At 67.3% G+C, this 54889-nt stretch carries 53 protein-coding genes and 3 tRNA genes (2 of these 56 cut by a window edge); 21 read left to right on the forward strand and 35 right to left on the reverse strand.

Annotation, left to right across the window (positions count from 1 at the left end):
• The 14 genes from fepB to BMZ69_RS32370 all read left to right on the forward strand — a co-directional run.
• Positions 1–282, forward strand: the 3' end of a protein-coding gene (fepB, locus tag BMZ69_RS12780; protein WP_092157017.1) for a Fe2+-enterobactin ABC transporter substrate-binding protein. 684 nt of this gene lie to the left of the window's left edge; the window shows 282 of its 966 coding nt (coding positions 685–966); the start codon falls outside the window, past its left edge; the stop codon is at positions 280–282.
• The gene (locus BMZ69_RS12785) at positions 279–1283 is read left to right on the forward strand and encodes a FecCD family ABC transporter permease (protein WP_092157018.1); all 1005 of its coding nucleotides are present in this window, start codon (positions 279–281) and stop codon (positions 1281–1283) included. The genes fepB and BMZ69_RS12785 overlap by 4 nt, the downstream gene beginning before the upstream one ends.
• Positions 1280–2311 carry a FecCD family ABC transporter permease gene (locus tag BMZ69_RS12790; RefSeq protein WP_092157019.1) on the forward strand — a complete coding sequence of 344 codons (1032 nt, stop codon included), beginning with the start codon at positions 1280–1282 and terminating at the stop codon, positions 2309–2311. The genes BMZ69_RS12785 and BMZ69_RS12790 overlap by 4 nt, the downstream gene beginning before the upstream one ends.
• A 156-nt stretch (positions 2312–2467) precedes the next feature.
• Positions 2468–3052, forward strand: coding sequence for an ANTAR domain-containing response regulator (locus tag BMZ69_RS12795; RefSeq protein WP_092157020.1), 585 nt, complete (start codon positions 2468–2470; stop codon positions 3050–3052).
• On the forward strand, positions 3049–4098 hold the full coding sequence (locus BMZ69_RS12800; RefSeq protein ID WP_092157021.1) for a CmpA/NrtA family ABC transporter substrate-binding protein: 1050 nt from the start codon (positions 3049–3051) through the stop codon (positions 4096–4098). Before BMZ69_RS12795 ends, BMZ69_RS12800 begins: the two co-directional genes overlap by 4 nt.
• A gap of 304 nt (positions 4099–4402) precedes the next feature.
• Positions 4403–5722 (forward strand): CmpA/NrtA family ABC transporter substrate-binding protein, encoded by a 1320-nt coding sequence (locus BMZ69_RS12805; RefSeq protein WP_092157022.1) that lies wholly within the window; start codon positions 4403–4405, stop codon positions 5720–5722.
• A gap of 4 nt (positions 5723–5726) precedes the next feature.
• The gene (locus BMZ69_RS12810; RefSeq protein ID WP_092157023.1) at positions 5727–6941 is read left to right on the forward strand and encodes an NAD(P)/FAD-dependent oxidoreductase; all 1215 of its coding nucleotides are present in this window, start codon (positions 5727–5729) and stop codon (positions 6939–6941) included.
• Between the two features lie 2 nt (positions 6942–6943).
• Positions 6944–9640: a nitrate reductase gene (locus BMZ69_RS12815; RefSeq protein ID WP_092157024.1), complete on the forward strand. Its 2697-nt coding sequence runs from the start codon at positions 6944–6946 to the stop codon at positions 9638–9640.
• 29 nt (positions 9641–9669) lie between these two features.
• On the forward strand, positions 9670–10575 hold the full coding sequence (ntrB, locus tag BMZ69_RS12820) for a nitrate ABC transporter permease (protein WP_092157025.1): 906 nt from the start codon (positions 9670–9672) through the stop codon (positions 10573–10575).
• 11 nt (positions 10576–10586) lie between these two features.
• Positions 10587–11384: an ABC transporter ATP-binding protein gene (locus tag BMZ69_RS12825; RefSeq protein ID WP_092157026.1), complete on the forward strand. Its 798-nt coding sequence runs from the start codon at positions 10587–10589 to the stop codon at positions 11382–11384.
• A gap of 190 nt (positions 11385–11574) precedes the next feature.
• Complete coding sequence (locus BMZ69_RS12830; protein ID WP_092157027.1) at positions 11575–13374, forward strand: NirA family protein; 1800 nt, start codon at positions 11575–11577, stop codon at positions 13372–13374.
• Entirely contained in the window at positions 13371–14954 is a 1584-nt protein-coding gene (locus BMZ69_RS12835; protein WP_092157028.1) for a sulfite reductase subunit alpha, read from the forward strand. The genes BMZ69_RS12830 and BMZ69_RS12835 overlap by 4 nt, the downstream gene beginning before the upstream one ends.
• A 274-nt stretch (positions 14955–15228) precedes the next feature.
• Positions 15229–19224 carry a Pls/PosA family non-ribosomal peptide synthetase gene (locus tag BMZ69_RS12840; RefSeq protein WP_092157029.1) on the forward strand — a complete coding sequence of 1332 codons (3996 nt, stop codon included), beginning with the start codon at positions 15229–15231 and terminating at the stop codon, positions 19222–19224.
• Between the two features lie 29 nt (positions 19225–19253).
• Positions 19254–19376, forward strand: coding sequence for a hypothetical protein (locus BMZ69_RS32370; RefSeq protein WP_280142090.1), 123 nt, complete (start codon positions 19254–19256; stop codon positions 19374–19376).
• Here BMZ69_RS32370 and BMZ69_RS12845 read toward each other — a convergent pair.
• Positions 19362–19435, reverse strand: a tRNA-Gln gene (locus tag BMZ69_RS12845). The genes BMZ69_RS32370 and BMZ69_RS12845 overlap by 15 nt on opposite strands.
• A gap of 264 nt (positions 19436–19699) precedes the next feature.
• Positions 19700–21202 carry a glycerol kinase GlpK gene (gene glpK, locus BMZ69_RS12850; protein WP_092157030.1) on the reverse strand — a complete coding sequence of 501 codons (1503 nt, stop codon included), beginning with the start codon at positions 21200–21202 and terminating at the stop codon, positions 19700–19702.
• 234 nt (positions 21203–21436) lie between these two features.
• Between glpK and BMZ69_RS12855 the strand changes: the two genes are divergently transcribed.
• Together BMZ69_RS12855 and BMZ69_RS12860 are read left to right on the forward strand one after the other, a co-directional pair.
• Entirely contained in the window at positions 21437–22537 is a 1101-nt protein-coding gene (locus BMZ69_RS12855; protein ID WP_244543347.1) for a Ppx/GppA phosphatase family protein, read from the forward strand.
• A complete protein-coding gene (locus BMZ69_RS12860) occupies positions 22534–23250 on the forward strand; it encodes an RlmE family RNA methyltransferase (RefSeq protein ID WP_092157031.1) in 717 nt (238 codons plus the stop codon). The genes BMZ69_RS12855 and BMZ69_RS12860 overlap by 4 nt, the downstream gene beginning before the upstream one ends.
• A 5-nt stretch (positions 23251–23255) precedes the next feature.
• Here the strand turns inward: BMZ69_RS12860 and BMZ69_RS12865 are convergent, their stop codons facing one another.
• The 3 genes from BMZ69_RS12865 to BMZ69_RS12875 are packed head-to-tail and all read right to left on the reverse strand — an operon-like array spanning position 23256 to position 26180.
• Positions 23256–23933 carry an ABC transporter ATP-binding protein gene (locus BMZ69_RS12865; protein WP_092157032.1) on the reverse strand — a complete coding sequence of 226 codons (678 nt, stop codon included), beginning with the start codon at positions 23931–23933 and terminating at the stop codon, positions 23256–23258.
• Positions 23930–25177, reverse strand: coding sequence for an ABC transporter permease (locus BMZ69_RS12870; RefSeq protein WP_092157033.1), 1248 nt, complete (start codon positions 25175–25177; stop codon positions 23930–23932). The genes BMZ69_RS12865 and BMZ69_RS12870 overlap by 4 nt, the downstream gene beginning before the upstream one ends.
• Positions 25178–25181: 4 nt before the next feature.
• The gene (locus BMZ69_RS12875) at positions 25182–26180 is read right to left on the reverse strand and encodes an efflux RND transporter periplasmic adaptor subunit (protein ID WP_244543348.1); all 999 of its coding nucleotides are present in this window, start codon (positions 26178–26180) and stop codon (positions 25182–25184) included.
• Positions 26181–26338: 158 nt separating this feature from the next.
• Here BMZ69_RS12875 and BMZ69_RS12880 point away from each other — a divergent pair, with 158 nt between their 5' ends.
• Positions 26339–27028: a TetR/AcrR family transcriptional regulator gene (locus tag BMZ69_RS12880; RefSeq protein WP_092157035.1), complete on the forward strand. Its 690-nt coding sequence runs from the start codon at positions 26339–26341 to the stop codon at positions 27026–27028.
• 6 nt (positions 27029–27034) lie between these two features.
• Here BMZ69_RS12880 and BMZ69_RS12885 read toward each other — a convergent pair whose 3' ends face one another.
• The 4 genes from BMZ69_RS12885 to dctP all read right to left on the reverse strand — a co-directional run bounded on the left by BMZ69_RS12885 (position 27035) and on the right by dctP (position 30390).
• Positions 27035–27475: a type II 3-dehydroquinate dehydratase gene (locus BMZ69_RS12885; protein WP_175506785.1), complete on the reverse strand. Its 441-nt coding sequence runs from the start codon at positions 27473–27475 to the stop codon at positions 27035–27037.
• 17 nt (positions 27476–27492) lie between these two features.
• A complete protein-coding gene (locus BMZ69_RS12890) occupies positions 27493–28788 on the reverse strand; it encodes a TRAP transporter large permease (RefSeq protein WP_092157037.1) in 1296 nt (431 codons plus the stop codon).
• Positions 28785–29303, reverse strand: a complete 519-nt coding sequence (locus BMZ69_RS12895) for a TRAP transporter small permease (protein WP_092157038.1) — start codon at positions 29301–29303, stop codon at positions 28785–28787. Before BMZ69_RS12895 ends, BMZ69_RS12890 begins: the two co-directional genes overlap by 4 nt.
• A 103-nt stretch (positions 29304–29406) precedes the next feature.
• Positions 29407–30390 (reverse strand): TRAP transporter substrate-binding protein DctP, encoded by a 984-nt coding sequence (gene dctP / locus BMZ69_RS12900; RefSeq protein WP_092157039.1) that lies wholly within the window; start codon positions 30388–30390, stop codon positions 29407–29409.
• Positions 30391–30567: 177 nt separating this feature from the next.
• Here dctP and BMZ69_RS12905 point away from each other — a divergent pair, with 177 nt between their 5' ends.
• Positions 30568–31242 (forward strand): GntR family transcriptional regulator, encoded by a 675-nt coding sequence (locus BMZ69_RS12905; protein ID WP_092157040.1) that lies wholly within the window; start codon positions 30568–30570, stop codon positions 31240–31242.
• 71 nt (positions 31243–31313) lie between these two features.
• On the opposite strand, the gene glpX is transcribed toward BMZ69_RS12905, so the two are convergent.
• From glpX to BMZ69_RS12935, 6 genes are all read right to left on the reverse strand, one after another.
• Entirely contained in the window at positions 31314–32312 is a 999-nt protein-coding gene (gene glpX / locus BMZ69_RS12910; protein ID WP_092157041.1) for a class II fructose-bisphosphatase, read from the reverse strand.
• A gap of 95 nt (positions 32313–32407) precedes the next feature.
• A complete protein-coding gene (locus tag BMZ69_RS12915; RefSeq protein WP_092157147.1) occupies positions 32408–33748 on the reverse strand; it encodes a homoserine dehydrogenase in 1341 nt (446 codons plus the stop codon).
• An 82-nt stretch (positions 33749–33830) separates the two neighbouring features.
• The gene (locus BMZ69_RS12920; protein ID WP_092157042.1) at positions 33831–34262 is read right to left on the reverse strand and encodes a hypothetical protein; all 432 of its coding nucleotides are present in this window, start codon (positions 34260–34262) and stop codon (positions 33831–33833) included.
• A 262-nt stretch (positions 34263–34524) separates the two neighbouring features.
• Positions 34525–35745 (reverse strand): LL-diaminopimelate aminotransferase, encoded by a 1221-nt coding sequence (locus BMZ69_RS12925; RefSeq protein ID WP_092157043.1) that lies wholly within the window; start codon positions 35743–35745, stop codon positions 34525–34527.
• Positions 35746–35895: 150 nt separating this feature from the next.
• Positions 35896–36522 carry a glutathione S-transferase family protein gene (locus BMZ69_RS12930; RefSeq protein WP_092157044.1) on the reverse strand — a complete coding sequence of 209 codons (627 nt, stop codon included), beginning with the start codon at positions 36520–36522 and terminating at the stop codon, positions 35896–35898.
• 77 nt (positions 36523–36599) lie between these two features.
• Positions 36600–36965: a hypothetical protein gene (locus BMZ69_RS12935; RefSeq protein WP_092157045.1), complete on the reverse strand. Its 366-nt coding sequence runs from the start codon at positions 36963–36965 to the stop codon at positions 36600–36602.
• A gap of 200 nt (positions 36966–37165) precedes the next feature.
• On the opposite strand from BMZ69_RS12935, the gene phaC reads away from it, so the two are divergent.
• Positions 37166–38914 (forward strand): PHA/PHB synthase family protein, encoded by a 1749-nt coding sequence (phaC, locus tag BMZ69_RS12940; protein WP_244543353.1) that lies wholly within the window; start codon positions 37166–37168, stop codon positions 38912–38914.
• A gap of 326 nt (positions 38915–39240) precedes the next feature.
• Here the strand turns inward: phaC and BMZ69_RS12945 are convergent, their stop codons facing one another.
• Positions 39241–40620 (reverse strand): OmpP1/FadL family transporter, encoded by a 1380-nt coding sequence (locus BMZ69_RS12945; protein WP_092157047.1) that lies wholly within the window; start codon positions 40618–40620, stop codon positions 39241–39243.
• 466 nt (positions 40621–41086) lie between these two features.
• Between BMZ69_RS12945 and BMZ69_RS12950 the strand changes: the two genes are divergently transcribed.
• Positions 41087–41935: a fumarylacetoacetate hydrolase family protein gene (locus tag BMZ69_RS12950; RefSeq protein WP_092157048.1), complete on the forward strand. Its 849-nt coding sequence runs from the start codon at positions 41087–41089 to the stop codon at positions 41933–41935.
• Positions 41936–42011: 76 nt separating this feature from the next.
• Here the strand turns inward: BMZ69_RS12950 and BMZ69_RS12955 are convergent, their stop codons facing one another.
• From BMZ69_RS12955 to BMZ69_RS31585, 16 genes are all read right to left on the reverse strand, one after another.
• Entirely contained in the window at positions 42012–42782 is a 771-nt protein-coding gene (locus BMZ69_RS12955; protein WP_092157049.1) for an alpha/beta fold hydrolase, read from the reverse strand.
• Positions 42783–42929: 147 nt separating this feature from the next.
• Entirely contained in the window at positions 42930–43148 is a 219-nt protein-coding gene (locus BMZ69_RS12960) for a hypothetical protein (RefSeq protein WP_092157050.1), read from the reverse strand.
• Between the two features lie 138 nt (positions 43149–43286).
• On the reverse strand, positions 43287–44219 hold the full coding sequence (gene argC, locus BMZ69_RS12965; RefSeq protein WP_092157051.1) for an N-acetyl-gamma-glutamyl-phosphate reductase: 933 nt from the start codon (positions 44217–44219) through the stop codon (positions 43287–43289).
• A gap of 434 nt (positions 44220–44653) precedes the next feature.
• Entirely contained in the window at positions 44654–45610 is a 957-nt protein-coding gene (gene speB, locus BMZ69_RS12970) for an agmatinase (protein ID WP_092157052.1), read from the reverse strand.
• A gap of 19 nt (positions 45611–45629) precedes the next feature.
• On the reverse strand, positions 45630–45908 hold the full coding sequence (locus BMZ69_RS12975) for a hypothetical protein (RefSeq protein ID WP_057192330.1): 279 nt from the start codon (positions 45906–45908) through the stop codon (positions 45630–45632).
• Positions 45909–46012: 104 nt separating this feature from the next.
• Positions 46013–46768 (reverse strand): SDR family oxidoreductase, encoded by a 756-nt coding sequence (locus BMZ69_RS12980; RefSeq protein ID WP_092157053.1) that lies wholly within the window; start codon positions 46766–46768, stop codon positions 46013–46015.
• Positions 46769–46819: 51 nt separating this feature from the next.
• Entirely contained in the window at positions 46820–47803 is a 984-nt protein-coding gene (locus BMZ69_RS12985) for a TRAP transporter substrate-binding protein (RefSeq protein WP_092157054.1), read from the reverse strand.
• The gene (locus tag BMZ69_RS12990) at positions 47794–49656 is read right to left on the reverse strand and encodes a TRAP transporter large permease (protein WP_092157055.1); all 1863 of its coding nucleotides are present in this window, start codon (positions 49654–49656) and stop codon (positions 47794–47796) included. The genes BMZ69_RS12985 and BMZ69_RS12990 overlap by 10 nt, the downstream gene beginning before the upstream one ends.
• A gap of 19 nt (positions 49657–49675) precedes the next feature.
• A complete protein-coding gene (locus BMZ69_RS12995) occupies positions 49676–49990 on the reverse strand; it encodes an NIPSNAP family protein (protein ID WP_092157056.1) in 315 nt (104 codons plus the stop codon).
• Between the two features lie 243 nt (positions 49991–50233).
• A complete protein-coding gene (locus BMZ69_RS13000) occupies positions 50234–50737 on the reverse strand; it encodes a GNAT family N-acetyltransferase (RefSeq protein ID WP_092157057.1) in 504 nt (167 codons plus the stop codon).
• 45 nt (positions 50738–50782) lie between these two features.
• A complete protein-coding gene (locus BMZ69_RS13005) occupies positions 50783–51016 on the reverse strand; it encodes a hypothetical protein (protein WP_092157058.1) in 234 nt (77 codons plus the stop codon).
• A gap of 83 nt (positions 51017–51099) precedes the next feature.
• Positions 51100–51306 carry a hypothetical protein gene (locus BMZ69_RS13010; protein ID WP_092157059.1) on the reverse strand — a complete coding sequence of 69 codons (207 nt, stop codon included), beginning with the start codon at positions 51304–51306 and terminating at the stop codon, positions 51100–51102.
• Between the two features lie 106 nt (positions 51307–51412).
• On the reverse strand, positions 51413–51637 hold the full coding sequence (locus BMZ69_RS13015; RefSeq protein WP_092157060.1) for a hypothetical protein: 225 nt from the start codon (positions 51635–51637) through the stop codon (positions 51413–51415).
• A gap of 11 nt (positions 51638–51648) precedes the next feature.
• Positions 51649–51897, reverse strand: a complete 249-nt coding sequence (locus BMZ69_RS13020) for a hypothetical protein (RefSeq protein WP_092157061.1) — start codon at positions 51895–51897, stop codon at positions 51649–51651.
• Between the two features lie 428 nt (positions 51898–52325).
• Positions 52326–52399, reverse strand: a tRNA-Gly gene (locus tag BMZ69_RS13025).
• Positions 52400–52493: 94 nt separating this feature from the next.
• Positions 52494–52631: a hypothetical protein gene (locus BMZ69_RS31585; RefSeq protein WP_175506786.1), complete on the reverse strand. Its 138-nt coding sequence runs from the start codon at positions 52629–52631 to the stop codon at positions 52494–52496.
• 155 nt (positions 52632–52786) lie between these two features.
• On the opposite strand from BMZ69_RS31585, the gene BMZ69_RS32375 reads away from it, so the two are divergent.
• Entirely contained in the window at positions 52787–52909 is a 123-nt protein-coding gene (locus tag BMZ69_RS32375; RefSeq protein WP_280142091.1) for a hypothetical protein, read from the forward strand.
• An 89-nt stretch (positions 52910–52998) separates the two neighbouring features.
• Here the strand turns inward: BMZ69_RS32375 and BMZ69_RS13030 are convergent, their stop codons facing one another.
• From BMZ69_RS13030 to BMZ69_RS13040, 3 genes are all read right to left on the reverse strand, one after another.
• A complete protein-coding gene (locus BMZ69_RS13030) occupies positions 52999–54237 on the reverse strand; it encodes an MFS transporter (protein WP_175506787.1) in 1239 nt (412 codons plus the stop codon).
• A gap of 161 nt (positions 54238–54398) precedes the next feature.
• Positions 54399–54483, reverse strand: a tRNA-Tyr gene (locus BMZ69_RS13035).
• A gap of 150 nt (positions 54484–54633) precedes the next feature.
• Positions 54634–54889, reverse strand: partial view of a hypothetical protein gene (locus tag BMZ69_RS13040; protein WP_092157063.1) — the 3' portion only. The gene runs 323 nt beyond the window's last position; the window shows 256 of its 579 coding nt (coding positions 324–579); the start codon falls outside the window, past its right edge; it ends in the stop codon at positions 54634–54636.

Raw genomic sequence — 54889 nt, forward strand, 5'->3', positions numbered from 1 at the left:
GTCGGTCTGCCGCCGGAGCTGAAGCCCAATTCGGCGCGCCCCTCCGATTTCGAGTTCTTCTCGCGCGAGAACCTTTCGGCCGCGATCGCAGCCGACATCGTCTTCCTCCTGCGCGCCACACAGAAGGACGTCGAGGCGTTGCTGGCCGAGCCGGTTCTCGCCAATCATCCGGCCGTCGCCGGCAAGCGGGTCTATCCGCTTGGGCTGACCTCCTTCCGCATCGATCCCTATTCCGGGCGCCAGATCCTCGAACAGGTGCGCGCGAGCTTCGCCAAGCCATGAGGCGGCAGCGGCGCCGATGGTGGCTCGCCATCGGTATCCTGGCGCTGGCGCTGCTGGCGCTCGTCAGCCTGGCGGTCGGTTCCCGATCGATCCCTGCAGGGACCGTCGTCGCGGCATTGCAGAGCCATGATCCCGGCAACGATCTCCATCTGATCGTCTGGGAGCTGCGGGTCCCGCGTTTGATCACCGCGGTCTTGGCCGGTGTGGCGCTCGGCCTCGCCGGCGCGATCATGCAGGCGGTCACGCGCAATCCCCTGGCCGAGCCCGGCCTGCTCGGCATCAATGCCGGCGCGGCGGTCGCCGTGGTACTCGCCGTCACGCTACTCGGGCTGACGCGGCCCGCTCACTATGTCTGGTTCGCCAGCCTCGGCTCCGGGCTCGCCGGCGCCGCCGTCTTCCTGCTCGGACGGGCGCATGAGACCGGCACCAATCCCGTCCGTCTCGTGCTCGCCGGCGCTGGGCTTTCGATCGTGCTGATCGCGATCACCGGCATCGTCATCCTCAACGCGCCGCCGACCGCCTTCGACGATTTTCGCCACTGGGCCGCCGGCTCCGTCGAGGGAGCGAGCATCGAGGCCGTCGCGGTGCTGGCGAGCTGCACCATCGCGGGCTTTGCCATCGCCCTCTCGATCGTCGGCGGCCTCAACGCCCTGGTGCTGGGCCAAGAGCTCGGCCAGGCGCTCGGCGCCGCCCCGCGCACGATCTGGCTCCTCGCCTGCCTGGCAGTGATGCTTCTGGCCGGAGCCGCCACCGCCGCCGCCGGGCCGATCGGCTTCGTCGGCCTGATGGCGCCGCATCTGGCGCGTGCCGTCGTCGGGCCGGACCATCGCTGGATCCTGCCTTCCTCGGCGCTCTTCGCCGCGCTTCTCCTGCTCGGCGCCGACGTTCTCGGGCGCGTGGTCGCAGCCCCCTCCGAGATCGCCGCGGGTATCGTCGTCGCCCTGCTGGGGGGTCCATTCTTCATTGTCGCCGTACGCCGTTTCCGGGTGAGCCGGGCATGAGGGCTCACGCGACCATCAGGCTCGGCAAGCTCTCGCTGCGCTGGCGGCCGCGCACGGCGATCACCTGCGCGGGGCTCATCGCAATCGGCTTTGCGCTCGCCATCGTCCTTTTGGGCACGGGCACGCTCGCCTTCAGTTCGGCCGAGGTCGTCGCCGCCTTGCTCGGCCGCTCCGAGAACCCGATGGCAGAACGCGTCGTCTGGGGCTTGCGGCTGCCACGGGTTGTCACCGCCGCCTGCGTAGGCGCGGCGCTCGGCATGGCCGGCGCGATCTTCCAGTCGATCTCGCGCAATGCGCTCGGCTCGCCCGACATGATCGGCTTCACGACCGGTGCCGCGACCGGCGCGATCGTGCAGATCATCCTGTTCGGCGCCGAACCGCTCGCGGTCTCGCTGGCCGCGGCGCTGTCCTGCATGGCGACGGCGGCGCTCGTCTTCCTGCTGGCCCTGAAAGGGCGGGTCATTGGCGGCTATCGGCTGGTGCTGATGGGCATCGGCGTCGGCGCGACGCTGACGGGCGTCAACACGATGCTGCTGGTGGCGAGCGATCTCGACCGGTCGATCTCCGCCCAGATCTGGCTTGCGGGCTCACTGACGGCACGCAGCTGGTCGCATGCCGTGCCGGCGGCGCTGGGCCTTGCGCTGATCATTCCGGTCGCGCTGCTCTACGCTCGCCGTCTTGCCCTTCTCGAAATGGGCGACGACGCCGCCAGCCAACTCGGGATTCCCGTCGAGCGCACGCGGCTCGCCATGGTGATGACCGCCGTCGGGCTGACCGCGCTGGCCACCGCCGCGACAGGCCCGATCGCCTTCATCGCCCTCGCCGGTCCGCAACTGGCGCGGCGCCTCTGCCGCTCGCCCGACGTGCCGCTGTTGTCCGGTGCTGCGATGGGCGCCGTGCTGCTGCTGGCGGCCGATCTGGTCAGCCAGCGCTTTCCGTCGGGGCTCAACCTGCCGATCGGATTGACGACCGGCCTGCTGGGCGGAGCCTATCTGCTCTGGCGGCTGGCCCGCGACGCAAAGGTCTGAAGGGCGGCGAAGGACGCAAGCACGTTCCAATCGTCAGGGCCTGTGCCGCCGGCTCTCTGTGTGATCGCTCGCCGAAGCCCCCGGAAACGACCAAGCCGCAATGGCACGATTCCTGATTGGCCGGTTCCTGGGCTTCCACGGGAACGACTGAAAGGCATGATGCCAAATCTGCGGATCCTGATCGTCGACGCGAACCAGGTTCGGGCCGCGATCATCGAGGAAGGCCTGCGCGAAGCGGGCTATGACCAGCTCATCCGCCTCTCCGCCACCACCGGCCTGGTCGCCGCCATCGAAGCCCATGATCCCGATGTCGTGGTCATCGATCTCGAGGACCCGAGCCGCGACGCGCTCGCCGACATGTTCCTCGTCAGCCGGCATGTCCGCCGGCCGATCACGATGTTCGTCGACCAGTCGGACTCCGCCTCGATCGAGGCGGCGGTCGAGGCCGGCGTCTCCGCCTATATCGTCGACGGGCTGAAGAAGGAGCGGATGCGGCCGATCCTGCAGACCTGCATCAGCCGCTTCAATGCCTTCCGCAAGCTGCGCGAAGAGCTCGACGAAGCCCGTTCCCAACTCGAGGACCGCAAGACGATCGACCGCGCCAAGGCCATCGTCATGCGCTTGAAGGGCCTCTCGGAAGAGGACGCCTACGCGCTGATGCGCCGCACCGCGATGAACGAGAAGCGCAAGCTCGTCGACATCGCCCGCTCCCTCATCACCGCCGCGGAGATGCTCAAATGACCACGCTGCACCTTCGGGTCGGCTTCATGCCCCTGGTCGATGCGGCATTGCTGGTCGCTGCCGCCGATAGCGGCATCGCGCAGGCGCACGGGCTTTCGCTGGAACTCGTGCGCGAGGTGTCGTGGTCGAATCTGCGCGACCGCCTGCACGTCCGGCTCCTCGACGCAGCGCATATGCTGGCGCCCGCGGCGGTCGCCTCGACGCTGGGGATCGGCGGTGTGACCGCGCCGATGGCGGCACCGCTGATGCTGAACCTGAACGGCAATGCGCTGACCCTGTCGCTGCGGCGCTTCGAGGAATTGGCACGCCTCGCACGAGGTGATCTGGCCGACCCGTCGGTGTCAGCGCAGGCGCTCGCAGCACTCGTCGCCACCCGCAAGGCTTCCGGCCTGCCGCCGCTCGCCTTCGCCGCGGTCTTCGGCTTTTCCTGCCACACCTATCTGCTGAACGACTGGATGGCGCGCGCCGGCATCCGCCTCGGCGACGATATCCGGCTCGCGATCGTGCCGCCGGTCCGCACGGTCGAGGCGCTGGCCAGCGGTGAGATCGACGGTTTCTGCGCCGGCGCGCCCTGGAACACCCTGGCGGTCGAGGCCGGGATCGGCGCGATCCTGCATTGCGGCGTCGATCTCATGCCAAATTGCCCGGAGAAGGTACTGGCCTGGCGTGCCGACGATATCGGGCGTCGCGGCGAGGCGGTTACGCGCCTGAACGCCGCCCTCATCGACGCGAGCCATTGGGCTTCGGATGAACGCAATTGGCCAGCCTTGGCCCGGTTGCTCGCGGCGCCCGATCGCCTGGCCGCTCCCTCTGCCCTGATCGAGGCGATCCTGCGCGGCGAGATCATCCAGGGCGGCGGCCGCCCCCCCCGGCAGGTGCGGTCCTATATCCGCTTCGACCCCGCCGCGATCCGCCCCGATCCGGCTCATGCCGATGCCCTGCTCGCGGCGATGTCCCGGGCCGGGCAGGTGGTGATCACGCCGGAACTGAGCGAGCGGGCGCGAGCGGTTTTCAGGCCGGTCGCTGCAGACGTCGAGCAAAGGTGAAATTCTAGGCGAGCCTAAAAATTATGCAGATGCGGCTGAATTGTGCGACGCACAAAAGCTTTACTCGGATGCAAGCCGCTCCGGGCCATCATTGAAAATTGAGACAATTCAAAAACTTGCTTCCCGCCAGCGAGTTGGCACGGTCTTTGTAAAGATCATCTCGACCGCGGCCAACGCTGCCCGCGAGCAAGTTCGAAATCGGAACGCACAGCAACGCCGCTGTCGAAGGAGCCCGGCAGGGCACTTTCGCGCGGCGTTTTCGTTTTCGCGGACACCCCAACTTCGCCGCTTACGAGAGGGATCGATGACGAAGACCGTTCAGAGCAGGGCCCTGGTCCTTCCGGTTAAGCCGAGCCGCCGCGATTTCCTGAATCTGACTGGCGCGGCGGCGGTGGCCGCCGCAGCCAAGCTCGCGCTCCCGAACGGAGCCTTCGCGCAGGGCACCGGTCCCGAGATCAAGGGCACTCGGCTCGGCTACATCGCCCTGACCGATGCGGCACCGCTGATCATCGCCAAGGAGAAGGGCCTCTACGCCAAATACGGCCTGCCCGACATGGACATCGCCAAGCAGGCCTCCTGGGGCGCGACGCGCGACAACATGGCGCTCGGGTTCAAGAACAACGGCATCGACGGCGGCCACATTCTTTCGCCGAAGCCGTATCTCTATGGCACCGGCAAGGTGATGCAGAACAGCCAGCCGCTGCCGATGTACACGCTGCTGCGGCTCAACGAGGACTGTCAGGGCCTCTCCGTCTCCAATGAATACAAGGACCTGCCGGTCGGCACCGATTCCTCCGCGCTGAAGGATGCCTTCGCCAGGAAGAAGGCGGCCGGCAAGGAGGTGAAGGCGGCGATGACCTTCCCCGGCGGCACGCATGACCTCTGGATCCGCTACTGGCTCGCCGCCGGCGGCATCGATCCCGACAGCGACCTTGCGACCATCGTCGTGCCACCGGCCCAGATGGTGGCGAACATGAAGGTCGGCACGATGGACTGCTTCTGCGTCGGCGAGCCGTGGAACGAGCAGCTCGTCAACCAGAACATCGGCTTCACCGCCGCCACCACCGGCGAAATCTGGTTCAGGCATCCCGAGAAGGTGCTCGGCATGCGCGCCGATGTCGTCGACCAGAACCCCAAGGCCGCCATGGCGATCATGATGGCGACCATGGAGGCGCAGATCTGGTGCGAGAAGATGGAGAACAAGCAGGAGATGGCCGAAATCATCGGCCGCCGGCAATGGTTCAACGTCCCGGTTCCCGACATCATCGGCCGCATCAAGGGCGACATCAATTACGGGCGCGGCAAGATCGCCAAGAACACCAACCTGCTGATGAAGTTCTGGGGTGAGAACGGCTCGACCTCCTATCCGTGGAAGAGCCTTGATGCCTGGTTCGTCACCGAGAACATCCGCTGGGGCAAGTTCGAGACGAACACCGACATCAAGGCGCTTGTCGACAAGACCAACCGCTCCGACCTCTGGCTCGAGGCAGCCAAGGCGCTCGGCGTCACCGACACCCCCAAGGGCGACTCGCGCGGCGTCGAGACCTTCTTCGACGGCGTGACATTCGATCCGGCGGCGCCGCTCGACTATCTCAAGAGCCTCAAGATCAAGCGGGTCGCCTGACGTCATGGCCGAGCCGCTGGTCATCGTCGGCAAGGGCATGGCGGCGACCAGGCTGGTCGACGAGCTCAGCCAGCGCGCGCTCGGCCGCTATGCCATCGCGGTGATCGGGGCCGAGCCCAGGCTCGCCTATAACCGCGTGCTGCTCTCGCCCTTGCTTGCCGGCGAGATCGGCGAGCCGGAGATCGAGCTCAAGCCCGCCGCCTGGTGGCAGGCGCGCGGCGTCTCGATGCTCTACGGCAGACCGGTCACCGGCATCGACCGGGCTGCGAAGAGCGTGACGCTGGCCGATGGCCTCACCCTGCCCTACGGCAAGCTCGTGCTCGCCACCGGGTCGAAGCCGCTGATGCCGCCGGTGCCGGGCTTCGACTTGCCGGGCGTCGCCACCTTCCGCGATGTCGCCGATGTCGCGCTGTTCCGCACGATCGCGGTAACCGGCGCGCGCGTCGTGGTGATCGGCGGCGGCCTGCTCGGATTGGAAGCGGCCTACGGACTGGCGAGGATCGGCGCCAGGGTCACCGTTCTGCATCTGGCCGACCGGTTGATGGAGCGCCAGCTCGATCGCGAGGGCGCCGGCCTGCTCGCCGCCGAGATCACAGCCCGCGGCATCGACATCCGCCTGAACTGCACGGCCGCGCGCTTCGTCGGCACGGAGCGGGTCGAGACTGTAGAGCTGACCGACGGCAGCGCGATCCCAGCCGATCTCGTCGTCGTCGCCATCGGCGTGCGCCCGCGCGTCGATCTCGCCGTCGCGGCAGGGCTCGACGTCAATCGCGGCGTCGACGTCGATGACGGCCTCGCCAGCAGCGACCCTTCGATCTTCGCCATCGGCGAATGCGCCGAGCATCGCGGCCTGGTCTATGGCCTGGTCGAGCCGGCCTATGAGCAGGCCCGCGTGCTGGCAACGCGCCTTGCCGGCGGGACGGCGCGCTATACCGGCTCGCTGCTGGCGACCAATCTCAAGGTCAGCGGCGTCAGCGTCTTCTCGGCCGGCTCGGTCGAGCCGAGCGAGGGTGACGAGGTCCTGCTGCTGCGCGACCTGGCCATGGGGATCTATCGCAAATTCGTGCTGCGCGACGGCCAGCTCGCCGGCTGCGTCCTCGTCGGCGACACCACCGGCGCGCTGTTCTACCTCGGCCTGATCCGCTCGCAGCAGGAGATCTCGCCGATCCGCGCCGACCTGCCTTTCGGCGAAGCCTATTGCGTCAGGAAGGCAGCCTGACCATGCGCCACGACGCCCCGCTTGCCGGCCCGGTTCCGACACGCACGACCTGCCCCTATTGCGGGGTCGGCTGCGGCGTGCTGGCGACGCCGGACGGCAAGGGCGGCGCGGCGATCGCCGGTGATCCCGATCACCCGGCCAATCGCGGCCGGCTCTGCTCCAAGGGCTCGGCACTCGGCGAGACGCTCGGCCTGCGCACCCGTGTGCTGCATCCGCTGAAGCGCAATGCGCGCGGCGCCTATGACCGCGTATCGTGGGACGAGGCGCTGGACGGGGTCGCCGCCGGGCTGAAGGCGATCATCGAACGCGATGGTCCCGAGGCAGTCGCCTTCTACCTCTCCGGCCAGCTCCTGACCGAGGATTATTACGTCGCCAACAAGCTGATGAAGGGCTTCATCGGCTCGCCGCATGTCGACACCAATTCGCGGCTCTGCATGGCCTCGACCGTCGCTGGCCAGCGCCGCGTCCTTGGCTCGGATACCGTGCCCGGCTGCTATGAGGACCTCGACAGCGCCGACCTGATCGTGCTGGTCGGCTCCAACACCGCCTGGTGCCACCCGATCCTGTTCCGCCGCATCCAGCAGAACCGGGCCGGGCGCGGCGCAAAGGTCGTCGTGATCGATCCGCGCGTCACCGCGACTGCCGAGGATGCCGACCTCGTCCTGCCGCTGAAGCCGGGCTCAGACAGCGCGCTCTTCGCCGGCCTGCTCGTCCATCTCGCCGATACTGGTTTGCTCGACCTTGGCTATATCGAGCGTCATGTCACCGGTTTCGATGCCGCGCTCGCCAATGTCCGCGAGATCGCGCCGGACCTCGCCGCCGTCGCAAGCCTGACCGGCCTGTCCGAGACCGACATCGCCAGCTTCTACGCACTCTGGGCTGGGACGCCTGCCGTCGTCACCGCCTGGAGTCAGGGCGTCAACCAGTCGGCGCAGGGCACCGACAAGGTCGCGGCGATCCTGCATTGCCATCTCGCTACTGGCCGGATCGGGCGGCCCGGCTGCGGCCCCTTCTCGCTGACCGGCCAGCCCAACGCCATGGGAGGGCGCGAGGTCGGCGGACTCGCCAACATGCTCGCCGCCCATATGGGGTATTCGTCCGCCGAGATCGACCGGGTCCGCCGCTTCTGGCGCGCGCCGCGCATGGCTCAGGCCGAAGGCCTCAAGGCCGTCGCCATGATGGACGCAGTCGCGGACGGCCGCATTAAGGCGATGTGGGTGATGGCGACTAACCCGGCCGTCTCGCTGCCGCGTGCCGATGCGGTCCAGGCGTCGCTGCGCGGGCTCGATCTCTTCATCGTTTCCGAGAACGTGATCTCCAACGACACGCTCGCCGCCGGCCCGCATTACATCCTGCCGGCCGCCGCCTGGGGCGAGAAGGACGGCACCGTCACCAATTCCGAGCGCCGCATCTCGCGCCAGCGCGGCTTCCTGGCCCTGCCGGGCGAGGTGAAGCCGGATTGGTGGATCATCTGCGAGGTTGCCGAACGCCTCGGCTTCGAAGAGGCGTTCGACTATGCCGGCCCGCATGAGATCTATGCCGAGCACGCGGCACTCTCGGCCCTCGAGAACGAAGGCAGCCGCGATTTCGACATCGGCGCCCATGCCGAGCTGACGCGCTGGGCGTATGACGAGCTCGCGCCGGTGCAATGGCCGGTCCCGGTCGGCAAGCCAGAGGGAACCGCGCGGCTTTTCGCCGAAGGCGGCTTCTTCGCCGCCGACAGCAAGGCGAAGCTGCAGCCGCTCGCTGTGCCGGCGCTCGCAGCCGCGACCAGCGAAGCCTTCCCGCTGCTGCTCAATACCGGCCGGGTCCGCGATCACTGGCACACGCTGACCCGCACCGGCCTCAGCGCCCGGCTCTCCGGCCATATCGCCGAGCCGACCGTGCTGGTGCATCCGGACGATGCGGCGCGCTTCGGCCTTGCCGAGAAGGGCTTCGCCCGGATCGCCACAACCCATGGCGCTGTCATCCTGAAGGTCGCACTCGATCCGGGTGCGCAGCCGGGCTCCCTCTTTGCTCCGATCCACTGGTCAGCGGAGAACGCCTCCGGCGCCCGTGTCGGGGCCGCTGTCCAGCCTCTTGTCGATCCATTCTCCGGCCAGCCCGAACTAAAGGCGACCCCGGCCGCCATCGCACCGGTCTTCTTCCGCTCGCGCGGCTTCCTCCTCGGCGCCGAAGACTTGGTGCTGCCCAAGGGGAGCTGGTGGACGCAGGTCGCGGTCGAGGGCGGGCGGGGCCGGCTCTTCGCGACGCAGGCCGATGCTACCGAGATCATGCAGCTCGCCCGCGCGGCCTTCGGCATCGAGGGGCTGCTCGAAATGGTCGATGCCGACAACGGGCTCTATCGCTGCGCCCTGATCCGCGACGGCCGGCTCGCCGCCGCCCTCTTCCTCGGGCCGGATCATGACGCGCCAGTCTGGGATGCGGTCAAGCTCGCCTTCGCCAGCAGTGAGGTCGATCCACACCAGCGTCTCGCGCTCCTGTCCGGCCGCAGCCTCGACGGCGCCGCCGACCGGGGCCCGACCGTCTGCGCCTGCTTCGGCGTTGGGCTGAATGCGATCAGAGCCGCCTTTGCCGAGGGCGCGAGCGTCACGGTCGAGGAGATCGGCCGCAAGCTGAAAGCCGGCACGAATTGCGGTTCGTGCCTCCCCGAAATTCGCCGCATCGGCGCGCAAGCCCGCGTCGAGGTGCCGGCATGAACGCACCGATCGATCATGGGAGAGACGGAATGGGTCAGCCTGCCTTGAAGGACGCCGGCGCCGGCGCAAAGGTCGTCGCCTTGCCGGCCGCCGCCGCGGTGGTGGCGTTGCCTCGGGCGACGGGAAAGCCGCTGAGCGAGACGCTCGCGCCGCTGGCGAAGTCGGTGCTGGTCACAGTGCTGCCGCCGCTCGTCACGATCGCCCTCATCCTGCTGTTCTGGCAGATCGCCGCCTCCGGCCCGCAATCCTCGCTGCCGCCGCCGAGCAAAATCTGGGAAGAAGCGAGGGACCTGATCACCGAGCCGTTCTACTGGGCCGGCTCGCAGGATATCGGCCTCGGCTGGCGCATCCTGGTCTCGCTCCAGCGCGTCGCCATCGGCTTCAGCCTCGCCGCCATCGTCGGTGTCCTGCTGGGGGCGCTCGTCGGCCAGTCGGTCTGGGCGATGCGGGGCCTCGACCCGGTCTTCCAGGTGCTGCGCACGGTGCCGCCGCTCGCCTGGCTGCCGCTCTCGCTGGCGGCGTTCCGCGACAGCCAGCCCTCGGCGATCTTCGTGATCTTCATCACCGCGATCTGGCCGGTGATCATCAACACCGCCGTCGGCATCCGCAATATCCCGCAGGACTATCGCAATGTCGCGCAGGTGCTGCGGCTGAACCAGGTCGAGTTCTTCTTCAAGATCATGGTGCCTTCGGCGGCGCCCTACATCTTCACCGGCCTTCGGATCGGTGTCGGCCTGTCCTGGCTCGCCATCGTCGCGGCGGAGATGCTGACCGGCGGCGTCGGCATCGGCTTCTTCATCTGGGATGCGTGGAACTCCTCGCGCCTGTCCGACATCATCGTGGCGCTCGTCTATATCGGCGTGGTCGGCTTCGTGCTCGACCGCCTCGTCGCCTTCATCGGCGCGATCGTCACCCGCGGCACCGCGGCGCAGTGAGGAGCGCGACCATGACAAGCGCCTATCTCAAGATCGACCATGTCGAGAAGACTTTCCAGCGCGGCTCAGCGACGACCAATGTGCTGAAGGATGTCAGCCTCGTCATCGACAAGGGCGAATACGTCTCGATCATCGGCCATTCCGGCTGCGGCAAGTCGACCTTGCTCAACATCGTCGCCGGTCTGACGCCGGTGACGGAGGGCGCCGTGCTGCTTGAGGGCAAGGAGGTCAATGCGCCCGGTCCCGAGCGCGCCGTGGTCTTCCAGAACCATTCGCTGCTGCCCTGGCTCTCGGTCTACGACAATGTCGCGCTTGCGGTGAACAAGGTCTTCGGCCGTACCAAAAGCAAGACCGAGCGGCATGACTGGATCATGCACAATCTCGACCTCGTCCAGATGGGCCACGCCAAGGACAAGCGCCCGAGCGAGATCTCCGGCGGCATGAAGCAGCGCGTCGGCATCGCCCGCGGCCTCGCCATGGAGCCGAAGATCCTGCTGCTCGACGAGCCCTTCGGCGCGCTCGACGCGCTGACCCGCGCCCATCTGCAGGATTCGATCATGCAGATCCACGCCACGCTCGGGAACACGATGATCATGATCACCCATGACGTCGACGAGGCCGTGCTGCTCTCGGACCGGATCGTGATGATGACCAACGGCCCGTCCGCCCGCATCGGCGAGGTGCTCGACGTCCGGCTCGAGCGCCCGCGCAAGCGGCTCGAGCTGGTCTCGGACCGCACCTACATCGCCGCGCGCGAAGCGGTGCTGAAATTCCTCTACGAGCGGCACAGATTCGTGGAGGCCGCGTGATGGCGCTCCCTTTGGAGGGCGCAGCGCCAGACGAACCCTTCTCCCCTCGGGGGAGAAGGTGGCGCGTAGCGCCGGATGAGGGCAGCGCCGCGGCTTCTTCGGTTCAGGTTTCACAGGCGGCCCGGCCCTCATCCGTCAGCGCTTCGCGCTGCCACCTTCTCCCCCGAGGGGAGAAGGAAGAGGTTCGCCCATGAGCAACGATTTCTCCCCCGAGCAGAAGCGCTATCTCGAAGGCTTCATGAGCGGCCTGCAATCGGCTCGCGCTGCGCGTGGCCTCGGCCCGCTCGGCGGAGCCGACGGCGGCTCCGGCAATGCGGCACCGTCCGGGCCTGACAGGGAGCATGTGCAGGCGCAAGCGAAGACCGTCGCCAGGGGGGCCAAGCTGGTCGATCAGGAGAAGTGGAAGGCGGCCGAGCATCCCTTCGACGCCTATGCCCGCTTCAAGTCACAGGCGTCGTCGGGGACTTATCCGAAGCCGGAGGATAATTTCCGGTGGCGCTATCACGGCCTGTTCTATGTCGCCCCGGCGCAGGACAGCTATATGTGCCGCCTGCGCATCCCGAACGGCATCCTCAAGGCCTGGCAATTCGCGGGAGTAGCCGACATCGCCGAGCGCCTCGGCGGCGGCTACAGCCACGTCACCACCCGCGCCAATCTCCAGGTCCGCGAGATCAAGGCCGAAAACGCACCGCTGCTGCTCGAAGGCCTCGCCGATCTCGGCCTTACCGCCAAGGGCTCGGGCGCCGACAACATCCGCAACGTCACGGGCTCGGCGACGGCCGGCATCGACCCGCTCGAACTTTTGGACACGCGTCCGCACGCCCGTGCTTGGCATCACCACATCCTCAACGATCGCTCGCTCTACGGGCTGCCGCGCAAGTTCAACGTCGCCTTCGACGGCGCCGGCTCCGTAGCGACGCTGGAGGACACCAACGATATCGGCTTTCAGGCGATCGAGATCGGCGAAGGAGCGTCATTTGAAGCGCAGCCGGTCGAGCCGGGCATCTGGTACCGGCTCGCGCTCGGCGGCATCACCGGCCATCACGACCTTGCCCGTGACACCGGCGTCATCGTCGCGCCGTCCGATACGGTTGCGGTCGCCGATGCGATCGTGCGTGTTTTTATCGCCAATGGCGACCGCACCAACCGCAACAAGGCGCGCCTGAAATACGTGCTCGACGCCTGGGGCTTCGACAAGTTCCTCGCCGCCGTCGAGGAGACGCTCGGCCGTCGGCTGGTCCGGGTCGACGCCGCCTTCGTCAAGCCGCGGCCAGTCTATGACCGCCTCGCCCATATCGGCGTGCACCCACAGCTTCAGCCGGGCCTCAACTGGATCGGCGTCGCGCTGCCGGTCGGCAAGCTCACAGTCGCGCAGATGCGGACCATCGCGGCGATCGCGCAGCAATGCGGCGACGGCGATATCCGCCTCACCGTCTGGCAGAACCTGCTGATCTCCGGCGTGCCGAACGCCAGGGTCGACGACGTCATCGCCAACCTGAAGGCGACCGGCCTCTCGGCCGAGACCTCGCTGCTCCGCGCCGGCCTGATTGCCTGCACCGGCGCGACCGGCTGCAAGTTTGCTGCCGCCCACACCAAGGAGGATGCGCTCGCCATCGCCGCCCATTGCGAGCCGCGGATCACGCTGGAGCAGCCGGTGAACATCCACCTGACCGGCTGCCATCATTCCTGCGCCCAGCATTATATCGGCGATCTCGGCCTGATCGGCGCCAAGGTGTCGGTGAACGAGGAGGGCGATACCGTGCCGGGCTACGACCTCCTGGTCGGCGGCGGCTATGGCGTCGATGGCGGCATGGCCCGGCCCTTCCGCGAAAAGGTCAAGGCAGAGGACGCGCCGGCTCTGGTCGAGGCGATCCTGCGGACCTGGCAGACCCATCGCGCTGCGCCCGATGAAAGCTTCGTCGCCTTCGCCCGCCGCCACGAGATCGCGGCGCTGCAGGCGCTGGTCGCTGAGACGGGAGAAGCGGCATGACCGTGCAGACGCCGAACCCGATCGTTCAGGTCCTGCCGGAGACCGCGCCCTTCAGCGAGGAGCAGCGCTCCTGGCTCAACGGCTTCTTCGCCGGTCTGCTCTCGCTCGACAATGCCGGCGTCACCGCTTTGTCGCCGGCGGAGAATGCAGCGGTTATGGGCGATGCGGATGACGGCGCGCCCTGGCACGATCCGGCCATGGCGATCGCCGACCGCATGCAGCTCGCTGAAGGCAGGCCGCTGCCGCGCAGGCTCTTTGCCGCCATGGCCCAGCAGGATTGCGGCCAGTGCGGCTATGTCTGCGAGACCTATTCGGCCGCGATCGCCGAGGGCAAGGAAGGCCGGCTCAATCTCTGCGCCCCCGGCGGCAAGGAGACGCTGCGCCAGCTCAAGGCGCTCATGGATGAAGGAGGCGCTGCCCCTGCGACTGCGCCAGTCGAGGCCACGCCCGCCGCTCCCGCCGGCCCGCTCGGCCGCTGCCGCGAGAACCCGGCGCTTGCCACCTTCCTGTCGCGCCGCAAGCTCAATGGCGAGGGCTCGGAGAAGGAGACCTGGCATGTCGAGTTCGACCTGAGCGAAAGCGGGCTCGACTACATCGTCGGCGACGCCTTCGGCATCGTCGCGCAGAACGATCCGCGCCTCGTCGATGCGGTGATCGCCCTGCTCGGCGCGCGGCCCGACGCCGATCTCGGCGGCAAGGCCTTGCGCGAAAAACTGCTGGCCGATTGCGCGCTCGGGCCCGCTCCGGATGCGCTGTTCCAGCTGATCTCCTATGTCACCGGCGGCGAGACCCGCCAGAAGGCCAAGCGCCTCGCGGCAGGCGAGGACCCGGATGGCGATCTCGACCGGCTCGACGTGCTCGGCACGCTGCACAAGTTTTCCGGTGCACGGCTCTCGCCCGAGGCCTTCGTCGAGGCGCTCGACCCGCTGCAGCCGCGGCTCTACTCGATCTCGTCCTCGTTCAACGCCACGCCCGGCCGCATCTCGCTGACCGTCGATACGGTCCGCTACAAGATCGGCAGCCGTCCGCGCTGGGGCGTCGCATCCACCTTCCTCGGCGAGCGTGTCCAGCCCGGCGACAAGGTACCGGTCTATGTTCAGCGCGCCCATGGCTTCGGCTTGCCGGCGAACCCGGAGACGCCGGTGATCATGTGCGGCCCCGGTACCGGCATCGCGCCCTTCCGCGCCTTCCTGCACGACCGCAAGGCGACTGGTGCCAAGGGGAAGAACTGGCTCTTCTTCGGCCATCAGCGCCGCGCCTCGGACTTCTTCTACGAGGACGAACTCAATGCGATGAAGCAGGAGGGTGTGCTCACTGGCCTCACCCTCGCCTGGTCGCGCGACGGCAAGGACAAGATCTACGTCCAGGATCGCATGCGCGAGCGCGGCGCCGAGCTCTTCGCCTGGCTGGAACAGGGCGCGCACTTCTATGTCTGCGGCGATGCCAAACGCATGGCCAAGGATGTCGAACGAGCCATGGTCGACGTCGTCGCCGAGCACGGCATGCTCTCGGCCGACGAGGCTGTCGCCTATGTCGCGGCGCTGAAGAAGGCAGGGCGCTACCAGGCCGACGTCTACTAAAGCATTTTTGAGCGAAGTGGACACCGGTTCGCGTAAAGAAAATGCGATAAAACAAGGGCCTAGAGCGATTTCGCGATGCGAAGAATTGCGGAAATGTTCTAGAGATTTGGTTTCCCACGCGCTCTACGCCTGAGTGTACTCGGCGCCTGCTCGGCTTTCGCGCGGGAACAACCCGTCGCAACGTCCTAACGCAATCTACATCTCTCGCCGCTTAAAGATCCGGGTCTCGCTCGGGCGGTTCAGCCTTGCGGTGTCTGGTTGGGGGAAGCGGATCATGCACGCCATCGTCGGGCGCGGTGCCGGAAAGCTCGCGGGTGCCGTGGAGCCGTCGCTCCTGCGCGACGAACTGCTCGGCGAGATCTTCGAGGCTTCGGCCAGGCGGACTCCCGACCACATTGCCATCATCTTCGGCGCCGAGCGTATCAGCTATGCCGAGCTCGACGCCCGCGCCGACAAGGTGTCGCGCGCGTTGCGGGCGCGCGGCGTCGCGGCCGGCGTCTTCGTCGGCCTGTGGATGTCCCGCTCGCTCGACCTGCATGTCGCGCTGCTCGGCATCCTCAAGGCCGGCGCGGCCTATATCCCCTTCGATGCCGACGCTCCGCCTGAGCGCATCGGCGAATGCCTCGCCGATTGCGCGGCGCAGGTCATCGTCATCGACGACGCCACCCGCGCCAGGCTCGACCGGGACTTGCCGGCCGAGGCCGTGAGCTGCCGCGAGCTGATCGCTGCCGGCGCCGATGCTCCACCGGTCGACCCGCGCGCCGATGGCGTGACGCCGGCGAGCCCGGCCTATGCGATCTACACCTCGGGTTCGACCGGCAAGCCCAAGGGCATCGTCATCGCCCACAGCAACATCTGCCACTATCTGCGCTCGTCTAACCTCGTCTATGGCATGGCGGCGGACGACGTTTCCTTCCAGGGCGCCTCGGTCGCCTTCGATCTCTCGCTGGAGGAGATTTTCGTCCCCTATCTCGTCGGCGCGACGCTCTGGGTCGCCTCGGCGCAGGTGCTGGGCGAAGTCGAGCGGCTGCCTTCCTTGATGGCCGAGGCCGGCATCACCGTGCTCGACACCGTGCCGACGCTGCTCGCGATGATGCCGCAGGACATTCCGAGCCTGCGCATCATCATCCTCGGCGGCGAGGCCTGCCCGCCCGCCGTCCGCCAGCGCTGGTGCCGGCCGGGCCGCAAGGTCTTCAACTCCTACGGGCCGACCGAGGCCACCGTCGTCGCCACCGTCGACGAGGTCACGCCGGACGAGGCGGTGACCATCGGCGTGCCGATCCCGAACTACACCTGCTATGTCGTCGACGAGGAGATGCGAATCGTCGGCCCCGGCACCGAGGGCGAATTGCTGATCGGCGGCCCCGGCGTCGCCGCCGGCTATCTCGGCCGCCCCGAGCTCACCGCCGAGAAATTCATCGCCAACCCCTTCGGCGGCGACGGCAGCGACCCGGTGCTCTATCGCTCGGGCGATGCCGTCAGCGTCTCCGAGAAGGGCAAGATCCTCTTCCACGGCCGCATCGACGATCAGGTCAAGCTGCGCGGCTTCCGGCTCGAGCTCGGCGAGATCGAGGCGAGGCTCTGCGACCTGCCCGGCATCTCGCAGGCGACCGTGGTGCTGCGCCGCGACGACGGCATCGACCGGCTCGTCGCCTTCGTGGTGCCGGAGGCCGGGAGCGCCTTCGACCGTGCCGCCGTGCGCGCCGCGCTGAAGGAGACCCTGCCGCCCTATATGGTGCCCTCGCATTTCGAGGAGATGGCGAGCCTGCCGCGCCTGACCTCGGGCAAGGCCGACCGCAAGGCGCTGAAGGCGGCGCCGCTGACGCTGGCGGCCTCGACCGAGGAGCAGGAGGAGCCGCAGAGCGCGACCGAAGCGGCTTTGCTCGACGCCGCCAAGCCGCTCTTCCCGGGCCAAACGATCGGGTTCGAGGCCGATTTCTTCGCCGATCTCGGCGGCCATTCGCTGCTGGCCGCCACGTTCCTCGCCGGCGTGCGCGCCAATCCCGCCTTGCCGAGCGTCACGCTGGAGGACGTCTACAGCCTGCGCACCCTGCGCGCGATCGCCGCCCGGCTCGACGAGCGCGAGCAGGCCAATGCAGGCAGGCCGGCGCGCGATCTGTCCTTCGAGCCGCCGCCGCTGCGCCGTCGCCTGCTCTGCGGGCTCGCGCAGCTCGCCTGCATGCCGATGCTGCTGCTGGCGCTGACCGGGCCCTGGCTCACGATCTACGTGATCTATGAGCTGATCACCTCGGACGGGCGCATCGAGCTGCGCGAAATCCTGATGATGATGGGCATCTATGCGCTCGTCACGCTGTCGGTCATGCTCGCCGGCATCGTCGGCAAGCGGCTGGTGCTCTGGCGCACGCAGCCGGGCCGCTATCCGCTCTGGGGCGTCTATTTCTTCCGCTGGTGGCTTGCCCGCCAGTTCACCTCGATGATCCATCTCGGGCTGATGCAGGGCACGCCGCTGGCGAGCCTCGCCATGCGCCTGCTCGGCGCCAAAGTCGGCAAGGGCGTCTTCGTCAGCGGCTTCGAGGCCGGCGCGATCGACCTTCTGGAGATCGGCGACGATGTCACGCTCGGCGGCAAGCTCAGCCTCGCCAATGCCGAGGTGATCGGCAACGAGCTGGTGATCGGCACGATCACGATCGGCAAGGACGCCTATATCGGCACGTCCTGCGCCATCGGCCACGACACGGTGATCGGCGAAGGCGCCGAGCTCGCCGACCTGACCGCGCTCGCCGCCGGCAGCCGCGTCGGCGCCTTCAAGCATTGGGACGGCTCGCCCGGCCGCCATATCGGCACGGTCGATCCTGCCGCCTGGCCGCAGCCGGCACCGAAACCCTCGCTGCCGGTCCGGGCGCTGCAGGGCGTCTTTTTTGCCGCCATGCTGGTGCTGATGCCGGCGCTGGCGCTGCTGCCGATCTTCCCGGCCTTCGTCATCCTCGACCGGTTCGACGGGCCGCTGCAGGAGCTGGTCGGCATCGATTACCGCTGGGTCCTGCCGGTCATCGCCTGGCCGACTGCGATGGTGCTGATGCTCGGCACCGTCCTGTTCGTCACCGCGATCCGCTGGCTGGTGCAGCCGCGCTCGATCGAGGGCACGCATGCCATCGCCTCCGGCTACGGCCTGCGCAAATGGACCGTGGGCCTCGCCTCGGAAGTGATGCTCCAGAGCCTGTCCTCGTTGTTCTCGACCATCTATATGCGGCTCTGGTACCGGATGATGGGCGCGAAGATCGGCAAGGACACCGAGATCGCCACCAATTTCGCCGGTCGCTACGACATGATCGAGATCGGCGATCGCTGCTTCGTCGCCGACGAGGTCGTGCTCGGCGACGAAGACGTCCGCCGCGGCTGGATGACGGCCAAGCCGGTGCGCACGGGCGACCAGGTCTTCATCGGCAATGATGCGGTGGTGCCGCCCGGCGCCTTCCTGCCATCAGGCTCGCTGCTCGGCATCAAGTCGAAGCCGCCGGCCGATGTCGCGATGCAGCCCGGCGAGACCCGTTTCGGCAGCCCGCCGATCCTCTTGCCCTCGCGCCAGCGCTTCGACGATGCCGACATCGCAAAAACCTTCCGGCCGCCGCTCTGGCGCCGCATCCTGCGTGCCGTCTTCGAACTGTTCAGCGCCTCGATGCCGACGATGATGTTCATCACCATCGGCACCATCACCGCCGAGCTCTTCCTCTTCCCCGCCCTTGAAAGCGCCCGAGGCTGGGGCGAGTTCGCCCCGGTCTTCATCGCCTGCGCGGTCGGCACCTCGATCGCCCTGGCGAGCGCCGTGCTGCTGGTGAAATGGCTGCTGATGGGCGTCTACCGGCCCGGAAATCGCGGCCTCTGGTCGTGGTGGGCGCTGCGCACCGAGGCGATGACGACGCTCTATTGGGGCACTGCCGGCGCGATCCTGCTCAATGCGCTGCGCGGCACGCCGATGTTGCCCTGGGTGATGCGCCTGTTCGGCGTGAAGATCGGCCAGGGCGTCTATCTCGACTCGACCGACATCACCGAGTTCGACTGCGTCAGCATCGGCGACCATGCCGCGATCAACGCCACCGCCAATCTCCAGACCCATCTCTTCGAGGACCGGGTGATGAAGGTCGGCCACATCGAGATCGGCCGCGGCTGCGTCCTCGGCGCGCTGACCACGGTGCTCTACGACACCCGCGTCGGCGACCACGCCCGGCTCGGCCTGCTCACCATCGTCATGAAGGGCGAGGCGATTCCGGCAGGGACCGAATGGGCCGGCGCGCCCGCAGCGCCGGCGTGAGGGGATAGCGTTCAGCGGAAGCACCTGGCATGGCCAGCCTTGTCGGGCAGGCCTCGCTCGGCTTCGTGATTGCGTTGATCAACGCAGGTTTGGACAGCGCTGCCAAACGGCGCCTCAAAATCAACCACTTCAGGAAGTGGCTGGGGGACTAGGATTCGAACCTAGACAACCAGAGTCAGAGTCTGGGGTCCTACCGTTAGACGATCCCCCAACGGGCGCGTTGTCTGCGACGCGTCGGATGGCGGCGATCTAAACAACCTCGCGCCCGGTTGCAAGCCTTCTGTGACGATTTCGACATGCAAGGCGTTCACGGCGCCTTGCATGACGCCTCGGGAGCGTCGCCAACGCCGTGCCCCACGGTGTCTGCACCGCGGAAACATCTCAGTGTCCGTTTGAAACTCAGCCCTCATCCTGAGGAGCGATCTTAGGATCGCGTTTCGAAGGATGAGGGCTCAAGGAGGTTCCGAACAAACTTTCAGCCCACAGTGAGCGTCCGCCTGACCGCGTCGCGCCAGCCGGCGACGTGGTTGCGGCGGGTCTCCTCGGCGAGGCTAGGGGAGAATCGCCGCTCCAGCCGCCAGCGATCGGCGAACTGCGTCGGCTCCGGCAGCAGGCCGGCGTCGAGGCCGGCGAGATAGGCGGCGCCCAGCGCGGTGGTCTCCAGTACCTGCGGCCGGTCGACCGGGGCGGCGAGGATGTCGGCGAGGCGCTGCATCGTCCAGTCGGAGGCGACCATGCCGCCATCGACGCGCAGCACCGTCTCGGCGCCATCCGCCTCCGGCCAGTCGGAGCGCATCGCCTCGAGCAAATCGAGCGTCTGGAAGCAGACCGAATCGAGCGCAGCGCGGGCGAATTCGCGCGGGCCGGTGTTGCGGGTCAGGCCGAACATGGCGCCGCGGGCATTGGCGTCCCAATGCGGCGCGCCGAGGCCGGTGAAGGCCGGGACCAGATAGACCTGCTGGCCAGGATCGGCATTGGCCGCGAGCGGGCCGCTGTCGGAGGCCTTCTCGATGATGCCGAGCCCGTCACGCAGCCATTGCACGGCGGCGCCGGCGATGAAGATCGAGCCTTCGAGCGCGTAGTGGCGCACGCCCTTGAGCTGGTAGGCGATGGTCGAGAGCAGGCGATTCTGCGAGGTGACGGCCCTGGTGCCGGTGTTGAGCAGCGCGAAGCAGCCGGTGCCATAGGTCGATTTCAGCATGCCGGGCTCGAAGCAGGCCTGGCCGACGGTCGCCGCCTGCTGGTCGCCGGCGATGCCACGAATCGCGATCGCGCCGCCGAGCAGTCCGGGCTCGCTGTCGCCGAAATGGGCGGCGCAGTCGCGGACGTCAGGCAGCATCGCGGCGGGAATGTCGAGCAGCGCCAGCAGTTCCTCGTCCCAACGCCCCTTATGGATATCGAACAGCATGGTGCGCGAGGCGTTGGTCGCGTCTGTGGCATGGACGCGCCCGCCGGTCAGGCGCCAGAGCAGGAAGCTGTCGACCGTGCCGAAGGCGAGCTCGCCGCGGCGTGCTCGTTCACGGGCGCCGGGGACGTGGTCGAGGATCCAGGCGATCTTGGTGCCGGAGAAATAGGGATCGATGCGCAGCCCGGTGCGCTCGGTGACGAGCCTACCGTGTCCCTCCGCCTCCAGCGCTGCGCAGCGCTCGGCGGTGCGCCTGTCCTGCCAGACGATGGCGCGGTGGATCGCCTGACCGGTCTTGCGATCCCAGACCAGAGTCGTCTCGCGCTGGTTGGTGATGCCGATCGCCGCGACCTCCCCTGCCCGCGCCTCGGCGCGCGCCAACGCCTGCCGGCAGACCGAGAGCGTGCTCTCCCAGAGATCCTCGGCCTCGTGCTCGACCCAGCCCGAAGCGGGATAATGCTGCGGGAATTCCTGCTGGGCGCTGGCGACCGGCTGCAGGTTCTCGTCGAACAGGATGGCGCGGGAAGACGTCGTGCCCTGGTCGATCGCCAGAATCATGCGCCGCGCCGCCATGCCGTTTCTCCCGATTGGTCGCCGCCGGTTTCAAAAGGCCGGCCGGAACCGAGCTTTGCAGTGAAGATTGGGCTCACGCAAGCACAGCGGAGGCCCGCCGCAGTTTCGCCACAGGTTCTGCTTGGCAGGGGCCGCGTGCTGTTGTTACGCTGCCCTTCGAATGGAAACGTTCCAGTGTCGTGCTGGACTGTCGGCAGGCCACGATGACGGCCCTGACCGGCGAAGGGTTAGCAAGTGACGGTCGAAGACCGCCAGGACTCCGACCGCCCCCTCGTGGCGGCGGTCCCACTACCGGGCGAGCGGCCCGCGCCGCCGGACGCGGCTCGGTTTGCTCCGGCCCCGTTCCAGCGCCCTCCCCCGACGACTTATGCCGCGCTCGATCTCGGCACCAATAACTGCCGCCTGTTGATCGCGCGGCCGGCGCAGCATGGCTTTCGTGTCGTCGACGCCTTCTCGCGGATCGTGCGGCTCGGCGAGGGCCTCGGTGCCAGCGGCCGGCTCTGCGACGACGCGATGGACCGCGCCGTCGAGGCGCTCAAGGTCTGCAAGAGCAAGATGGACCATCGCGGCGTCACCCGCGCCCGCCTGATCACCACCGAGGCCTGCCGGGCGGCGACCAATGGCGTCGAGTTCGTCCGCCGCGTCGGCGAGGAAGCGCGATTGAACCTCGAGATCGTCGACCAGCGCACGGAAGCCTCGCTCGCCGTCACCGGCTGTGCCGCGCTGGCGGCGCCCGAGGCCGGCGCGGTGATCGTCTTCGACATCGGCGGCGGCTCGACCGAGATCGTCTGGCTCGGCGGGCGCGAGGCCGGGCGCGACCCGGCCCAGCGCATCCGCGAATGGGCCTCGCTGCCGATCGGCGTCGTCTCGGTGGCGGAGCGCTATGGCGGCGTCGAGGTCGGGCGCGAAAAATTCGAGCGCATGGTCACCGATTGCAGCGAGGCGCTCGCGCCCTTCGCCGCCAAGGCGGCGGCGGCGCGCGAGGCACCGAATTTCCATCTGCTCGGCACCTCCGGCACGGTCACGACCGTCGCCGGAATCCATCTGCGGCTGCCGCGCTACGACCGGCGCCAGGTCGACGGGCTGTGGATGCAGGATGGCGACATCTGCAGCGTCATCGACGAGCTCGTCGAGATGGACTATGCCCAGCGCCAGGCCAATGCCTGCATCGGCCGCGAGCGGGCCGATCTGGTGCTCGCCGGCTGCGCCATCTTCGAGGCAATCCGGCGCGCCTTCCCGAGCCCGAAGGTGCGCATCGCCGATCGCGGCCTGCGCGAGGGCATCCTGCTCAGGATGATGCATGAGGACCGCGCCTGGTGGCGCCGAAGGCAATGACGACGACGAAATCCGGCGGTGGCGCACGCGACCTGCGCATAAAGGTCAAGAAGCCCGCCAAGCGCAGCCATTCCTCGCAGCTCTGGCTCGAGCGCCAGCTCAACGACCCCTATGTGAAGCGGGCGCGCGAAATGGGCTATCGCTCGCGCGCGGCCTTCAAGCTCGCCGAGATGGACGAGCGCTACAAGTTCCTGAAGCCCGGCCAGAAGCTGGTCGATCTCGGCTGCGCGCCGGGCGGCTGGTGCCAGGTCGCCGGCGCCAAGGTCGGGCTCGACAAGGGCAAGGGCAAGATCATCGGCATCGACCTCCTGCCGGTCGACCCGATCCCGCATGTCGAGCTGATCCAGCTCGACTTCATGGCGGAGGAAGCCCCTGCCCTGCTGATGGAGAAGCTCGGCGGCAAGGCCGACGGGGTCATGTCCGACATGGCCGCCAACACCACCGGCCACAAGAAGACCGACCATCTCAGGATCATCGGCCTCGCCGAAGCGGCAATCGAGTTCGCCAATGACGTGCTGGCGCCGGGCGGCTTCTTCCTGGCCAAGCTGTTCCAGGGCGGCGATTCGGCCAATCTGCTGGCGCAGCTCAAGCGCGACTTCACCCTCGTGCGAAACATCAAGCCGGCGGCGAGCCGAGCCGATTCGTCAGAACTCTACGTGCTGGCGACCGGTTTCCGGCGGAAACCCGAAGCCGAGTTGGACGCGGAAGACTGATCGTCTCAGCTCTCGGCCAGCCGGCCATCGACCAGATGGATACGGCGGCTCGCCTTGGCGGCCATCTCTGTATCGTGGGTCACCGCGATCACCGTCTTGCCGCGCTCGCGCACCAGCGCATCGAGAATCGAAAAGACCTGCTCGGAACTCCGGCTGTCGAGGCTGCCAGTCGGCTCATCGGCGAGGATCAGCGGCGGGTCGTTGGCGAGCGAACGGGCGACGGCAACACGCTGGCGCTGGCCGCCCGAGAGCTGGTCGGGCCGCTTGTCGAGATGGTCGTGAAGACCGAGCGCGCTCAGCAGCTCGGTCGAACGATCGCGCATGGCGACGGTACCGAGCCGGCCGAGGCGGCGCATCGGGATCTCGACATTCTCCCGCACCGTGAATTCCGGCAGCAGGAAGTGGAACTGGAAGACGAAGCCGAGCGTGCCCAGCCGGATCGCCGCGCGCTCGCGTTCAGTCAATCCGGCGGTATCCCGGCCCTCGATCGCGAGCGTGCCGCTGGTCGGCCGGTCGAGCAGACCGAGCAGATAGAGCAGCGAGGATTTGCCCGAGCCGGAGGGGCCGGTGATGGCGACGAACTCGCCCGCCCCGATCGCCAGCGTGATGTCCTGAACCAGCGTCACCGGCACGGCGGCGGGCAGGACGCGGGTCACCCCCTGTGTTTCAATCAACGGGCTCATGTCGCGCCCCGGATGATGTCGACCGGGTTGAGCCGCGCCGCCTGCCTTGCCGGCAGGTAGCCGGCGATACCAGCCGAGACGAGGGCGAAGCCCGCGGCGATCAAATAGTGCCAGATGCTCCAGGCCAGCGGCAGGCGGGTGATCTCCTGCGCGACATTGGCGCCCGACAATTCGAAGCGGACCAGCGAGAGCGCGAAGCAGAGGAGGAAGCCGACCGCCCAGCCGACCAGCGAGCCGCCGGCGCCGAGCGCCAGCCCTTCGAGCAGGAAGAGGCGGCGCATATCGGTCTCAGTGAAGCCGAGCGACTTCAGGATGGCGATGTCGCGCGCCTTCTCATGGGTGATGGTCGAGATGATGTTGAAGATGCCGAAGCCGGCCACCAGCAGGATCGCGCCGACGACTGTGTACATGATCACATTGCGGATCACGAGCGCCTCGAGCAGCGACTCGTTCGCCTCCTGCCAGGCCATCGCCTTGTAGCCGAGCTGCGCCTCGGCCCGGCGCGCCACCTGCGGCGCGGCGTTGGGGTCGTCGAGCTTCAGCCTGATCTCGTTGATCGCGTTGGGGCGCTCGCTGAGGATCTGGGCGTTCTTGAGCAGGACATAGCCCTCGCCCTCGTCGCGGGCGGTGGTGCCGGTGTGGAACAGGCCGACGATCTTGAAGGCGCGGCTCTGGCCGGTCGAGGAGACGACGGTCACCGTGGTGCCGAGATCGGCGCCGAGGCGCTGCGCCAGCCGGTCGCCGACGACGATGTTGTTGCCGCCGGCGATCAGCGAGGTGAAGCTGCCCTGGCGGAAATCCTTGGCGAGCGAGGAGACCTTCATCTCCGCCTGCGGCTCGATGCCGATGATGGCGATGCCGACATCGCGGCCGGAATAGCGCACCACGCCTTGCGTCTTCAGGCTGAGCGCCAGCCGCCCCGGCACCCAGGCCCGCAGCATCGCGACGGCCTCGGTCGGGTTGAGGATGCCGCGCCGGTCGTCCTTCGGCCGCAGGCCGGCGATCTGGACCGCGGCAAAGGCGTCCTGCGCCGGCTGGCGGCGGGCATTCCGGTACTCGTCGGTGATGTCGACATGCGGCATCGTGTCGACGAGGCGGGCGACGAAATCATCCTCGCCGCCCTGCATCAGCGAGGCCATCGCGATCGAGAAGCCGACGCCGAGCGCGACGCCGACGATCGCGACCAGGGTCTGCCGGCCGCGGCCGCTGATATGCGTCAGGGCCAAAGCGAGGATCAGCCGCATGGCTTCAGCCTCCTGCCGGCGCAACCCGGGCGCCGTCGCCGAGCTTGTCGGGATAGGGCATGACGACCCGCGCCTCTTCCGTCAGCCCCGAAAGCACCTCGACATCGCCGGTGCCGCGAATACCGATCGCGAGCTCGCGGCGGCGGGCGCGGTCGCCGTCGACGACGAAGACGGCATTGCCCTGCACGGCGGCGACCGGCAGCAGCAGGGCCTCCTTCGCCACCCGCACGATGATGTTGAGCTCGACCGTCATGCCGATCAGCAGGGGCGTATCGTCCGGCAGAGCGAGGTAGACGCGATAGGTCTTGGCAACGGGATCGCCCTTGGGCGTGATGCTGTCGACGGTGCCCTCCAGCGTCCGGCCGGGGAAGGCGTCGGCCCGGATCAGGGCGCGCTGGCCGGGCTTGACCTGGGGGATATCCTCCTCGTTGACCTCGGCGACGACGCGCAGCGGCCTGGCCTCGCCGATCCAGAACAGGACGGTGCCGGGCTCGGCGATCTCGCCGACCTCGCCGTCGCGGCGCAGCACCGTGCCGCGCATCGGGGCGCGCAGCACATAGTTTTCGAGGCGCGCGATCTGGCCGGCGATCAGCGCCGAGGCCTGCCCCATCTCGCTGCGGGCACGGTCGAGCGCCTGCTGGCTCCCGACATTGCGCTCGACCAGAACCGCTAGCCGGTCATGCTCGGCGGTGGCGAGCTTCTGGCGGGCCTTGAGCTCGGCGAGGGTCGCCTCGGCCTGCACGCTGTCGAGGCGAGCGAGGACATGCCCCTGCTCCACGCGCTGGCCCTCACAATCGCAGCGCTCGACGATTCGCTCGCGCACCAGCGCCGTGACCTTGGCCCAGTTGCGCGGCTCGACCGTGCCGGTGGCGTAGACGATCTCGGCGGCATCGCCGCGCCGGGCTGCGACCGTCGCGACTGCGGCAGGCTTGGCCAGGAACCAATAGGCGCCGCCAGCGGCGGCGATGGCCGCGGCGGCAAGAAGAAGACGAGAGAACTTCACGACATCCCCCGCAGGAGGCATCACGCCGGCCTGCCCTGCTCGCGATCATCGCGAGTCGGACGCGTTGCGCCGGCAGCGTCTTGCGCGCACAATCGCGAAAGACCGACCGTCGGTCATTTTACAGACCGACGGTCGGTCGTCAAGAGAAAGCGTGTTGGATGCCCCGTATCGTGAAGTCCGCGGATGATCGCAGAAACCAGATCCTCGACGGCGCCCAGGCGCTGTTCTTCGAGCGCGGCTACGAGCGGACGACGGTCAACGACGTGATCGCCAAGGTCGGCATCTCGAAGGGCGGCTTCTACCACCACTTCTCGGCCAAGGAGGATCTGCTGGAGGGGATCACCGCCCGGCTGGCGCAGGACGCCGTCGCGCGCGTCCGCGACATCCTCGACGACCCCGCGCTCGGCGCACTCGAACGCTTGAACGCTTTCCTCGCCCGCTCACGCCAGATGAAGCGCGAGGACGCGCCGAAGCTGCGCGCCGCCTTCGACGTCATCTTCCGGCCCGAGAACCTCCTGCTCTACCACAGGATCAACGCCGCCTCGATCGCGGTGATGCGGCCGGTGCTGACCCGCATCATCGTCGAAGGCACGGCGGAAGGCGTGTTCGCGGTGCCCGAGCCTGAGGCGGCCGCGGACATCATCCTGCATATCGGCGCGAGCACGCACGACATCATGGCGCGCACAATCACCGCATCGGGCACGGCCGAGGAGGATGCGGCGATCGACGAGCTCGACCGGCGCCTACACTTTTACGGCATCGCAGTCGACCGCATCCTCGGCCTGCCCGACGGCAGTGTCCCCTTCGTCGAACCCGGTTTCACGCGCGCCGTGATGACAGCGCGCTGATTGGTATCAGCCGGCGCGGCCCGCAAGGTCGATCGCCGCCTTCACCGCGACCGCGTAGCCCTGCGGCCCCAGCCCGGCGATGACCGCCGTCGCGGCGAGCGAGACATAGGATTTGTGGTAGTGCGGCTCGCGGCGGTGGATGTTCGAGATGTGGAGCTCGACGATCGGCCCCGGGAACATCTTCAGAGCGTCGAGGATCGCGATCGAGGTGAAGGAATAGGCGGCGGGGTTGATGATGATCGCGGCGCCCTGGTCGATCGCCTCGTGAATCCAGTCGATCAGCTCGTATTCGCGATTGCTCTGGCGGAAGACGATCTCGCGCCCGCCGGCAGCCTCAACGCACATCGTCTCGACCTCGGCGAGCGTGGTGGAGCCATAGATCTGCGGCTCGCGCGTGCCGAGCCGGTTCAGATTGGGGCCGTTGAGGACATAGATCGGCTTGCTCACGGGTCGGTCCTCTCCTGTCAGCCCTGGTAGCCCATCAGGCGCGGCAGCCAGAGCACGAGGCTTGGGAAGAAGGTGATCAGCGCCAGCGCGACCAGCATGGCGCCAAGGAAGGGCATGCATTCGCGCACGATCTGGCGCAGCGGCACCTCGGCGATATTGGTCATGATGAAGAGCAGGAGACCGTAGGGCGGCGTGATCAGGCCGAGCATGATGTTGACGATCACGACAACGCCGAAATGCACCATGTCGATGCCGAGCGCCTTGGCGGTCGGGATCAGCACGGGAACGACGATCAGCAGGATCGCGGTGCCCTCGAGCAAACAGCCGAGGATCAGCAGCAGCAGATTGACCAGGATGAGGAAGCCGAGCGGCGACAGGTTCCAGCCGGCCAGCAACACGCGCAGGCTGTCGGGAATGTTCTCGATGGTGACGACGTAGTTGAAGACCAGCGCGCCGGCGATCAGCATTCCGATCGAGGCGGTGGTGCGGGCGCTGTAGGCGAGCGAACCGTAAAAGGTGCGGAAGCTGACGCTGCGATAGAGCAGCACCGAGACGGCGAGCGCATAGGCCGCGGCGACGGCGGCGGCCTCGGTCGGCGTCGTCGCACCGCCATAGATGCCGCCGAGCAGCACGACCGGCATCATCAGCGCCGGAAGGGCCCGCCAGGTGATGCCCGGCCATTGCCGCAACGGGATCGGCGGCTCGACCGGGAAATTACGCCGCCTGGCGGCCGAGGCGACGATCGTCATCTGCGCCAGCGCCATCAGCAGGCCCGGGATGACGCCGCCGAGGAAGAGGAAGCCGATCGAGGCGTCGGAGACCAGCGCGTAGAGCACCATAGGGATCGAGGGCGGGATGATCGGCCCGATCACCGAGGACGCGGCGGTCAGCGCCGCGGCGAAGGCCGGCGGGTACCGGCCATCCCTGGTCATCATCGCCTGCATCATCCGCCCGGTGCCGGCGGCGTCGGCGATGGCCGAGCCCGACATGCCGGCGAAGATCAGGCTCTGGAGGACGTTGACCTGGGCGAGCCCGCCCCTGAAGCGGCCGACCAGCGCATCGCAGAAGCGCAGCAGCCGCTCGGTCATCGAGCCGATGTTCATCAGCTCGGCCGCCAGGATGAAGAGCGGTACGGCGAGGATGACGTAGTTGGTGTACATGCCGTTGAGCAGCTGCTCGGCGGCGATCGAGAGGTCCTGCCCGGCGACGAGGAGGTAGAGGATCGAGCCGGCAATCATGGCATGGCCGATCGGCAAACCGAGCAGCGAGAGCGTGACGATGGCGAGGATGGCGAGGGAGAACGGCGTGCTCATACGCCCGAGCCCGCCTTGGTCGGATCGAAGGCCTCAGGCGCCTTGCCGCGCAAGGCGCTGAAGCCGAGCCAGAGATAGCGGATGATCGCGCCGACCGCGAAGGCGATGTAGATCGCGTAGACCCAGTTGAACGGCAGCTTCAGGTATGCGGTGCGCTCGACCTTCATGAAGGCGACGTAGTCGGCCATCGCCGGCAGCGAGATCACATAGAGCACGACGAGCGCGGACGCGGTGATCAGCGCCATCACGCGGCGCGGGCCGGGCCCGACCGCGCCATAGATGATGTCGAAGCGGATCTCCTCGCTCTCGCGCAGGACGAAGCCGGCGCCGAACAGCACGAGCCAGAGCCAGAGGATGACGCTGATCTCGTGCGTCCAGCCGATCGGGAAGTTGAGCAGATAGCGGAAGACGATCTGCACCAGGAAGACGAGGAACATCGCGCCAAGCATCAGCGCGAGCAGGTTCTCGGCCCGGCGCGCCATGAAGGCGCCGAAGGCTTTCAGCGAGTTCGGCATCGCCCCTCCGATGAAATTCGGCCCGCCGGCCCCTCCCGCGGCGGGCCACGCCAAGCCCCGAAGGACCAGCGCTAGACCTCGGTCGCTGCCGCGTAGCGATACGCTAGAGCGCGTTGATCTTGTCGAGCATGCCGGGCACCCAGCCCTTGGCCAGCTCGGATTCCAGGTATTTCTTCTGCGCGAAGTCGCGGAAGGCCTTGAGATCGGGCGTATAGACCTCGAGCCCCTGCTTCTTGAAGAAATCGACCAGCTCGGCCTCCTTGGCGAGATGCTCCTTGGTGCTCCAGTCGATGGCGGCATCAGCCGCGGCCTGGAAGGCGGCCTGCTTCTTCGCATCCATCCCGTCCCAGACGCGCTTGGTGACGCAGAGCAGGTCGAAGCCGACGAGATGCGAGGTCAGCACGATCTGCGAGGAGACCTCGTAGAACTTCATGTTCTGGACGTTGGGCAGCGGGTTGTCCTGCCCGTCGATCGCGCCGCTCTGCAGGCCGGTATAGACCTCGGCATAGGCCATCGGCGTCGGATTGGCGCCGAGCGACTGGCCGAGGAACTGCCAGGCGTCGCCGCCGGGCATGCGCAGCTTGACGCCGGCGAGATCGGCCGGGGTGCTGACCTTCTTCTTCGGCTTCAAGCCGACCTGGCGGGCGCCGAAATAGGTCGGCCCGAGGATTTTGATGTTGAGCTTGTCCTCGGCCATCTTCTTGAGGTCGGCGCCAACCGGGCTGGCGAAGACCTTCTTGAGATGGTCGGCGTCGCGGAAGAGATAGGCCGAGGTGACGATCGACCAGGCCGGGATCTGGTTCGAGACGTCCTGCGGCGCGATGTTCCCCATTTCGAGGTTGTTGCGCTGCATGGCGACCAGCTCGGTGCCCTGCTTGAACAGGTTGCCCCCGTAATAGGGTTGCAGCGTGAAGTCGTCCTTGATGGCCTCGCCGAAGCGCTTCATCATCTCGGCGCGGATGTCCTGCTCCGAGAACACCGCCGAGAAGCGCAGATTGGGCTTGGCCTGCGCGAAGGCCACACCGCCCGTCAGTGCGAGTGCGCCACCGGCCGCGAGCAGTGTGCGCCTGTCAATTCCCTGTTTCATGCCGTTCCTCCCTGCGGGTTGGCCCCGCTTCATGGCAGACCATGCCCAACGGCGATTCAGCAATCAACTGGTATTTTTATTTTCCTCTGATGATTTTGATTTCACCAGAGCAATTGTGCCCTCCCTGCTCCGCGGCTAAGCTTGCACCGCCAGCCGCAGTTCCGGACGGATCCACGCATGTTGAATTACGCGCCACCGACCGCCTCGATCGGAGAGCTCGCCTATCGCCGCATCCGGGCGGACATCGTCTTCGGGCGGCTCGCGCCGGCGCAGCGGCTCAAGCTCGACGATCTGCGCGAGACCTACGGGACCAGCATCAGCACGTTGCGCGAGATCCTGAACCGGCTCTCCTCGGAGGGTTTGGTCGAGGCCGAGGGCCAGAAGGGCTTCATGGTCGCGCCGGTCTCGGCCAGGAACCTCAGCGAGATCGCCGCGCTACGCCTGCTGCTGGAGGGACATGCCCTCGCCCAGTCCTTCGCCGCCGGCGACATGGAATGGGAGGGCCGCGTCGTCGCCGCCCATCACAAGCTGGCGCTGATGGAAAAGCGCATGCTCGACAATGACCGGGCCGATCCCGAGCTCTGGAAGCGCTATGACTGGGAGTTCCATCACGCACTGATCTCGGCCTGCGGCTCGCAGGTGCTGATGGAGACGCACGCCTCGGTCTATGACCGCTATCTGCGCTACCAGATGGTCGCCGTGATCTTCCGCGGCGAAATCGCGGCGCAGGAGCACCAGATCCTGCTCGACTGCGCCATGCGCCGCGACATCGTGCGCGCAAACGACGTGCTGACGACGCATATCAACGCCTGCGTCGAGCACACGCTCGCCGGCGACCGGCTGCAGGACTGAGCGAGCCGATAAAAGAAGGCCCGCCCCGCGTCTCGGCGGAACGGGCCTGCCTGTCACAATGAGCTATGCGCTCAGTCGAGCTTGAACTTCGAGAGCTCGCGGTGCTCGCCATAGATGCGGCGGACCGTGCCGGTGATCGAGCGGTAGACGATCGTCTCGGTCTCGATCACCTCGGGCCCGAAGCGCACGCCCGAGAGCATGCCGCCATCGGTGACGCCGGTGGCGCAGACGATGACGTCGCCCGAGGCCATCTCGGCCATGTCGTACTTCTTGTTCGGGTCCTTGACGCCCATCGTCGCGGCGCGTTTGCGCTTCTCCTCGGTGTCGAGGATCAGGCGGCCCTGCATCTGGCCGCCGACGCAGCGCAGCGCCGCCGCGGCGAGCACACCTTCCGGCGCGCCGCCGATGCCGAGATAGAGGTCGATGCCGGTCTTCTCCGGCTCCGTGCAGAAGATCACGCCGGCGACGTCGCCATCGGTGATCAGGCGGATCGAGGCGCCGGTCTTGCGGACCTCGGCAATCAGCTTCTCGTGGCGCGGCCGATCCATGATCAGCGTGTTGATCTCGTGCGGCTTCACGCCCTTGGCGCGGGCCAGCGCGTTGATGTTGTCGGCGGCCGAGGCGTCGAGATCGACGATCCCCTGCGGATAGCCGGGACCGATGGCGATCTTGTTCATGTAGACGTCGGGGGCGTAGAGCAGCTGGCCGGCGCCAGCCATCGCCATCACCGCGATCGAACCCGGCATGTCCTTGGCGCAAAGCGTCGTGCCCTCGAGCGGGTCGACGGCGATGTGGACCTTGGGACCCTGCTTGTTGCCGACCTTCTCGCCGATGAAGAGCATCGGCGCCTCGTCGCGCTCGCCCTCGCCGATAACGATCTCGCCGTCGATCGGCAGGCGGTTGAGCTCGCGCCGCATCGCATCGACCGCGGCCTGGTCGGCGGCCTTCTCGTCACCATGGCCGCGCAGGCGGGCGGCGGCGACGGCGGCGCGCTCGGTGACACGCACCAGCTCCATCGAGAGATAGCGCTCGATGATCTGGTCGGGCGAGATGCGGAGGTCTTCGGACATGGGGACTCCCTAGCGCAATGTGCGGGTGGGCAAGGTGAATAGCGAGCGGATTGTCGAGGATAAGGCGAAACGGTGGGTGGTTCCGCCTTTCACGATCATTCCCGCTCGATGCGGATGACTTGTGGCGCCTCGGCGATGTGGCCGTCGGCGCTGACCTTCTCCAGGGCGCCGCGGATGGCCTGTTCGCTGGTGGCATAGGTGATCAGCACGACCGGAACCGGCGCGCCGGAGCGCCCGCCGGGGTCCTGCTGGGCGGCGATCTCGGAGCGGCGCTGGACGATGCTTTCCAGCGAGATGTCGGCCTCCGCCATGCGGGTCGCGATCGCGGCGGCCGCCCCCGGGCGGTCGGCGACGGCGAGGCGGATATAGTAGCCGCCCTCATGACGCTGCATCGGGGCGCGTGTCGGCTGCTCCAGCCGGGCGACGGGCATGCCGAAGGGCTGGCCGGCGGTGCCGCGCGCGACGTCGGCGATATCGGCGATCACCGCCGAGGCGGTCGGGCCGCCGCCGGCGCCGGGGCCGACCAAAGTGATCTCGCGCACCGCGTCGGCGTCGATGGTGACCGCGTTGGTGACGCCCATCACCTGCGCGATCGCCGACGATTTCGGTACCATGGTCGGGTGCACGCGCTGCTCGATGCCGGTCTTGGTGCGCTCGGCGACGCCGAGCAGCTTGATCCGGTAGCCGAGCTCGTCCGCCATCTTCAGGTCGAGCGGCGTGATCGAGGAAATGCCTTCGACATGAATCGCTTCGGCGTCGATCTTCGTACCGAAAGCGAGGCTGGTCAGGATGGCGAGCTTGTGGGCGGTGTCGAAACCCTCGACATCGAAGGTCGGGTCGGCTTCGGCATAGCCGAGGCGCTGGGCGTCCTTCAGGCAGGCTTCGAAGGTCAGGCCCTCGAGCTCCATGCGCGAGAGGATGTAATTGCAGGTGCCGTTGAGGATGCCGTAGAGCCGGCTGACATTGTTGCCGGAGAGCGCCTCGCGCAGCGTCTTCACCACCGGGATGCCGCCGGCCGAGGAGGCCTCGAAAGCGAGCGCCGCGCCCTTGCTCTCGGCAAGCTCGGCGAGCGCGACGCCGTGGGCGGCGAGCAGCGCCTTGTTGGCGGTGACGACATGCTTGCCGGCGGACAACGCGGTCTCGACCGCCTTCTTGGCCGGGCCATCCGAGCCGCCGATCAGCTCGACCAGGCAATCGATCTCGGGTGATGCGGCGAGCGCGACCGGATCGTCGAACCAGGCAAAGCCGGAGAGATCGATGCCACGATCGCGATTGCGATCCCGGGCCGAGACCGCCGTCACGCGGATCGGCCGGCCGCAACGCGCGGCGAGCGCATTCTCCTGGCGCTTCAGAATGCCGGCGACCGCCGCGCCGACTGTTCCCAGGCCGGCAATGCCGACGCGCAGGGGCCTGATCTCGGAGGGAGCAGCGTGCATGGTCATGAGCGGCGGGGTCGCATGAGGCGCGCAGGGAGTCAACGGCGAAGGGCCTCAGACGACATCCCGAGGCCAGATCGCATTACTCGAAGCGGCAGACGACCTCGGCCGCGAGCTTGGCGACCTTCCCGTTCTCGAAACCGAGATAGAGGCGCAGCAGCTGGTTGCCGAAGGCCGTGATCTTGATAGTGCGCAGCGCCTCGATGCTGTCGCCGTCCGCCTGGGTGGAATTCTCGTCGATCGGCTTCCAAAACCAGGGCTTTGGCGCCCGGATCACTGCTTGCGCCAGCAATTGCTCGGCTTCGGCGCGGCCCATGCCGGTCGGGAAATACTTGTTGGCGATCTCGCTGGCGTCGCGGCCGCATTCCTTGGCGCGCGAGGCGGTCAGCACCTCGGCGATCAGGGCCGAGTCGGTGTCGGTGGTCCGACCGCGCGAGAAATCATAGGTCGCAAACAGGCAGACCAGCGCGAACAGGCCGAACACGATCCCGATCAACCGGCCCTTCGAGAGCATGATGCGCGCTCAGTCCCTGCTATCCGCACGGCGCTTGGGTTCCCATGTTTCGGCGGCCCGGTCCAGTGCCGGCGCGCAACACCACCGCGGTCTTTCCGGGGCCGCCCCCCTGAGCGGTGCCTCCTCGTCATGGTCGGGCTTATCCCGACCATCCACGTCTTCGCTTCACTGATCGAACACGGTGTTCAAGACGTGGGTGCTCGCCACAAGGGCGAGCATGACGAGCCGGAACAGCGTGATTGTTGTCGAACGGAGTCCTGCCCTACCCCGCCTTCGGCATCTGGATGACGTTGTGCAGGGTCTGGTCGGCGCTCTTCAGGAAGCGGCCGACATTGCGTGCCGCCTGGCGGATGCGCTGCTCATTCTCGACGATGGCGATCCGGACATAGTCGTCGCCATGCTCGCCGAAGCCGATGCCGGGCGCGACCGCGACCTCGGCCTTCTCGATCAGCAGCTTGGAGAACTCGAGCGAGCCGAGATGGCGGAATTTTTCCGGGATCGGCACCCAGGCGAACATCGAGGCCTGCGGCGCCGGGAACTCCCAGCCGGCCTTGCCGAAGCTCTCGACCAGCGCATCGCGGCGCTTGCGATAGGTCTCGCGCATCTCGCGGATGCAGTCGTCGGGGCCGTTCAGCGCCGCCGCGGCAGCGACCTGGATCGGCGTATAGGCGCCGTAGTCGAGATAGGACTTCACCCGCGCCAGCGCCGCCAGCAGCTTCTCGTTGCCGACGGCGAAGCCCATGCGCCAGCCGGCCATGGAGAAGGTCTTCGACATCGAGGTGAACTCGACGGCGACGTCGATCGCGCCCGGCACCTGCAGCATCGAGGGCGGCGGATCGTTCTCGTCGAAATAGACCTCGGCATAGGCGAGATCGGAGAGCAGGATCAGCTCGTGCCGCTTCGCGAAGGCGACGAGATCGCGGTAGAAGTCGAGCGAGGCGGTATAGGCGGTCGGGTTCGCCGGGTAGCAGGTGACGAGCGCGATCGGCTTCGGCACCGAATGCGCCATCGCCCGCTCGACCGCCGGGAAGAAGGCCGGCGTCGGCTCGGCCGGAACCGAGCGGATCACGCCGCCCGCCATCAGGAAGCCGAAGGCGTGGATCGGATAGCTCGGATTGGGCACGAGCACGACGTCGCCCGGGCCGGTGATGGCCTGCGCCATATTGGCGAAGCCTTCCTTCGAGCCGAGCGTCGCGACGACCTGCGTATCGGGGTTCAGCGTGACGCCGAAGCGGCGCTGATAGTAATGCGCCTGGGCGCGGCGCAGGCCGGCGATGCCCTTCGAGGCCGAATAGCGGTCGGTGCGCGCCTTGCCGGCGGTCTCGACCAGCTTCTCGATGACGTGCTTGGGCGCCGGCAGATCGGGATTGCCCATGCCGAGATCGATGATGTCGACGCCCTTGGCGCGCTCGGCGGCCTTGATCTTGTTGACCTGTTCGAAAACATAGGGCGGCAGGCGCTTGATGCGATGAAAATCGGTCATGGCGAGAACAGGTCCTTGCGGATCGCCGCGCGACGGCACGGCAAATCACATTCTTGCGTTACGCTGCCTTACCACCGCAACTTTCGCCCCGACAGCGCAAAAAACGCAAGATTCAGCGAAACGCAACGCATGCCGCATAGCGGCAACGCTTCAAGCCGGCGGAATGAAGGGCTGGCTGATCGCCCGGAACACGTCGAGTCCCTCGCATCGGGCAGAATGCGCCAGTAGCGCGGGATAATCACCGAGGGTGACGAGATTGGGATGCGCCTCGCCGGCGAAGCGCAGGGCGCAGGCGAGCGCGATGTCTGCATGGCCAATGCGGTCGCCGAACCACCAGTCGCCCGGGCGTTCGGCCCGCTCGCGCTCCAAGGCGGTGAGGACGCCTGCGATCTGGCCCCGGCAGCGCCCGGCCCAGGTCTCGGAGATCCGGTCGTGCAGCCGCAACTCGTAGAACAGGCTCACCGCCTTCTCGGCGAGCCCCATCGCCAGCGCGGCGACGCGCAGCGCCCGATGGCGCGCCGGCTCCTCGCGCGGGAACAAGGCGCTCTCGGGCGGAACAAGGCCGTCGAGATGATCGAGCATGGCATGGCTCTCGACCAGCACCAGCCCGTCATCGAGCTCGAGCGTCGGCACGCGGACCAGAGGATTGAGCGGCGCGATCCTGTCGCCATCGCCGAACACCGACCAGGGCCGGTGCTCGAAAGACAGCTCGTAGAGCGTCAGCGCGATGCCGACGCGGCGCACGAAAGGCGAATCATACTGGCCGATCAGGATCATGGCGGAGCTCCAGCGCAACGACGCGATTGGAACCGCCCGACCAATCCAGGGCAAGCCGTCTCACGAGCTGCGGCCCCTCATTCCGTCGGTAGCGGCGGCGGAGCGGGTGCCGGAGCCGGCGGCGGCAGGACCTTGCCGAGGCTCTGCGCCTGCGCGCCGGCGGCGTCGTTGGAGATTCGCTTGGCTTCCAGCTCGGCTTCGAGCTCCTTGAATTCTTCGACAGTCTTGCGCTTGGCCGGGCGCGTCACCGTGGTGCCGATCGGGATGTATTTCGGGTCCTGCGGCCGGGTTTCGGTCACGAACGGCTTGGGGTCGCCGGGTTTGGTGGCAAGATCGGTCAGTTCTGCGACCCCGCGCGTGGCTTCGCAACCTCCGAGCGCGGTTCCGACGAGCAGGGCGAGCCCAGCCGCCCTGAGCGAGATTTCGGTCCGCCTGTCAGCCATCGCCCTGCTTCCGCAAATTTTCTTTGTCACTCATACCGGTTAGGTCCTTAATGGGTCCAAAATGGGGAGTGCAACTCCTGCGTAAGGCTACCGAGGGGAGCGCCGTCATGTGTCCACCTGCCGACGAGAAGGGCAAGAGCGATCGGAAACCGGCGGAAACGCCGTTCGCCGAACTTCCCGCCGTGCCGGATTTCGAGGCGATGGCGCAGAACATGGGCAAGCTGGTCGAGCAGGCGGGCAAGGTCACAGCCGCCTATATGAGGCCGATCGAGCGCGGCGAGGCCAAGACCGGCCAGGCCGACGAGGCCAGCGAGATGGTGAAGGTGCTCGGCCGGGTCGCCGAACGCTGGGTCAGCGATCCCCAGAAGATCATCGAGGCCCAAGGCGCGATCACCAGCGACTTCCTCAGCCTGTGGAGCTCGACGCTGAAGCGCCTCGGCGGCGAGCAGGTCGAGCCGGTGATCGCGCCGGAGAAACGGGATGCGCGCTTCGCCGACCCGGAATGGAACACGCATCCGGTCTTCGACTTCGTCAAGCAGGCCTATCTGCTGACGACGCGCTGGGCCGAGGGCATGGTCGAGCAGGCCGACGACCTCGACCCGCATACGCGCGACAAGGCGCGCTTCTACGTCAAGCAGATCGCCGGCGCCCTGTCCCCGTCCAACTTCGTCGCGACCAATCCGGAACTGCTGCGCGAGACCATGGCGCAGAACGGCGAGAACCTGGTGCGCGGCATGAAGATGCTGGCCGAGGACGTCGAGGCCGGCGGCGGCGAGCTCAAGATCAGGCAATCGGATGCGGGCGCCTTCCAGATCGGCGTCAACATCGCGACGACGCCCGGCAAGGTCATCTACCGCAACGACATCATTGAACTGATCCAGTACGCACCGGCGACCGAGACGGTGCTGAAGCGGCCGCTGCTGATCGTGCCGCCCTGGATCAACAAGTTCTACATCCTCGACCTCAACGCCGATAAGAGCTTCATCCGCTGGTGCGTCTCGCAGGGGCTGACGGTCTTCTGCATTTCCTGGGTCAACCCGGACCATCGCCACGCGCTCAAGGATTTCGAGAGCTATATGCGCGAGGGCATCTTTGCTGCCCTCGAGGCGATCGAGCAGGTCACCGGCGAGAAGCAGGTCTCCTCGATCGGCTATTGCGTCGGCGGGACGCTGCTCGGCGTGACGCTGGCCTATATGGCAGCGACGCGCGACAAGCGCATCGCCAGCGCGACCTTCTTCACCACGCAGGTCGACTTCAGCCATGCCGGCGAGCTTTCGGTCTTCGTAGACGAGGAGCAGATCCGCGCTGTCGAGGAGCAGATGGCCGAGCGCGGCTATCTCGACGGCTCGCGCATGTCGGGCGCCTTCAACATGCTCAGGCCGAACGACCTGATCTGGTCCTATGCCGTCAACAACTACCTGAAAGGCAAGGCGCCGACCGCCTTCGACCTGCTCTACTGGAATTCGGATTCGACCCGAATGCCGGCGGCGAACCACTCCTTCTACCTGCGCAACTGCTATCTCGAGAACAAGTTGAGCAAGGGCGAGATGCGCGTCGGAGGCAAGCTGCTCGATCTCAAGAAGGTGACGATCCCGATTTACAATCTTGCGACCCGGGAGGATCACATCGCTCCGGCGAAGTCCGTGTTCCTGGGATCGCAGGCCTTCGGCGGCCCGGTGGAGTATGTCATGGCCGGCTCCGGCCACATCGCCGGCGTGGTCAATCCGCCGAACAAGGTGAAATATCAGTATTGGACCGGCCCCAAGCCGGAAGGCGAGTTCGACGACTGGGTGAAGAAAACCGAGGAGCATCCGGGCTCCTGGTGGCCGCATTGGTTCGCCTGGGTCGAGAAGCAGGCGCCCAAGCGCGTCAAGCCGCGCGTGCCCGGCGAAGGCCCCCTGCCCGCGCTGGAGGATGCGCCGGGGAGCTATGTGAAGATCAAGGCGTAGGAGCCGTCGGCGCTGGCCGCCTATGGTCGGCAGGAACCTCCCGTGTCATTCCGGGGCAGCCCGCAGGGCTGAGCCCGGAATCCCTGGTCACGACGCTTCCCGTCCTTGCGGGAAACAGAGTGACAAAGCAATCCAGGCAGGCGAAGCGCTCTGCCGCCCCTGGATTGCTTCGCTGCTGCGCGCAATGACGGCATTTCGCCCGTCTGCGCCGCGGTCATGGATACCGGGCCCGGCGCTGCGGGCTGCCCCGGAATGACGGCCCGGCCTCCGCTCAGAACGAAAAAAGCCGGCCCGAAGGCCGGCTTTGCTTGTCGCCGAGGCGCGGCTCAGTTCTTGCGGACGACCGGGCGAACCGGGATCGTCTCCGTCGGGGTATCCCAACGATAGGTCAGAGCGGCGGACACGATGTGGATATAGGGCTCGGCCTTGGCCGTGTAGGAGATCGCCCGGAGCGCCGGATTCACGACCTGCTGCGGATGATTGCCGGTGTAGTTCACTTTGGCCGAGTTGACGTGGATATAGGTGTAACCCAGGTCGAGCTTCAGCTTCTCGTTGAGCTGGTAGCTCGCGCCGGCGCTGAGCCAGAGCCGGTCATTGTCCGAGATGAAGATCTGGCGGTTGTAGTCGTTCACCGCCGAGAGCTCGTAGGCGACACCGGCGCGCAGCGTCAGATCGCGGTTGTACTTGTATTCGAGACCCGCCGAGAAGTACCAGCTGTCGTCATACTGGAAGTTCAGGCTGGTCAGCGGAACTCCCGAGGCCTGCGCGACGACCGGAATGTTGCGGAAGCGGCTCCAATTGGTCCATTCGACACCGAGATGGGCCTGCCACTGCTCGTTGATGACCTGCGAAACACCGAAGACGACCGAATCGGGCAGGTTCAGATTGGCCTTGACCGGAATGACGGCCGTCGGCGTCGGCCCTGTCGCCGTCCGCAAGGTGCCTTCCAGCGTCTGCCGGACCGAGGAGCGATAGGCCAGGCCGATCGTCGTGCCGTCGAACGGGGTCAGCGTCACGCCCAGGCGATAGCCGAAATCGATGGTGTCGCCCTCGATGATGACCGGCGCGGCGTTGGCCGCGACGCCCGCAGCCTGCTTCAGCGACGCACTGAAATACTGAACCTGCAGCGCCGCGCCGACCGACAGCCAGTCATTGACCTTATAGCCGATGGTTGGGGCGACGTTGATGGTCCGGACCTTGGCCGAGCGGCCGAAGGTCTGAGCCGCATGAACCTGATTCTCGGGCTTGGAGCGCAGGCCGAACGGCGCGCCGGTGGTAAGGCCGATCCAGAAGCGATCGGTCAGCTGCCAGGCCGAATAGGAGGCCGGGATGAAGGCGCCGTCGCCGCCGATATTGCCGGTGCCGAGCGGGCTGCCGCCTGCGGCCTGGATCGGCACCGTCCGGGGGCCGAGCGGGGTCGGGACAGTAACCGTGGTCGGCGAAGTCGGCTTGTAGTCGCCGTTCGCATAGAGATAGGTGAAGTTCCACTGGCTGTTGCGGCCGGGGAACATGGTGATCGTCGCCGGGTTCCAGGCCATGGCGCCCATGCCGATGCCGCCCGAGGCGGCGCCGGCATAGGCCATGCCGAGGCCTTCGGCGCTCTGACCCGAGCGGATCGCGAAAGAGCTCGCCGAAGCCGCGCCGGCCGCCAGCAGCGCCGAAAGCGAGACGGTGGCGGCGGTGGTGAGTTTCAGAAGGCTCTTCATCGCGGCGTCTTCCCCAAGCTGAGGTTCTTGTTGTGGCGGTTGCGGCGAAGCAGGCCGCGGAATCTGTCACCACCATGCCGCCTGCCGGTTTCCGCCGCAATCCCGCCTAGATCGCTGCCAAATTGCCTAGCTCGACCGGCTTTCCGCATCGGCAGGGCCAAAAACGTGCAAAAATGCTGCGTTTCGCGCATCCTGCGGCGAAGCCGGCGATGGAAAAGATAGTTTAGATGCGAACTGTCGCGGATTTTGCCATTGTGCGCCGCAACATAGACCGCATCGTCGGCTCCAAGCCATGACGCGCTTTCGTGGGGAGCGTTGCATAAGCGCCACAACTCCCGGCACACCCGCAAGCATGGCATGCGTCGCGGCGGGCTTGCATCGAAAGGATAGTCCGCACAGGATCGGCACGACCTTCGGTCTTGTGTTGCACACCTTGTTTGAAACGATTGAAAAAGGGGGAAACGACGTGAAACTGGTTCGTTACGGCGCATTTGGTCAGGAGAAGCCCGGCCTTGTCGACTCTGCCGGCAAGCTGCGCGACCTCTCGGCGCATGTCTCCGACCTCGCCGGCGCGGCGCTGACATCGGCCTCGCTCGCCAAGCTGAAGGCCCTCTCCCCCGAATCACTGCCGCTAGTCGATGGCTCGCCGCGCATCGGCGCCTGCGTCGGCGATGTCCGCAATTTCATCGCGGTCGGGCTCAACTTCGCCGACCATGCCGCCGAGACCGGCGCGGCGATCCCAGCCGAGCCGATCCTGTTCAACAAGGCGCCGAACTGCATCGTCGGCCCCAATGACGACGTCGTCATTCCGAAGAACTCGAAGAAGACCGACTGGGAAGTAGAGCTCGCCATCGTGATCGGCGACGGCGGCTCCTATATCGAAGAAAGGGACGCGATGGCCGCGATTGCCGGCTTCTGCGTCTGCAACGACGTCTCCGAGCGCGAATTCCAGACCGAGCGCGGCGGGCAATGGGCCAAGGGCAAGGGCTGCCCGACCTTCGGCCCGCTCGGCCCCTGGCTGGTGACGCCGGACGAGATCGCCGACGTGCAGAATCTCGCCATGTGGCTCGAGGTCGACGGCGAGCGCGTCCAGAACGGCTCGACCAAGACGATGATCTTCGGCGCCGCCTATCTCGTCCACTATATCAGCCAGTTCATGCGGCTCGATCCGGGCGACGTCATCACCACCGGCACCCCGCCCGGCGTCGGCCTCGGCTTCAAGCCGCCACGCTTCCTCAAGGGCGGCGAGACCGTGACGCTCGGCATCGAGGGGCTCGGCACCCAGAAGCAGCTGTTCAAGCCCTACGCGGGCTGACGCTATCCTGTGTAGATGTGAAGGGCGCTGCCGAACCTCCGGCAGCGCCCTTTTTCCATCCCGGCAGGCCGCGCGCCTACTGCTTTTGCAGCCAGTCGATGACCTCGGCCACCGCAACACGCGGCGTCGTCTGATGGTCCGCCTCGACGACGAGGCGCGTGCCGGAATAAGCGGCGCGATCGTTCATCGCTGGGCGATCGCCCGTGCCGATCACCCAGAGCGTCGGAGCGCGGACACCGCTCGCCTGGGCTGCCTGGGCTGCCGGCCCGGAGGGATCAAAGAAGTTGAGATAGGCCTCGGCCGTGGTGGTGATGGGAAAGGTCCGGCCCTGGTTGAAGTCGAGGAACTTCGCCTTCTGCGCCCCCTGCCCGGCCGCGACCATCGCCTTGGCCTGCGCAAGGCTCTCCCCGGTCTGGCTCGCGATGAAATCCGGGCGATGCCCTGGCGCCAGCGCCACCACCGCATCGACTCCGCCGACGCGTGCGGCATAGCCCATGGAGATGTTCGCTCCGAGACTATGCCCGGCGAGCACGATCCGGGATGCTCCGCCGGCCTTCAGGCGCGAAACCGCCGCCTGCACTTCTCCCAAAGTCTGCTCATAGGTCCTGTAGCCGGATGTCCAGGACATGCGCGGCAGCACGACGGTCGCGCCACGCGCCTTCAGTGCCTGCGCCAACGGCTGGAGCGGGCCCTGCCCGCCAGCCTTGCCATGGATGAGAATGACGCCGGTGCCGCGTAATTCGAAAGCGCCGGCGGATGCAAGCGTGGCGAGAGTAGCCGCAGTCGAGATCAGGCAGAGATGGACATATCGCCGGAGCCCATCCAGCGCAGCGGAACGCCACGGCATCTTCTTTAGGTCCTCATCGTTGAGTAGATTGTCATAGCCGCGGATCGCTTCATGCCACGCAGCTGACGGAACTGAAGAAAAAGCGCTGCCGGGGCCGTTCGACCTCACCCCCGGCAGCGCTTGCAACCCTACCCTGGCAGGGCTGCTTCAGTCTCGAATGCGCTCGTTCAGGCTCGGAAACCTGATCACTTGCGCCGATGCCGGCATCGGCATGCTCGCCGACTCCGCTGCAATCCCACCATCGCCCCGAACGGCGATATCCAATCCGTCCTGAGCCCGCCGCTCGACGTTCGCCGCAGCACGCTCGCGCTCCAATCTGCGCCGGCTGCGCGCCAGACGCACGCCCAACGTATCGAATCCCGGCATCGAATCGCCCCCGCTCTCCAGCCGCCACGATCAGCTATGAGCGCAAGCGAAATCGGCGGCATCCCCCATTTGGGGGGTGCCGCCGCAATTTCTCCAAGGGGAGCCAAGCCCGCCTGAGGCCGCGATTGTGAACGGCTGTCAACTTTCGGGCAGGCCGAGCATCAGCCGGATATTCTGCACGGCGGCGCCGGAAGCGCCCTTGCCGAGATTGTCGAGCCGGGCAATCAGCACGGCCTGGCCGAGATCGGCATTGCCGAAGACGCGCAGCTCGAGCTTGTTGGTGTCGTTCAGCGCCTGCGGCTCGAGCTTTCCGCTGGCCTCCGCCGGCACGACGCTGACATAGGTCGAGCCGGCATAGCGCTCGGTCAGCGCCGCTTCGAGATCGGCGGGCTTGGGCTTGCCGGGCAGCGCGTCGAGATGCAGCGGCACCGAAACGAGCATGCCCTGCCGGAAATTGCCGACCGAGGGCACGAAAATCGGCGGCCGCTCCAGCCGCGAATAGACCTGCAGCTCGGGCAGGTGCTTGTGCTTGAGGCCGAGGCCATAGAGCTCGAAATCGGGCGCCGTGCCAGCCTCATAGGCCTCGATCATGCTCTTGCCGCCGCCGGAATAGCCGGAGACCGCATTGACGGTAATGGGATGGTGGGCCGGCAGCAGCCCGGCGTCGACGAGCGGGCGCAGCAGCGCGATGCCGCCGGTCGGATAGCAGCCGGGATTGGCGACCCGATTGGCGTTGGCGACCCTCGCGGCGAAGCCCGGCTCGAGCTCGGCGAAGCCGTAGGTCCAGTCGGCTGCGACGCGATGGGCTGTCGAAGCGTCGACGATCTTGGGTGCGTCGCTGCCGAGCTCGTCGGCGAGCGCCACGGATTCCTTCGCAGCATCGTCAGGCAGGCAGAGCACGACGAGGTCGACGCCCGCCATCATCGCCTTGCGGGCGGCCGGGTCCTTGCGCTTGTCGGGATCGATGCTCTTGACCACCACCTCCGTCACGTCGGCCAGGCGCTCGCGGATGCCGAGGCCGGTGGTGCCGGCTTCGCCGTCGATGAAGATGGATTTCAGGTTTTGGCTCATCGGACCCTCGCAAGGCGTCTGGTGGAAGCGGGTGGAACTGGTTGGCTGGCTCTGGAACTCAGCCTTGTCGCAAGAGCGGACATCAGTTTTGCGACGGGCATAAAAAAACCGCGCTCGGGGCGCGGTCGCGGGCGTTCGGATTCTAGCCGAGCGTCATCGCGGTCGCGCCGGGGCGGCCTGTTCGGTGCGACGTCGGGTCGGGTTCATGGTCATGTGAGCGTATATGTTCCGGGTGGGGACGGCTGTCAATGAGCTGGACCTAGTCGTCGACACGCCCTCTGCGTCATGGTCGGGCTTGTCCCGACCATCCACGTCTTTGCTTCGCTGATGGAGCGCGGTGTCCAAGACGTGGATGCTCGCCACAAGGGCGAGCATGACGGCCGTGGATACCGCAACGTTCGGAATCACATGGCAGCCGAAGCTGCCATGCCGATTCAACCAGCCTTCTTCAGCGCCAGCGCCTGCAGATAATGCTGCGCCACCGCGGCGCCTGCGATCGCGGTCGCGTCGGCATGATCGTAAGGCGGCGAGACCTCGACGATGTCCATGCCGCGGAAATCGAGGTCGCGGATCGCCCAGACCAGCTGCAGTGCCTGCGCCGAGGAGAAGCCGCCAGCGACCGGCGTGCCGGTGCCGGGCGCGAAGGCCGGATCGAGCGCGTCGATATCGAAGGTGAGATAGGCCGGCCCCTGCCCTACGCGTTCCTTGATCCGCGCTGCGATGCCGTCAACGCCGAGCGCATGCGCCGCATAGGCATCCAGCACCTGGATGCCGCAATCGCGCGGCGCGACGGTGCGGATGCCGATTTGGATCGAGCGTTCGGTGTCGATCAGTCCCTCACGCACCGCCTCCAGCACGAAGGTGCCGTGGCTGATCGCGCCGACGCCATCATCCCAGGTGTCCTGATGCGCGTCGAACTGGACGATGGCGAGCTTGCCATGGCGGGCGACATGGGCGCGCAGCAGCGGCAAGGTGATGAAATGGTCGCCGCCAAGGGTGACGAGCTGGGCGCCGCCCGCGATGATCGCGGCGGCCTCGCTCTCGATCGCCCGGGCGCAGCCCTGCAGGTCGCTGCGCGGCAGCAGACAATCGCCGTAATCGACGACCGCGAGCGTCTCGAACGGGTCGATCCGCGAGGGGTATTGCGCGTCGCCGTCGAAGATCGCGCTGACGCGGCGCATCGCCTGCGGTCCAAAGCGGGTGCCGGGCCGGTTCGAGACGGCGAGATCGAAGGGCACGCCCCAGACCACGGCGTCGCAGCCGGCGACATCCTTGCTGTAGCGGCGGCGCATGAAGGAGAGCGCGCCGGCATAGGTCGGGTCATGAGCCGGCCCCTTGCGGTCGCCGGTGAAGGCGTGGTCGATCGTCGGGGTTTCAGCAGGTTCGGTCATCTCGAAAATCCGTAACAAATCAGCGCCGGCCGTTGAGCCAGACATAGAGGCACCAGGGCAGGATCAAGGCGAGCCCGGTCAGGACGAGCCGCAGCGTCGTCCAGGCGACCGGGTATTGCAGCGCCCTGCCATCGAGCTCCGGCACGCCGTGGATCAGGCCGAGCGCGCAGGCCGGGGCCAGGAAGACGATCAGCGCGTTGACGATGCGCCGCCCGCGCGGCAGGTCGCTGCGCGCCAGCGCGAGCAAAGCCGGCACCGCGACCATGCCGAAGGCGATCAGTACGAGCAGGACGCGCATGGCGGCTTCCGGTTGAACAGGGCGGCAGCCGATTTAGCACGGACGAGCCGCGGCTCCAGCCGTCTGCGGCTGCTCCCGCAGCCGATTCTGTCGTTTGACGGGAGCTAGCGGCCCCCGCCGACCCGGATGATCGAGCCGACCATGTAGGACGCCGCCTCGGACAGCGCGAACAGCACGGCTTCTGCGATCTCCTCCGGCTCGGCGACGCGCCTCAGCGGGATCGTTGGCGCGATGCGATCGACGCGGCCGGCATCACCGGTCGAAAGCGCGTGGATATCGGTCTGCGTCATGCCCGGCGCCACCGCGTTGACGCGGATGCCGGCCGGGGCGAGCTCGATCGCCAGGCCGATGGTCATGGAATCGACTGCCGCCTTCGAGGCAGCGTACCAGACATATTCGTTCGGCGAGCCGAGCCCGGCCGCGATCGAGGAGATGTTGACGATGGCGCGGTTCCTCGCGCCCTCATTGGCGAGCAGGGCCTGCGCCGCCTCGCGCGCCACCAGGATCGCGCCGGTGACGTTGAGGTCGATGCAGCCGCGGATGACCTGCGGATCGGATTTGGCGAGCGGGCTGCTCTTGCCGGTGATGGCAGCGTTGTTGACGACCGCCGTCAGCGGCCCGAGCGCTGCCCTGGCCTCGGCGAAGACGCGAGTGATGTCGGCAAGGTTCGCCATGTCGCCCTGGATCGCGACCGCCCTCGCCCCTGCCCGGCCGCAGGCTGCAACGACATCGGCCGCCGCCTGCGCATTGCCCTGGTAGTTGACGGCGACGTCATAGCCGCGCTCGGCGGCGAAACGGCAGATCGCGGCGCCGATGCCGCGGCTGCCGCCGGTGACGAGAAGGACGGGACGGTCGGACATGCGGACGGCGCTCCTGTGCAGTCGATGCGGAGTGGAAATCGAGGCAAAGCATCAGGCGCTGCTGGCGATTGCCTCGATCTTCTCGATCCCGCCGAGCTTCGGCGCGAAGGAGGCCCAGACCTTGCGCGCCCCGGCCTCCCAGCCGGGTCGGTCCTCCGGCTGCACGACCTTGCCGCCCTCGGCCTTCGCCTTGGTCATCGAGGCGTCCTCATCGGCGACGATGAGTTCGTCGAAATAGCCCGCCCCTTCCGCAGCCGCGGCCGCGAACGCCGTCTTGTCCTCGGCCGAAAGCCCCTTCCAGAAGCTGGCCGAGACCGCCACCACGCCGGTCGCCCAGATATGGCCGGTCTCGATCAGATAGGGCACGACCTCGTGCAGTTTGAAGCCGACATAGGCCGACTTGGTCAGATCCATGCAGTCGACCACGCCGGTCTTCAGCGCGTTGTAGGTCTCGGGGATCGGGATCGGCGTCGGATGGGCGCCGAAGCCCGACCAGAGCTCGGTATGCAGCGGACTCTGGATGACGCGGATGCGCTTGCCTTTGACGCTGGCGGGCGTCGTGAGCGGCTCCTTGGCGAGGAGATGGCGGGCGCCGTAATTGATGAAGCCGAGCACGACGAAGCCCTGCGCCTCGTATTTGCGCCTGAGCTCCTCGCCGAGCGGCCCGGCCAGGACGCGCTTGAGATGGGCGCGGTCGCGGAACAGGAAGGGCAGATCGAGGAGCTGCCCGTCCGGCACCCATGAGGAGAGCGCCGAGATCGTGAACAGCGAGGCCTGGACCGAGCCGAGCCGCAGGCCCTCGGCGACTTCCTTCTCGCCCCCGAGCGCGGCATTGGGCACGACGCGCAGGTCGAAGCGGCCAGGCGCGCTGATGTTGAGCTTTTCGGTGACCCGGCGCCAGATCTTCGTCTCCGGCTTATCCTCGCCGAGCAGGGAGGCGACCGTGACCGGCCGGCCGACGGCGAAGGCGCGACCCGATAGGAGGGTTGGCGCAGCAATCGAAGCGGCGGCGAAGGCGCGGCGGGTCAAAGCCATCGGAACAACTCCTTGAAGGACAGAGGTAGCGACGGCCAGGCCGCCACCGCAAGACAGAGGGTAAAGAGCGCGACGAGAAGGCTCGCCAGCAAAGGCAGCACGGCGCGGAAGACCGCGGCCGGCGAGAGCCGCATGATGCCGCTCACGACATAGACGAGGATGCCGAGCGGCGGCGTCAGCCCGTGGATCATCAGGTTGACGACGAGCACGACGCCGAACTGGATCGGATCGAGGCCGGCGGCGATGGCGGCCGGCAGCAGCAGCGGCGCGAGCAAGAGGATCGCCGCGCCGATGTCGAGGAACAGGCCGGCGATCAGCAGGACGAGATTGGAGAGCAGCATCACCGCAAGCGGCCCGCCGCCGAGCGCGGTGACCAGCCCGGCCATCTGCTCGGAGACGCGGTCGACCGCGAGCAGGAAGGCGAAGGGTGCGGAGGCGCCGATCAGCAGCCCGACCGCCGCCGCCTCCCCCGCCGCCTTGCGCAAGGACGCCAGTACGGTCGTTCCGTTCAGGCTGCGCAGCAGCAGGCAAGCGACCAGCGCATAGGCGACGGCGAGCGCCGAGGCCTCCGTCACCGTGACCACGCCGAAGCGGATGCCGACCACGACGACGATGCCGAGCCCGATCGCCGGCAATGCACCGACGAAGGAGCGCGCCCGCTCGGCATTGCTGGCGCGCGGGGCGGAATCGACGACGCCGCGGACGCTGAGATGGATGCCGATGGCGAGCGCCACCGTCAGCACCGCGCCCGCAACGAAGCCGCCGACCAGGAGCGAGCCGACCGAGAGATTGGTCGCCGCCGCCAGGATCAGGAAGGCTATCGAGGGCGGGATGATGTTGTCGAGCATCGAGACGACGGCGACGATCGCCGCCGCATTGGCGGGCGGATAGCCGCGCGCCACCAGTGCCGGCGCCATCACCTTGGCGCCGAAGGCGGCATTGGCGACCGAGGAACCGGACGCGCCGGAGAACAGCACGCTCGCGACCAGCGCGGTCTGCGCCAGCCCGGCCCGGAAATGCCCGACCAGCGCCGCAGCGAAGCGCACCAGCCGTTCGGCGAGGCCGCCTGCGGTCAGCAATTCGCCGGCGAGCAGGAAGAAGGGGATCGCCAGCAGCAGGAATTTCGACACGCCCGCCACCGTGTTCTGGACGATGGCCGGCTCCGGCAGCAAGCCGCCGAAGGCGCCCGAAAGCGAGGCGCCGGCAAGCAGGGCGAAGGGCAAGGGCGCGCCGAGGAGGAGCCCTGCCCCCGCCGCGAGTCCGGCGACCAGGCTCGGCGTCGCGACAAGGAAACCGGTCACGCTGTTCGCCAGCCCATAGAGACCCGCTCCGACCACTAATGCGGCGAGCGCCGCCCGCCAGGATTGTGCGAGTGCCGCTCGCCAGAGCACGACGACCAGCGTCAGCCCGCCGCCGATCGCGAAGCTGGCGAAGCGCAGGCTTTCAGGCAGGCCGAGCACGGTCGATGTGCCGCCGACCAGCGCGGCGACGCTGGCGCCGCCGAGCGCCAGCACCAGCGCGCCATGGACGGCAATCGCCTCGGCCAGGATGGCGGCGATGCGCCGCCCCGGCGCCGGCAGCAGGTTGACGACGACGTCGAGCCGCATGGCGAGCGCACTCGTCGCCGCCAGCGGCGCGCCGACCGCCACCAGCGCGACATTGAGCCAGATCGCGAGTTCGTCCGACCAGACGAGGCCACCGCCGACGAGATAACGACGGGTGACGGCCGCCATCACTACCAGGAAGAGGACGGCCAGGATCGCGGCGCCCAGCCATTCGAGGCTCGCCACGAGCACGCCGAGGCCGCGCCTGCCGATCGGCTGGGCGGACGGTTGGGTCGGCGCAGCGGCCATGGCGGCGCCCGGCACCAGCTCAGCGCAGCGGCGAGAAATGCGTCGGCCGCAGGATCCGGCTGCGCATCTCGAGCACGTAAGGGGCCGCCTTGGCCCGGAAGACCTGCCAGCGCGGATCGGCCTCCATCGCGGCGCGCCGGCGCTCGCGGTCGCCGGCATCCTCGAAGCGCCACATGTGCACGACCTCGTTGACCACGCCGCTATCGGTGGTGAACCAGCCGATCAGATGGCCGAGATGGGAGATCTGCAGCTCCATCCCCTCGGCGACATAGAGGTCGAGATAGTCGCGCACATGCGCGGGCTTGATGGCGTAGGTGCGCTCGTCGAGGATCATCCAAATCCCTCATGGCAAACGGCTGGCCGCGTTGCGACGAGCGATCAGTAGCCGTCTTCGCGGCAAAGCCCAACCGGCGCGGCACCGGCCGAACCTGCGATCGGCGCATGGCGGCCCTCGCTCGCGGCGAATGGCCGGCCATCGGCGAAGGGAGCACGCGCCAGAACCGCGGCAAGGAGAAGAATGAACTGCGATCCAGCCTGCCGAGAGCAACATCTTGCTTTTTTCGGACGCGTGGGCCGCTTAACCGCCATGCAGATAGAGATCGGCCTGGGCATCGCCGCGATAACGCGGCTCGGCCAGCGCGAATCCGGCCTGCCGCAGGAGGTGCACCGAGACGCTGTTGGCGGGATCGACCGTCGCCCGAACCGGCGAGATGCCGCGCTCCGCGGCGAAGGCGACGAGCCCGGCGAGCAACTCCTTGCCCAGGCCCCTGCCCCAGCTGGCGCGCCGAAGGCCGTAGATCAACTCTTCCGTACCATCGCCCGGCCTCGCGAAGCCGGCCCAACCGATCACCTCGCCGCCGGCGCGCTCGACGACAGCGCCGGTGCCATAGCCGAAGCGTTCGAGATTGGCCGCCGAACGCTCGACCCAGAGCGCCGCGACATCGGGCGCGAGCGCCTGCCCGTCATCGACGAAGCGGTGAACCTCCGGATCGGCGAAAAGGGCGACCAGCAGCGGCGCGTCGGCCTGGACGAAAGGCCTGACGACGAGCCGCGCCGTCTCGAGCTGCGATGCATGGATCATGGGACTGATTGAACAGGCTCGGGCAGCCGGACGGAAAGCCGGAGGCTACTCCTCGCCGGAACCGTAGGACCGCTCGGCCCGATACGCTCGCCGCTCGCCCTGGCGCTCATAGCGCCGCTCGCGGTCGCGATCCTGCGTCATGACGCAGTTGGCGTAGGCATCGGTGCCGCGCTGGAAGCCATAGGCGTCGCAGCGCGAGCGATCCTCGACGATCGGGTCCGGCGTGCTCGCGCAGGCGCCGAGAGCCAGGGTGAGAGCAGATGCGGCGATGATCCTCATGGGAAGAGGATGGAAACACCGCATGGCTGCTTTGGGGCGACAATCCGGCAGTGATGGGGAGACAGCTGAGCCGACTCAGCACGTCAGCGCGCAGTGCCCTCGGCGGCGCTTTCGAGAATCCTGACAGTCTCTTCCAGGCTTTCCTTCACGCCGAGCTGGAAGTCCTTGCGGAAGGCGATGATCGTGTCGGGCGGCTGGCCCTTGAAGGTATAGACGACGCTGACCTGGTCGGGATTGACGTAGACGGGCTTGCCGTCGCTGGGCGAAGTGAACTTGCAGAGCTTGGGCATGTGACGTGTCTCCGGAACGCTCTGAGCGATTCAGTCATCATAGCCTAGCAAACGAACGGGCCCCGCCACAGCGGTGGCGAGGCCCGCACGGAATCAAACCTGATGATCAGCGCGCGATGCGGGCACGCCCGCCGCAGAAGCGCTGCTCCACCGCACGCTCGTAGCCGAGCTCGCGGTCATAGACCATGACGGTGCGGGTCAGGCAGTCGCCCTCCTGCACCAGCCCGGTATTGATCAGGCGGCCGTCCGGGTCGGCGACGACGGTCGGCGTGCAAGCCGCCGCCGCTGCGGCGAAGCCGAGGCCGGCGATCAATTTGACGATGCGATCCATCACGGCCCCACTCACATATAGAGGCCGCGGCCGCAGCGACGCACGCGCCGGTGCTCGTAGTAGCCGGTGTAGCGGTTGAACACGCGCACCGTCTTGTAGAGGCAGTATTTGCCGTCGTTGCGACCGTCGTAATAGGTCCGGCCGGTGTCGAGATCGACCCCGAGGAACTCGTCCTTGCCCTTCTTGCCTTGGGCGAAGGCCGGGGCCGCTGCGAGGCTCAGAGCAGCGAACCCTGCTGCGGCGATGGCTATCTTGAGCATGGCATTTCTCCTGTCTTGCGGCGGAAATATGTCCAGCACCGCGTGCGGGGCTTTGGGAAGATCAGTCCGATTTTCGCTCGCTTCCGCGAGATTATCCACGGGGAGTGCCGTCGTCGGCGGGCGATCATGGCAATTCCTCGCTCAGCCCACAATAGATAGACTTGCCGGGCCGGCCCAGACCGCGCCGCAATCTGGCCATGATTGGGACGCGCGCCGCGCTCAACGATCTCGGGGGCTGCGAAGAACGGACATGTCCCAGTCTTCGGCTACGCCGCTAATCGACCAGACCAAGCTGACCTGCTTCGTCGGCAGGGTGGCTGGCCGTCGTGCGATTCAGGCGCTCAGCGCTGCGCCCACTTGCTGCCCGTTTGATGTACCAGCGCGTTCGAGGCCCAAGGCCTGCAACTGAACATCTTGCTGGGGGCGGTTGGAGCGGGTGAAGGGAATCGAACCCTCGTATTCAGCTTGGAAGGCTGCTGCTCTACCATTGAGCTACACCCGCGCCGGGCCGCCAAATTCCGCATCCGGCCGGCAGGTGTCAACCCGTCGCGGCGAAGAAGATGCCTTCATCCACCAGGGCGCGCATGCGGGTGAACTCAGATGTCGCTCAGAGCCCGCCGGCCGAGCCAGATCGCAGCGCCGGTGAACAGGCCGAGCGCGGCCCCGCCGACGATCGTGCCGAAAGCCAGAGCGCCAGCAGCGGCTATCGCTGCGCTGAAAAGCACGATCCCCATGATCCCTCTCTCCGACGGCCAGCCTAACGAGACAAGGCTGGCCGGCTGCCCCCATTTGGGGGCGAAAGAGAGAATTTCGAGTCCTTGCGTCGCTGCCCCCCAAATGGGGGGCGATATTGCCCCTCGACGCTGATATGCATTCGTGGGGGCAAAACATGTTCGAGTTCAGTGAGTTCTGCAATCCGTTGAGAGCCGAGGTCGCCGCGGCGATTCCACTGCCGCTGTCGATGTTGATCCACGGCCTCGGCATCCTCGCCGTGCTCTTCTTGGAGCCCTGACGGTCTTGGCCGCGCCTGCACGAAACGAGCCTCTCGCCGATCCCGCGCGGGCGAGGTAACGCCAGCCCGCCGGCATTTTTGCTGAACGATCAGCGCTTGGTCATCTCGATGTCCGGGATCGTCGGACTGGTGGCGCCACGCTCGCCCTCGACGAGCGGCGGCGACGGATTCCGCGAGATCCGCAGCGCGATGTAGATCGCAACGGCGACCGACAGCCCGACGAGATAGATCAGCATGCCCTGCGGGCCTCTGAGCTGCATCAGCAAGGTGGCGGCCAGCGGTCCGATCGCCGAGCCCGTGCCCCAGAGAAAAAGTAGCTGCGCCGAAAGGCCGACAGCCTGGTCGCGACCCATGCGGAAATAGGCGTGGGTGACGGCCACCGTGTAGAGCGGGATGCTGCAGCCGCCGATCAGGGCGAACAGGCCGAAGAGCCAGAACCGGCCATGGGCAGGGTCGACCTCAAGCAGCATCGTCAGACCGGCCGCCGCGAACGCAACGAAGCTGACCGAAACCAGCATGATCAGCCGGCTGGCGATACGGTCCGCCAGCAGGCTCATCGGCCATTGCAGCAGGAGGGCACCGATCTGGATACCGGCGGTGAGCAGGATCGTCGCGCGCTGGTCGAGGCCGGACAGGATGCCGTAGGCGGGCGCGACGCTGGTCAGCGGGCCGCCGACCATCCCGACATAGAGGCAGCCGACGACGGCGGCCGGCGCCTGCCGCCATAGCGTGCGCAGCCCGACCGAGACGATCTCGCTCGATTCGGGCCCTTTTGCCTGCGTCAGCGCGACGGGAATCAGGGCGATCGAGAAGGCCATGCTGGCGAATAGGAAAATGTCCTGGGACTGGATCGCGACGTAGCCGACGCCGATCTGCGAGCCGATCAGCGCGACGCGGTTGAGGATCTGGTAGATGCCGAAGATGCGGCCGCGCTGCGACCGGTTGGCCTGGCCGCTGATCCAGCTTTCGATGCAGATGCCGTGGCCGGCGGCCGCCAGGCCCATGATCAGCCGCGACGTTCCCCACCAGGCCTCCGGCAACAGCGGGAAGCTCAGCGTCGAGACCGCCTGAAGCGCGGCAAACACGGCAAAGCCGCGGATATGACCGACGCGGCGGACGAGCGCGGGATTGACGAAGCAGCCGATGAGGAAGCCGAGCGAATAGGCCGAGGCGACGAGGCCGATCAACAGCGGCGGCTGGTTCGCGATCGCCATCTGCAGCGGCACGACCGTGTTCACGATCGTCCCGGCAACCTGCAGGATGAGGGCGCCCGCAACGATGGCGCCGAGCGCGGCGACAGAACCGCCCCCTTGGGTCTTTGCTGTCACTGCACCGTCATACCCGAATAGCCGATCTAGCGAGGCTATCAGCTCGCCCGGATTCGGGGAAGGCGGAGTATTCGTCAGTCTCGCCTTATCGACGCGCCGCGGCGACAGCTTCGGGTAAAGAGCTGAAGTTATGGAAGGAAGGCGGCCCTCAGGAGGCAAGGTGGTGGGGGAAGCAGGACTCGAACCTGCGAAGGCATAGCCAGCGGATTTACAGTCCGCCCCCTTTGCCGCTCGGGACATTCCCCCGCCTTGCCGCAGGCCAACCCGAGAGCTGGCCGCAACCGCCTGTTTCACTTTTGTGAAGGGCGGCAGGCGCGGGCGGACTTATGAGGAGAGGGCCGCCGCCTGTCAACGCCTAAAAGGCATCTGACGACAAGCAATCGTGCCGAGCCGCCTTCAGCCCTGTGGCCAAATGCTGCGGTGACGCCTGCGCCAGGCGAGCGCAGCCGGGACGAAGGCCTGGAACGGCGTTTTTTCCGGCCGCTCGATCGCATCGGCGAGATCGGACGGCGGGTAAATCAGGCTGCGCACGCCATGGCGATGCAGCCAGACCGGCAGCTCTCCCTGCCGGGCGAACATGGCGACGACCTGCCGGACCAGTTCGCTGCGCAGGGCCCGCGGGCTGCCGACGGGCCTCGCCACCACGCAGAAG

The sequence above is a fragment of the Allobosea sp. CRIB-10 genome, assembly GCF_900112185.1.
Lineage (GTDB): Bacteria > Pseudomonadota > Alphaproteobacteria > Rhizobiales > Beijerinckiaceae > Allobosea.

Excerpts from the sequence above, each read along its gene's own strand:
- BMZ69_RS12785 (WP_092157018.1), top strand. The coding sequence starts at position 279 with ATGAGGCGGCAGCGGCGCCGATGGTGGCTCGCCATCGGTATCCTGGCG.
- BMZ69_RS12790 (WP_092157019.1), top strand. The coding sequence starts at position 1,280 with ATGAGGGCTCACGCGACCATCAGGCTCGGCAAGCTCTCGCTGCGCTGG.
- BMZ69_RS12795 (WP_092157020.1), top strand. The coding sequence starts at position 2,468 with ATGATGCCAAATCTGCGGATCCTGATCGTCGACGCGAACCAGGTTCGG.
- BMZ69_RS12800 (WP_092157021.1), top strand. The coding sequence starts at position 3,049 with ATGACCACGCTGCACCTTCGGGTCGGCTTCATGCCCCTGGTCGATGCG.
- BMZ69_RS12805 (WP_092157022.1), top strand. The coding sequence starts at position 4,403 with ATGACGAAGACCGTTCAGAGCAGGGCCCTGGTCCTTCCGGTTAAGCCG.
- BMZ69_RS12810 (WP_092157023.1), top strand. The coding sequence starts at position 5,727 with ATGGCCGAGCCGCTGGTCATCGTCGGCAAGGGCATGGCGGCGACCAGG.
- BMZ69_RS12815 (WP_092157024.1), top strand. The coding sequence starts at position 6,944 with ATGCGCCACGACGCCCCGCTTGCCGGCCCGGTTCCGACACGCACGACC.
- ntrB (WP_092157025.1), top strand. The coding sequence starts at position 9,670 with ATGGGTCAGCCTGCCTTGAAGGACGCCGGCGCCGGCGCAAAGGTCGTC.
- BMZ69_RS12825 (WP_092157026.1), top strand. The coding sequence starts at position 10,587 with ATGACAAGCGCCTATCTCAAGATCGACCATGTCGAGAAGACTTTCCAG.
- BMZ69_RS12830 (WP_092157027.1), top strand. The coding sequence starts at position 11,575 with ATGAGCAACGATTTCTCCCCCGAGCAGAAGCGCTATCTCGAAGGCTTC.
- BMZ69_RS12835 (WP_092157028.1), top strand. The coding sequence starts at position 13,371 with ATGACCGTGCAGACGCCGAACCCGATCGTTCAGGTCCTGCCGGAGACC.
- BMZ69_RS12840 (WP_092157029.1), top strand. The coding sequence starts at position 15,229 with ATGCACGCCATCGTCGGGCGCGGTGCCGGAAAGCTCGCGGGTGCCGTG.
- BMZ69_RS32370 (WP_280142090.1), top strand. The coding sequence starts at position 19,254 with ATGGCCAGCCTTGTCGGGCAGGCCTCGCTCGGCTTCGTGATTGCGTTG.
- glpK (WP_092157030.1), bottom strand. The coding sequence starts at position 21,202 with ATGGCGGCGCGGCGCATGATTCTGGCGATCGACCAGGGCACGACGTCT.
- BMZ69_RS12860 (WP_092157031.1), top strand. The coding sequence starts at position 22,534 with ATGACGACGACGAAATCCGGCGGTGGCGCACGCGACCTGCGCATAAAG.
- BMZ69_RS12865 (WP_092157032.1), bottom strand. The coding sequence starts at position 23,933 with ATGAGCCCGTTGATTGAAACACAGGGGGTGACCCGCGTCCTGCCCGCC.
- BMZ69_RS12870 (WP_092157033.1), bottom strand. The coding sequence starts at position 25,177 with ATGCGGCTGATCCTCGCTTTGGCCCTGACGCATATCAGCGGCCGCGGC.
- BMZ69_RS12880 (WP_092157035.1), top strand. The coding sequence starts at position 26,339 with ATGCCCCGTATCGTGAAGTCCGCGGATGATCGCAGAAACCAGATCCTC.
- BMZ69_RS12890 (WP_092157037.1), bottom strand. The coding sequence starts at position 28,788 with ATGAGCACGCCGTTCTCCCTCGCCATCCTCGCCATCGTCACGCTCTCG.
- BMZ69_RS12895 (WP_092157038.1), bottom strand. The coding sequence starts at position 29,303 with ATGCCGAACTCGCTGAAAGCCTTCGGCGCCTTCATGGCGCGCCGGGCC.
- dctP (WP_092157039.1), bottom strand. The coding sequence starts at position 30,390 with ATGAAACAGGGAATTGACAGGCGCACACTGCTCGCGGCCGGTGGCGCA.
- BMZ69_RS12905 (WP_092157040.1), top strand. The coding sequence starts at position 30,568 with ATGTTGAATTACGCGCCACCGACCGCCTCGATCGGAGAGCTCGCCTAT.
- glpX (WP_092157041.1), bottom strand. The coding sequence starts at position 32,312 with ATGTCCGAAGACCTCCGCATCTCGCCCGACCAGATCATCGAGCGCTAT.
- BMZ69_RS12915 (WP_092157147.1), bottom strand. The coding sequence starts at position 33,748 with ATGCACGCTGCTCCCTCCGAGATCAGGCCCCTGCGCGTCGGCATTGCC.
- BMZ69_RS12920 (WP_092157042.1), bottom strand. The coding sequence starts at position 34,262 with ATGCTCTCGAAGGGCCGGTTGATCGGGATCGTGTTCGGCCTGTTCGCG.
- BMZ69_RS12925 (WP_092157043.1), bottom strand. The coding sequence starts at position 35,745 with ATGACCGATTTTCATCGCATCAAGCGCCTGCCGCCCTATGTTTTCGAA.
- BMZ69_RS12930 (WP_092157044.1), bottom strand. The coding sequence starts at position 36,522 with ATGATCCTGATCGGCCAGTATGATTCGCCTTTCGTGCGCCGCGTCGGC.
- BMZ69_RS12935 (WP_092157045.1), bottom strand. The coding sequence starts at position 36,965 with ATGGCTGACAGGCGGACCGAAATCTCGCTCAGGGCGGCTGGGCTCGCC.
- phaC (WP_244543353.1), top strand. The coding sequence starts at position 37,166 with ATGGCGCAGAACATGGGCAAGCTGGTCGAGCAGGCGGGCAAGGTCACA.
- BMZ69_RS12945 (WP_092157047.1), bottom strand. The coding sequence starts at position 40,620 with ATGAAGAGCCTTCTGAAACTCACCACCGCCGCCACCGTCTCGCTTTCG.
- BMZ69_RS12955 (WP_092157049.1), bottom strand. The coding sequence starts at position 42,782 with ATGCCGTGGCGTTCCGCTGCGCTGGATGGGCTCCGGCGATATGTCCAT.
- BMZ69_RS12960 (WP_092157050.1), bottom strand. The coding sequence starts at position 43,148 with ATGCCGGGATTCGATACGTTGGGCGTGCGTCTGGCGCGCAGCCGGCGC.
- argC (WP_092157051.1), bottom strand. The coding sequence starts at position 44,219 with ATGAGCCAAAACCTGAAATCCATCTTCATCGACGGCGAAGCCGGCACC.
- speB (WP_092157052.1), bottom strand. The coding sequence starts at position 45,610 with ATGACCGAACCTGCTGAAACCCCGACGATCGACCACGCCTTCACCGGC.
- BMZ69_RS12975 (WP_057192330.1), bottom strand. The coding sequence starts at position 45,908 with ATGCGCGTCCTGCTCGTACTGATCGCCTTCGGCATGGTCGCGGTGCCG.
- BMZ69_RS12980 (WP_092157053.1), bottom strand. The coding sequence starts at position 46,768 with ATGTCCGACCGTCCCGTCCTTCTCGTCACCGGCGGCAGCCGCGGCATC.
- BMZ69_RS12985 (WP_092157054.1), bottom strand. The coding sequence starts at position 47,803 with ATGGCTTTGACCCGCCGCGCCTTCGCCGCCGCTTCGATTGCTGCGCCA.
- BMZ69_RS12990 (WP_092157055.1), bottom strand. The coding sequence starts at position 49,656 with ATGGCCGCTGCGCCGACCCAACCGTCCGCCCAGCCGATCGGCAGGCGC.
- BMZ69_RS12995 (WP_092157056.1), bottom strand. The coding sequence starts at position 49,990 with ATGATCCTCGACGAGCGCACCTACGCCATCAAGCCCGCGCATGTGCGC.
- BMZ69_RS13000 (WP_092157057.1), bottom strand. The coding sequence starts at position 50,737 with ATGATCCATGCATCGCAGCTCGAGACGGCGCGGCTCGTCGTCAGGCCT.
- BMZ69_RS13005 (WP_092157058.1), bottom strand. The coding sequence starts at position 51,016 with ATGAGGATCATCGCCGCATCTGCTCTCACCCTGGCTCTCGGCGCCTGC.
- BMZ69_RS13010 (WP_092157059.1), bottom strand. The coding sequence starts at position 51,306 with ATGCCCAAGCTCTGCAAGTTCACTTCGCCCAGCGACGGCAAGCCCGTC.
- BMZ69_RS13015 (WP_092157060.1), bottom strand. The coding sequence starts at position 51,637 with ATGGATCGCATCGTCAAATTGATCGCCGGCCTCGGCTTCGCCGCAGCG.
- BMZ69_RS13020 (WP_092157061.1), bottom strand. The coding sequence starts at position 51,897 with ATGCTCAAGATAGCCATCGCCGCAGCAGGGTTCGCTGCTCTGAGCCTC.
- BMZ69_RS31585 (WP_175506786.1), bottom strand. The coding sequence starts at position 52,631 with ATGGGGATCGTGCTTTTCAGCGCAGCGATAGCCGCTGCTGGCGCTCTG.
- BMZ69_RS32375 (WP_280142091.1), top strand. The coding sequence starts at position 52,787 with ATGTTCGAGTTCAGTGAGTTCTGCAATCCGTTGAGAGCCGAGGTCGCC.